Here is a 56,100-nt window from a genome sequence, read left to right as displayed (position 1 = left end):
TCTCGGCGATCTACATCCTTCTCTTCGTCTCGCTCATCGGCTGCATCGTGCCCCGCACCTGGCAGTTCGTGGGCCAGCTGCGCGGCCGGCCGCCGGGGGCGCCCAAGCGGCTGACCCGGCTGCCCGCGTACACGACCTGGCGCACGGAGGCCTCGCCGGAGCAGGTGCGCGAGGCCGCGCTGAAGACGCTGCGGAAGCGCCGGTTCCGCGCGCACGTCGCCGGGGACGCGGTCGCCGCCGAGAAGGGCTATCTGCGGGAGGCGGGCAACCTCGCCTTCCACATCGCCCTGATCGTGATGCTCGTCGCCTTCGCCTGGGGCCAGCTCTACCGTTCCGAGGGCAACAAGCTGATCGTCGAGGGCGACGGCTTCGCCAACACCCTCACGCAGTACGACGACTTCAAGTCCGGCAACCTCTTCACCGCCGAGGACCTCAACCCGTTCAGCTTCGACCTCGAGAACTTCCGGGGCACCTACGAGGTGAGCGGCCCCAACAAGGGCACCCCCCGCATCTACGAGGCGTACATCGACTACGCGGTCGGCGCCGACGGCAAGGAACGGGCGACCAAGATCGAGGTCAACAAGCCGCTGGAGATCGGCGACTCGAAGGTCTATCTGGTCAGCCACGGGTACGCGCCCGTCATCACCGTCCGGGACGGGAACGGCAAGGTCGTCTTCAGCGACGCGGTGCCGCTGCTGCCGCTGGACTCCAATGTCACCTCCTCCGGTGCGATCAAGGTCATGGACGGCTACCGCAACGCCAAGGGGGTGCGGGAGCAGCTCGGTTTCCAGGCGTTCTTCCTTCCTTCGTACGGTGGCGCGAACACGGCCGTGGTCTCGCAGTTCCCCGCGCTGCTGAACCCCGTGCTCAATCTGGAGCCGTACCACGGTGACCTCGGCGTCGACTCGGGTGTGCCGCAGAGTGTGTACCGGCTGGAGAAGCGGAAGCTGAAGGCGTACGAGGACTCCAAGGGTGAGCAGGTGCGGGAGAACCTGAAGCCCGGTGAGTCCATGACGCTGCCCGGGGGCAACGGCACGGTCACCTTCGACGGGGTCAAGGAGTGGGCCGGCTTCCAGGTCACCCAGCAGCCCGGCAGTGGCTGGGCCCTCGCCGGAGCGATCGCCGCGATCGGCGGGCTCGCCGCGTCCCTGTTCGTCCAGCGCCGCCGGGTGTGGGTGCGCGCCGTGGCCGGGCCCGACGGGGTCACCGTCGTGGAGATGGCGGGGCTCGGGCGCAGCGAGTCGGCGAAGGTGCCGGAGGAGCTGGGTGACTTGGCGAGTGTCCTGTACGACCGGGCGCCGGGAGCAGCTGACGTCCCGGAGGCGGAGTCGGACGGTGTGTCCGACTCCGACGCCGCAGCATCCGAAGGGGCTGAGAATTGAATCCTCTCCCTCGCAGATCCAGGGAGATTCCTGGCTCACGCCGCCCAGCGGACCAGCGGCCCTCCAGGTCTTCCACGATCAACGCCAGCCGGGTTGAAACCAGCCCGGTAACACGACCGCAAGCTTTCCGCCAGACCTCAACGCCCGGCCGCAAGTCGCCGGGATATTCACTCGAAGGAGTGCTGAGGTGACTCTCGCCGCCGCCACCAACGAAAACCTCGCGAACATCAGCAACACGCTGATCTACTCCGCGATGGCCGTGTACACCCTGGCCTTCTTCGCGTACATCGCCGAATGGCTCTTCGGGAGCCGGAGCAAGGTCGGCCGTACGGCGGCCGCGCTCACCGCCGAGGCGGGTGAGGCGAAGAAGACGGCCGCGCCCGCGGTCACGGTCAAGAACGCCGGTGGGACCAGCGTCCTGGAGCGGCCCAAGGTGGTCGTGCGGGCCGCCTCCGGTGCGCGGGACGTGCCGGACGGGCCCGGTGCCCATGGCGGGGACGAGCAGGGGGACCTCTACGGCCGTATCGCCGTGTCCCTCACCGTGGTCGCCTTCCTCGTGGAGTTCGGCGGGGTGCTCACGCGGGCGCTCTCGGTGCAGCGGGCGCCGTGGGGCAACATGTACGAGTTCAACATCACCTTCTCCACCGTGGCCGTCGGGGTGTACCTCTCGCTGCTCGCGCTGAAGAAGAACGTGCGCTGGCTCGGGCTTCCGCTCATCACGACGGTCCTCCTCGATCTCGGTCTCGCCGTCACTGTCTTGTACACCGCCAGCGACCAGTTGGTTCCCGCCCTCCACTCGTACTGGCTGTACATCCACGTCTCCACCGCGATCTTCTGCGGCGCCGTGTTCTACGTGGGCGCGGTCGGCACGATCATGTACCTGTTCAAGGACTCCTACGAGAGCAAGCTCGCGAGCGGCGGCCGGCCGGGCCGTTTCGCCAGTTCCGTCCTGGAGCGGCTGCCCTCCTCGGCCTCCCTCGACAAGTTCTCGTACCGCGTCAACGCCGCCGTCTTCCCGCTGTGGACGTTCACGATCATCGCGGGCGCGATCTGGGCGGGCGACGCGTGGGGCCGTTACTGGGGCTGGGACCCCAAGGAGACCTGGTCGTTCATCACCTGGGTGTTCTACGCCGCCTACCTGCACGCCCGCGCCACGGCCGGCTGGAAGGGCCGCAAGGCCGCGTACATCGCGCTCGCCGCGTTCGCCTGCTGGCTGTTCAACTACTACGGCGTCAACATCTTCGTGAGCGGAAAGCACTCCTACGCGGACGTCGGCTGACCACCGCGTAGCCCCGCGCGGCTCTGCCGCGTCCCGTACAGCTTCCGTACACCGAAGGCCGGTTCTCTTGTGACGTGGGTCATGGGAACCGGCCTTCGGCGTACGGACAGGGGGAGGGCGTGGAGACGAATGACGGGGACACGGGGGACCGGCGCGCGTTGCGTGCGCGGATCAGAGACGGGGACGCGGGGGCCTTCGGGGAGGTCTTCGACGCGTACGCCCGGTCCGTCTACAACCATGCCTTCCGGCTGACGGGGGACTGGTCGACGGCCGAGGACATCGTGTCGCTGACCTTCCTGGAGGCGTGGCGGCTGCGGGAGCGGCTGGACGCGGAGGGCGGTTCGCCGCGTCCGTGGTTGCTCGGCATCGCCACCAACGTGGCCCGCAACTCCCGCCGGGCCGGGCGGCGCCACGCCGCCGCCGTCGCGCGGCTGCCGAGGCCGGAGTCCGTGCGGGACTTCGCCGACGAGGTCGCCGGGAACCTCGACGACCAGGCGTACCTGCGGGCCGTACGCACCGCCGTGGACCGGCTGCGGCGGCCCGAGCGCGAGGTGCTCGCCCTGTGCGCCTGGGGCGGCCTCGACTACGCGGCCGCCGCGGAGGCCCTCGGCATCCCCGTCGGCACCGTACGCTCCCGCCTCTCGCGCGCCAGAGCCAAGCTCGCCGCGCAACTGAGAGCCGGGGAACCCGACGCCGACCGCGGACAGACACAAGGTGGCCACACCCCCGTGGCCGGGCCCATCCAGGAGGGGAACCCATGAACGACAACCCGTCCCCCCAAGACACACCACCCACCGGGGCTACGCCGCCCAGCGAGGGCACGCTGCCCAGCGAGGGTGTGGCGTCTGCCGGGGGCGCGCCGTCTGCTGAGGGCGCGCTGTCTGTCGAAGGTGGGCCGTCTGCCGAGGGCACACCGCCAGGCGAGGAGGCGGCGCCTTGTGGGGGCACGCCGTCTGCTGACGGCGCGCCTTCCGTCGAGGGTGTGGTGGCTTCTGAGGGCGTCACATCTGCCGGGGGCACACCGTCTGTCGGGGGCGATACGTCTGCTGAGAGTGGGGTGTCCGTCAGGGACGTGGCGTCTGCCGACGGCACGTCGGCTGTCGAGGGCGTGGTGCCTGCCGAGAGTGGGGCGCTTGCCGGGAGCGTGGCGTCTGCCGAGGGCGAGCCGTCTTCTGTGGGTGCGCCCTCGGGCGAGCGTGTGGTGTCCGCCGGCAGCGTGCCCTCTGCCGGTGACATTCCTCCCGCTGTGGAGCGGGAGTTCGCGCCGGAGCGGCATCGGCTCCTGAGGGAGCACCTCATGCGGGAGATCGAGAGCCGCGCCGAGGACGCGAAGGGTGTCCTGGGTGGTGGGGGCGTCACTGCCCCCCGGAAGGCCGGTGGTTCCCGGAGTGCCGATGGCCCCGAAGTCCCCGGTGGTCCCCAAGCCCCCGGTGGCACCGGGGCCGCCGGGCGGCCGTCCTTCTGGCGGCGGACCGCGTTCGTCGCACCCCTCGTGGCGGCGGGGCTGACCGTGGCCGTGGTGGTCGGCGGTGCGGTCACGCGGCAGGCGGCCGGGCCGGGGCGGCCGGAAGCGGGGCAGGCGACCAGTGGCCGGAGCGCGAGCGACTGGCTGGAGCGGATCGCGCGGGCGGCGGAGAAGCGGCCCGGGCCGGGCGAGGTCCGTGACGACCAGTTCGTGTACGTCAAGAGCACCGACGACTACGTGGACGCGACCACCGGCGATGAGTGCGTGCCCCAGAAAACCTCCCTCAACGAGTCGGAGACCTGGGCCTCCGTCGACGGCACGCGCCCCGGTCTGCGCCGGATCTCCGAGGACGGCAAGGAGGTCTACCAGGAGCCGCAGGACCCCAGGGCGAACGCGGGCGCCAGGGCCCCCCACACCTACCGCGAGCTGGCGGACCTCCCGACCGACGCCGACACCATGTACGCCTGGCTGCACAAGGGCAGCAACGCCCGCCAGCCCACCGCCGACAGCGCCTTCGCCACCGCGAGCGACATCCTCAGCGACAACCTCGTACCACCGGATGTCGCCGCGGCCCTCTTCCGGGCGGTCGCGAAGCTCCCCGGTGTGACCACGGCCCGGGAAGTACGCGACGCAGTGGGCCGGACCGGTATCGCGATCGGACGCACCCCGACCGAGCCCGGCCTCGAGCGCATCGAGTGGATCTTCGACGTGAAGACCCTGGAGTACCTGGGCGAGCGGGAGCTGTACACCGCCAGCCTCCAGCCGGGCCTCTCGACCTGTCCCCCGACCGAGAAGGGAACCGTCGTCACGTCCAAGGCGATCACCGAGGTGGCCGTCGTGGACAAGGCGGGGCAGCTGCCGTAGGGGAGGGGGGTCAGGGGGACCGTTTCGTTCAGATCATCCGATCGTTGGGCCCGGTGTGCCGTTGACTGACGCGCGATCGGGCGCGGATCGAGCCGCCACTGCCGGACCGGACGCCCCGGTCTCCCCGGCCCGTGGCCGCGACTGCCTCGGACGGCGTGCGGCAGTCTGCCTCGCGCTGGCCCTCGTTCTCCTCGTTGGTGGCTGCTCCCCTTCCGGGCCGCAGACTCAGGTTCCCTCGTCCCCTGTGAGTTCCAGTCCGGCTTCCGGCCATTCCCCGGCGCCGAGCAGCCAGGAGCAGGGCAGGGGCGCGTCATCCGACGGGCCCGGGGCGGGCGGTTCGCGCCGCGCGGGCAGAGGCGACTCCGAGGCGCGGCCGCGTGGAGGGGGTGGCTCATCCGACGGGCCGGGGGCAGGTGGTGAGCCCCGTGTGAGCAGGGGTGACCCCGAGGTGCCACCGGTGCCCTCGCCCCCGGTGGACACCGGAACCGACGATCGGTACGGCACCAGCGCCGCGCCCAGCGCGGAACCCGCACCCCCCTCCACCTGCGCGGCGGCGGGCCCCGGCTGTCCGGGGACCCCCACCGCCACGACCACAGCGACGCCGGGCCCCACTTCGGGCACCGTCTCGCCCGGTCCGACGTCCCCGCCGTCCACCTCATAGAGGTACCGTGCCGAATCCCCCTGCCTCAGACCGAACCCCGCTGCCCCGACCCCGCCGCCGTCCGGTCCAGGCCGGCGCCCGCAGGCCGTCGGCCACGGACGACCCGCCCGCGACGCCTCGCCCCGCACCACCTCGCCCCGCAACACCTCGATCCGCGCCGCCGCGGTCCCGGCGCCGCCTGTCGCAGGCCCTCCTACGACGGCGCACGGCCCGGCCGCCGCACCGCGCCCCGCAGCCGGAGCCCGCGCAATCCAGCTCAGTGGAATGGATCAACACGGTCGTCGCCGCCGGGTCGATCTTCACGGCCCTGATGTTCTACGCCGGCGCGATGTACAACAGCGCCTTCTACTCCTACTTCCGCCTGCAGTCCCTCTCCCTCGGCCTGACCTTCACCGAGATCGCGCTCAAGAGCCTGCAGCTGATCACCATGCCGGTGCTCATCACGTTGGCCCTGGCGGTGATCGCACCCAGGGTTCCCGAGCTTCTGGCCTCGCTGGGACTCCCTCCACAGATCGCTCACCGCGCACAGGAGGCAGGCAGAGCGATCGCCCGCCGGCACCTTCTGATCGTTCTCGCGGGAATCTGCCTCACGGCCCTGTGGCCCTACATCCAGCCCTACGGCTGGACGGCGCCCCTCGTCATGGCCTGCGGCCTGCTGCTGGGGCTCACCGCGCCCGCCGCACAGAAGGCCTGGCAGCGGGGGGTGAGCGTCGCGATGACGGCGGTGCTGCTGCTCTGGGCGGTGGGCGTGACGTCCGGTCAGCAGGGCAGGGGGGCCGCCGAACGTACCGCCGAGCGGCTGGTGCGCCACACCGCCGTGGTGGTGCTCAGCACCGACCGCCTGAGCATGTCGGGATCTCCCGGCCCGCTGGTGGAGGACCTGGGCGAGGAGCAGCACTACCGGTACCGGTACAGCGAGCTGCGCCTGCTCGTCGAGCGCGACAAGCGCTACTACCTGCTGCCGCTGGGCTGGCGGCACCGTACCGGTCCCACGTACGTCATCGACGACGATGACAGCGTGCGGATCGAGCTGTATCCCGGTGTCCAGCCGCCTCGCTGAGGGTGGCCTCGCCGCGTCCCGGAAGAGGGCCCGCCGACGCGCTTCCCGGCCAGTCCCGGGCCGCTCGCCGCAGTGGTTCGCTGTCTGTGGGGTGGGTGTGGGCGAGGTGGTGCAGGTCCTGGCGGAGATGGTCGGTCAGGGGCGGGTCCGGTGGGGTCAGCGGGTCCGTCAGGTGGCGGACCGTGTGCAGGAGGCGGCGTACGTGCTGGTGGAGCGTGGAGGGTTCGCCCTCCTGTGGGTGTGGCGGTGGTTCCTCGTGGTACGGCGCCGAGGCGATGAGCAGCAGGGCGGCCAGCCAGGTGGGGGCGGGTGTCTCGGGGAAGGTGTCGTGGAGATGGGTGACGGCGAATCCCGGGTCGCCCAGAGCGAGTTCGTGATGGGCGCGGTGGGTGGGGCTGGTGGCGTAGTGGGCGGCGAGGGTGCGGTGGGCCGTCCGCCAGGCCGCGTGGTGAGGGTCGGTGCGGGCCTCGTCCCGGTGGCGCAGCCTCAGCAGGAGCAGTGACCGCAGATAGGGGTCGCTCACGAAGTGGTCGGGGGCCGGGGTGTGGCCCTCGGCCGTCAGGCGTTGCTCCAGGGCCCGTACGGCCGACTCGCCGAAGCCGGTCGGGAGCATGGCCTCGGCGAGGGCGACGGCCGAGTCGTGGTCGTGGGCGGTGGCCAGGACGGTCAGCTCGTCGAGGTGGTCCTCGGCCGGGAGGAGACGGTCCAGCAGCACCTGATAGGTGGGGCGCCTGCCGAGGTCGTCGTGTTCGCCGTGGTCGTCGTGCTTGCCATGGTCGTTGTGCTTGCCGTGGTCGTCGTGTGCGGTCATGTTTGTCAGCAGCAGGTCGCCCAGTTCCGTCGCCCCTAGGGGGAGGTTCTGGCGGGCCGACTCGGCCAGGAGTGCCGTGCCGAGAGGGTTCCCGCCCGTCAACCGGTGCGTGGCGAGTGCGAGTTGGGGCGGGACCCGTAGACCCGTGCAGGTCGCTTCGACGACCTGTCGCGTCTCGTCGGCGGAGAGCGGCGGCAGCGACACCAGCAGGGCGTGCGACGACGGCGTACCACCCGGCGTCCAGCCGCCGCCCGTCCGTGTCACCTCCGGCAGGGCGCGGCGGGCCGCGTTCCGCAGCGCCGGGTGGCCCTGCCCCCTCAGGCCGGCGAAGAACGCCACCTGGTCGGCCCTGCCGTCCGCCCGGTCCCGCAGTACGGATTCCAGCAGCCGTCGCCCGGCCGCCTCCTGCACGTTGTCGATCAGGATCACCGGCCGCCCGGCCCGCTGCGCACGCGGCACGACCCCCGTGTACGCGTCGTCCAGGTCCGCCAGCAGCGCCCGTACGAGATGGCGCTCGGCGTGCGTCCTGGCGTCGCCGCCCGCCCGGAAGTGCTGGGAGACAAGTACCAGACCCAGCTTCGGGTTCCCGGCCGCGTTCGGGTGGTCGCGGTACCAGACCGCGCCCCGGCGCAGCCGCCGGTGCGACGCCGACATCCCCTCGCTGAACGCCTCCAGCGCCCCCTCGATGATCGCCTCGACCACCGGCCCCTGATCCGACATCGACGACACCAGCCGGGCCACGGCCTTCCCCACCCACCGCCCGGCCAGCCAGCCGCCCGTGTCGCTCAGCAGCAGCGCCCGCTCGGCCTCCGCGCAGATCCTCGACAGGCCGCGATCGCCCCAGCCGCCGGCCGCGACGGCGAGCAGTCCGCACGCCAGCCGGGGGAACGTGATCCGCCCCGCCCCGCCGACCGGCTCCCCGAGCTGCTCCGCGATCACCGACAGCGCCTCGTACGCGGGCGACCACGACACCGGTGGTCGGCCCGGGGGAGGCCGGTCGAACCGCGCCTCCTCGCCGTCGATCAACGCGACGGGCGTACGGCCCGTGTACGCGGCCCGCAGCTCCCGCAACCTCGTGCTCTTGCCGAGGCCTCGCGCCCCGGCGAGCACCACGAAGGGGGGTTCCTCCGGAGGTTGGTGTGCCGAGGGTATGTCGAGGAGGGCGTGGGTCGGTGTTGTCGCCGTTGTCATAGCTGCTGGTTATCAACAGCTGTGAAAGGAGGGGCAGTTGCTTCGGAGTAGAGCGAAAGCTGCCCGTTCGGTTACGACTCCGACCGAACGGCCCCTATGAAGGAGAGCCAGGCGGAGTGGTTGATGACCAGTACGGGGCCGTCAGGGTTCTTGCTGTCGCGGACGGGGACGAGTCCGGGGAAACCGGGGGCCACTTCGATGCAGTCGCCGCCGTTGTCGTCGCTGTAGCTGCTCTTGATCCAGGTCGCCACGCTCAGTTGGTACCTGTCCATGATGCTCGTACCCCTTCATCGCGTCGCTGATCAGAGCGGCGGACTCGCGGGCTGACGGTGCGTCCGCCCTGAGCACATCATAGGTCTGGCTGTGCCGTCCGAAGACGGCCGGATCGTCGCTGAAAAAGCCTCGGTCCAGGGTCTCCGAGTAGACCCACTTGTGGCCGTCCGGCAGCGTGATCAGCGACATCGAGCCGCTGGGGCGGATGAGTCCGGGGAGACTGGCTGGGGCGACCTGGACGTGGATGTTGGCGCGCTCGGCCACGTCGAGCAGGTGGGCGCACTGGCCCCGCATGACGGCCGGGTTGCCGACCAGATTGCGCAAACAACTTTCGTCCAACACCACGGCGTAGAACGGGCCGTCGGCTTCCAGGAAGCGTTGCTGTCGGCTCAGTCGGGCCCGGACACGCTCTTCCACCTCTTCGGAAGTCCTGCGGCGACGGCTGAACAGCGCTTCCATGTAGTCCACCGTCTGCAACAGGCCCGGGATGACCCGCTCGTGGTATGCCCGCAGGTCGACGACCTCCGCATCCATCTCAGCCCGGCGCTTGAACCAATCCGGATGCTCGACCTGCGGATACCAGTCCACCTTCCCCCACATCCGGGCCAACACCCCACCCGTCTCCAACACCTCATCGCACCGCTTCGCGAACTGGTCACTCGGGACCCTCGTGCCCGCCTCGATCTTCGCCACCTGCGACCGGTCGCACGGGACCTCCCTCGCGAGCGCCTCCTGCGTCAGCAGCGCCGCCTCGCGGTAGTGCCGCAGGACCTCTCCGAACAGCACCGCGCTCCCGGCCCCGCCGGCCCCCTCGGCGTTCCGCCTCGTCACAAGTCCCCCTCGTGCTCCTCCGTGGCAAAGGCCCAGTGCCACACGTTCCGCGTTGATTGCGACCGTTCCCTTCGGCGACGCTAGATACACCCAGAGTGACGAACAGGGCTGTGGAGTGCACGTGGAACCAGAGGGACAGCTCGTCTACGATCCGCGGACGCGGCGCGTGGGGGAGTACCGGGACAAGGTCGGGCCGTACGCGGTGTTGCGCCCGGTGGGTGGCGGCCGGGAGTGGGAGACGGACCCGGAGACGCTGCGGCCGGCGACACCGGCCGAGCGCATCGGGGCGCAGGTCAAGGCGGCCAACCACCGTACGAAGAGGAGGGTGTGAGGATGCGTCAGTTGGACATGCGGGACGGTGGCGAACTCGGGCGCCCGCCCGTGCCGGTGCCCGGTTGTGCGACGTGCGCCGAGTTGGCCGTACGGCGGGACGAGGCGCGGGCCCGTTACGACGGGAGCGCGGAGACGGACGCGAACGTGCTGCTGCGTCACCATCAGCGACGGGAGCACGCCGCGGGCGCCCGCACCCGGCGGGTCTTCCGCTACGTGCCGTACGTCATCGCGCAGGACGCGACGGCGGAGCCGGAGTACGAGGCGCGGTGCGTGTCGGGGGACGAGAGGGAGTGCGGCGCGGAGTCGGGCGTACGGAGTGATCCGGCGGCCGTGGAGGAGTGGCAGCGCAGGCACACTCAGGAGACGCGGCATCTGCGTTATCGGCGTTCCTTCGGGGACTACTCGGTGCTGGAGCCGTTGGAGGAAGTTCCTCTTTGACGGGCTTGGGGGAGGGGCAGGACGGCGGAGGGGTGGGGGAAGCCGCCCTGCCCCGGCTCGGTGGGCCGTGCCGTGCCCGTCAGGGCGGCGGGGTTGAACGGGATCAACGCGCGCCCGTCCTTCTTCGGCGGCGCGGCCTTCAGCTCGTCGACGAAACGGCCGTCCTTGAGCGGGAAGTTCGCCTTGCCCCAGGTGGCCGTGTTCATCCTGTTCTGGAGGTCGACACCGTTGACGCTCTTGGGGAAGCTGTTTCAGCTGACCAGGGCGGGCTTGTCCCAGCCGCCGTCGCTCCAGGTCTCGCCGCGTGTCTCGTCTCCGTGGGCGAAGCGGAAGGAGTGGGTGAGGAAGCCGTCCTTGTGGTAGACGACGCGGGCGTCGACGCCGCCCCTGGTGAGGACCGGGACGTCCTTGAACGCCCTGGTCTCGTAGTTGCCGTGGGCCGAGACGGAGGCGTAGGAGGGCTTGGCGTCGCCCTGGCGCACCCAGCGACGTAGGCCTCCCAGTCGTGGCGGTGGCCGGCCTTGGGGATGTCGGCGACCGCCATGTCCTTCTCGAAGTAGAGGGTGTAGACGATCGCGCACCAGCCGTTGTTGCACTTCACCCGGGAGTACGTGTCGGCCTTGCCGTGGTGGCCGGTACGGCACGTGCCGGTGATCGAGCCGGTGTCCTGGAGGCCGCCGTTGAGGTTGCCCTTGTTGTCGATGGCGGCGGCGGGGAGACAGTCGTTGCCGTCGTAGTCGAAGACCGGCCGGAACTGTTTCTGGAAAGCGGTGGTGCTCTCCTTCAGCGGGGTGAAGACGGCGGCGGAGGCGCTACCGGTCAGCGTGACGCTCAGGGCGGCCGCGCTGCCCAGGACGAGCACGGACTTGGCGGCGCGCGAGCCGGCGATGCGTCGGATCAGTCCTGTTCCCTTTTCTGGTCCCTCAGCGGGGGCTCCGCTGATGCGGGGACCGTAGGAACGGGACGTCTCAATGGCCGCGCTGTGATGTAACAGCGGTTCATCAGGGCTGCAGCGTGAGCCGGGGGTGATCGCCGGAAGGGCCCTAGGGGCGGTCGGGGCCGAGCGCGTCGCGGACGGCGGCCAGGATGGCGTCGGTGTCGGCGCCCAGCGCGCGGGCGGAGGCGGTGAAGTCCCGGGCGAGGGTGGTGAGTTGGGTGACGTAGGAGCGGGTCGGACCGGCCGGGAGCGCCGCGACCCTGGTGCCCGCGCCCCGGCGGGTGCGGATCAGCTCGGCGGCCTCCAGCTCGCGGTAGGCGCGGGCGACGGTGCCCGGGGCCAGACCGAGGTCCGTGGCCAACTGCCGTACGGTCGGCAGCCGTTCCCCCTCGGCCAGCCGTCCGGTGACGATCAGCGCGGCGAGCTGCGCCCGGATCTGCTCGTACGGTGGCACCTGGCTGGTGGTGTCGACGCGGACGGCGGGGTCACTCATCGTCAAGGGCCCCGTCCTCGGGCGCCTCGTCCTCGACCGCGCGGGGTGCCACGACGGTGACCAGGGACCAGACGACGGTGAACAGGTTCAGCAGGGCCAGGGGGTAGAACACCCAGAAGGTGAGCGCGCCCACCGCGCCCGCGCAGCCCGTCTCCGTCAGCGAGACGGAGATCATCAGCACGGCGTACAACTGCTGGCTCGACACCAGCAGGCCCCACGCTCCGGTGACCGCCCACGCGCGGTCGCGGCGCTGCTGCTCCTCGCCCGGGCCGTGGGCGATGCGGCGCAGGGCCCAGACGCAGGTGGGGGTCGCTATGGCGAGTGCGCCGAACATCGGGAGGCTGTAGTAGAGGCCGGGCCAGGGGCCGAGGGTCGCCCGCATCCCGTTGCAGGTGATGTCGACGACCTTGCCCGTGCTGAGGGCGCGGTCGGGGTCGACGGACGCCGTGGCGGCGGTGACCAGCAGCAGGACGATGAGGGAGGCGCCCTGGAGGACGATCAGGGGGCCCATGCGCGGTGGCACATGGTCCCGGACCAGGCGCGGTGCGAGGCGCGCGGTGCGTACCGCCTCCTGGGGGCGCAGGGTCAGGGCGTCGGCGAGCAGGACGCCGGCCACCGCGCACAGGCCGAAGGCCGTGATGCAGAACACGACGCGCTGCTCGAACTCGACGTCCCCCAGCGTGGACAGCGCCTGTGCGGCGATGAGGCCGATGGCCAGGCCGGACCAGCGGGCGTAGTGGTCGGCGTGGTCGAGGAACCGGTGCTGGAGCGGGGCGGTGTCGAGCATGTGGAGATCCCCCCGGATCATCTTGTATCAAGCGGTGGGTACAAGATGCCCCCGAGTGGGATCTTGTGTCAAACGCTCGATACAAGGCGATGCGGGGGGGAGACGGGTTCTGGGGCGAGACGGTTCCCGTGGCTGGGGCGAGACGGTTCTCAGTGGCTGGGGCGAGACGGTCCCCGTGGCGTGCGGGTGTGCCCATGACATGTGGGCGGCCCCTCGTCGATGCCGGCACCGAGGCCGCACCGGATGTCCCGGCCGCCCCTGCGTCTGGTGGATCACGCGCCACCGCGATCCGGGGGACACCGGGGTCAGTTGACGGTGATCGAGTCCAGCTGCGCCCGCAGGTACACGTGCGAGTCCACCGGCGGGTACGCCACCCGGCCGACCGGCGCGGGCACGGACTCGACGATCGTGCCCGGCGTGCACTCGCCGAAGTAGACCAGGGACATCAGTTCCTCGGCGGGCTCGTCGGCCGGGGGCGGCAGCACGCGATGGCGGCCCGAGCGCCAGCGGTCGCCGGTCCAACGGGCCATCAGATCACCGATGTTGATGGTGAAGGCGTCCGGATCGTACGGGGCGTCCTCCCAGCCGCCGTCGTCCGTGTACACCTGGAGCCCGCCCTTCCCGGCCTGTCTGTCGAGGATCGTGACCGTCCCGAAGTCGGTGTGCGGGCCGATCCGGAACTGGCCCGGCGCCGGGTCGCCGATGACGTCCGTGCCCGGGTACCAGTTGATGTTGAAGCCGTAGGTGGGGTGGCTCATATGGCGGGAGAAGAAGTCGGGCTCCAGGCCGAGGGCCTCGCCGAGGAGGGAGAGCAGCAGGTTCTCCAGCTCACCCATCCGCGCCAGGTACTCCTCGCAGAGGGGCTGGAGCTCCGGTACCTCGGCCGGCCAGACGTTCGGCCGGTACCACTCCGCGTTCACGACCGGGTCGTCGAACGGCTCGTGCGTCGCGAACGTCAGCGACTCCTTCAGGTCCGGCGGGGTCTCCGTACCCTCCGCATACCCGTTCGCCTCGGCCCCCGGCCCGAGCCAGCCACGCCCGCCGACCTTCACCTCGTACGCCTGCTTGGCCTCGACGGGGAGCAGGAAGAAGGCGCGGGCGGCCCGCCGGATACGGGTGCGCAGGGCCGGATCGACGCCATGGCCGGTGACGAGGAGGAAACCGGCCGTCTGCAGCGCCTCGTCGACCGTACGGGCGATGGCGGCGCGGGCCTCGGGGCCGCCGTCCCGCCAGGGGCGCAGGTCGATGGTGGGGATGCGGGGGGCAGGGGAGATGCGGGGGGCATGCGGGATGTGCGGGCCGTCGGGGGCCGCGGGCGTCGTCACGGGGTCACTCACCGATGTCCTCGTTCCATAGGGCGGGGTTGTGCTTGATGAAGTCGCGCATCAGGGACACGCACTCCCGGTCGTCCAGCACCACGACCTCCACGCCGTGCTCGGCCAGCCAGCCGTGTCCGCCGAGGAAGGTGGACGCCTCCCCGACCACCACCCGGGAGATCCCGAACTGCCGGACCAGACCCGAGCAGTACCAGCACGGCGACAGCGTCGTCACCATCGTCGTACCGCGATACGTCCGCTGCCGGCCCGCCGCCCGGAACGCCGCCGTCTCGGCGTGCATGGACGGGTCGCCGTCCTGGACACGGCGGTTGTGCCCGCGCCCGAGGAGGGTGCCGTCGGGGCCGTAGAGCGCGGCGCCGATGGGGATGCCCCCCTCGGCGAGTCCCACCCTGGCCTCCGCCACGGCGGTGGCGAGCCATCGGCGTGCCTGTGCCTGATCCATGAGCATGACCTCACTCTGCCCACCCACCGCCCGGGTCACGTGCTGGGCGGTGGGAGGAGGGTGCCCAACGGGCCGAGGTCGAGGTTGAGGTCGTCCAGGGTGAGGCCGTAGTGGTCACAGAGTTCGGTCATACGTTCGTGGAGGACCATCAGGGTCATGCCGAGGCGTTCCTCCTGCTCCTCGGTCAGGCCGCCCGCGTCCACGCGGTGCAGGGGCTGCCGCTCCATCAGCTGGCGGAGCAGTTCGACGATGGTGAGGACGAGGTCCCGCTCCACCGTGTCGGGATCGGTGCGCAGCCGACGGGCCACTGCCCCGCCTCCGCCGGGAGGCGGAGCGACCTCTTCCGGCCGCGCGGGCAGCAGGGAGAACGCGCGGGTCGCGGCCTCGGCCACCTCACGGAGGCGGTCCGTGTGGGGGCCGTCAGGCGGGGGTGTCGTCGCCATGGCCGCCCCCTTCCAGATACGTCGGCTCATGCGCCTGCTGCGGGAGGGCGGGCGCGAACTGCTCGTCCATCTGCTCGCGCACCGCGACGATCACCGCCCGCGGCGAGACCCGCACCAGGTCGATGTCGGCGATGCTCAGGACCAGACCGCCGGTGAGGACGACCCCGCCGCTGAGCAGCCGGTCGAGCAGGTCGATCAGGGCCACTTGGCGCCCGCTGATCGGGCGGTCGTAGTCGCCGTAGTCGCCGTAACCGGCGTCATCGCCGTACGCGCTCATCGTCGGCCGGGCCCTTCCTCCGATTCTCCGGGTCGGTCCTCGTCAGCCCCGGTCCTCGCCGCCCGCGTCGCCCTCGTCGGTCACGGCCTTGCGCCGTTTGCGGCGGGGCTCGTCCGTACGGCGCTCCTCGCGGGGTGCCGCCTCGCGGGTCCTCCGCTCGGTGGCGCGGGGGCGGCGACGCTCGGTCGAGCCCTCGGACACGCCCAGAATGGTCCCGACCAGTCCCACCACGTCGCCTCCTCAAGGTCGTACGGGTCATACGAAGCTGTACGGCGGCAGCGGGCCGCGCAGCCGCAGCTCCACCCCCTCTCCCAGGGCCTCCGCCAGCTCCCCGCCGGCCTCGGCGAACTCCTCGGACCGTTCGCCGTCCACCAGGAAGGAGGCGTTCACGAAGTACTGCTGGGACGCCGGGGAGATCCGCTCGTCCAGGGCGTACGGCCGCAGCGTGGTGAGGACCTCCTCGCCCAGCGCCTCCTCGCGGGCCTGTACCTCCTGCGCCACCAACTCGCCCAGGGCGAGGCGGTCCTCGTACGTCCCGCCGCCCTCGCGGATCGCGTCGTTCAGCTCACGCGCCCGCGACGACTCCGTCAGGACGGTGCGCAGGAGCGCGTCCTCGTCCTGGACGCCCTTGACGTTGAACTCCGCGCGCCCGGTGAGCTCGTCGAGGCGCTTCGAGAACGCCTCGGCCCGCTCCTGGAGCAGGGCCTCGACGGCGGCCTCGTCCTGGGCGACGAAGCCGAAGCTCATCGGCAGGATGGCGCCGTCGGCCCACAGCCGCTCCTGGACCTCGTGGTGCGCCTCGACGTCCCGCCGGCTCACCGACAGGTCCTCGGGGCTCTCGCTGACGACGGCGCTCAGCCCGCCGCCGCTGACTGCGTGCAGTTCGGCGGGTTCCTCACCGACGCCCTTGACGTCGTCCAGGCCCAGCGGATGCGCCGCCTTGGTGATCGCGTAGACGTACACGGACATCGGCTCGCTCACTCCTCACGTTCTCTGGAGGAACGGCGGCTCGCGCCCCGCTCGGAGCGCACACGCTGCTTCTCGCGCCCGGACTCGCGGTCCTCGTCGTCCCCGCGCTTCTTCTGGAGCGACTCGGTGACGGCCTCGACCGCGCCCGTGAGCGCCCCTTTGCTCTTGCCCCGGGCACCCGACTCGACGGTGTTCCCGACGATGTCCGTCAGCTGGGAGGGGGCCTTGCGGCCCGACTCCAGGTCCAGCCGGTTGCACGCCTCCGCGAACCGCAGATACGTGTCGACGCTGGCCACGACCACCCGGGCGTCGATCTTCAGGATCTCGATGCCTACCAGGGAGACCCGTACGAACGCGTCGATGACCAAGCCTCGGTCGAGGACGAGTTCCAGCACGGCGCAGAGGTTTCCCGAGCCACCGCCACGGGCGGCGACGGCGCCGCCATCGCCCTGCGGCACCACACGTGCGACGGGGGTCGAGCCACGCGGCCGCAGCGGCGGCTGTGCCTCAGCGGCGGCTGTGCCTCACCGGCGGCTGTGCCTCACCGGCAGCCTTCGGCTGCGGCTTCGGCGGCTCAGCGGGAGCCCCGGTCGACCTGCGCGCGCGTGTACCGGCGTCCTCGTTCGTACGCCAGCAGGTTGCCCACGGGATCCAGAACGACCCGGTAGGCGGCCATCACACTGGTTGTCTGCGGGATGCGCTCCAGCTCCATGACCTCGACCGGGGCCTCCCAGCCCTCGTCGGTCGGCTTCAGCGCGGAAACAGATTCGGGAACTCGCCCCAGCAGCTCGGTGAGCTGCTCGATCGCGCTCCGCATGGCCTCGGGCGCGGAAACCCGGTCCTCGGCGGACGGCTGTCGCGACGAGGAACGGCGCTTCTCCGGCTCGGCCGTTCGTGATTATCACCTTCTTACTCTTCGTCCATCATCGACCTGCGGCGAGGCGTATGCCACTTCTTGCCCTTTTCTGGGCCGTATCGCCTCAGCGGGTCAGCAGTCCGCAGGTCGGCAGGGTCAGCAGGGTCAGCAGGGGCCGGCCCGGCCGTACGCCCGTGCCAGCGCGTGGAACGCCTCCTTCGGCTCCCAGTGCCAGTCGGTGTCCGGGTCGCCGGGGCGGTCCTGGATCGGCTTCACGAGGCCGTAGCTCGCCATGTCGAGGTCGAGGCGGGGGTTGTCGGGGCGGTGCGGGGAGTCCGGGGAGACGAAGGTGAAGGCGTGGGCGGCGTGGAGCCCCATCGCCTCGAAGGCGCTCAGCGCTCCGGTGAGGTACGCGGCCTGGGTGGCCTCGCTGCGGGTGAGGTCGCCCTTGATCTCCGGCGGCACCTTCTCGTGGTCGACCACGTTCCATCCCATGCCGCCCATCTCCGCGGCACCCTCGAAGGTGCAGCAGCCGTACTCCTGGATGGAGAGCGGCTTGCCGTGCCTGAGATACCGCTTGAGGTCGCGGATGTGGGCGGAGCGGGTCGGGTGGCTGGCGTAGTAGTCGAGGCCGACGATGTCGAAGGGGGTCCAGTCGACCCAGTCGAGGGCCTCCTCGTCGGCGGCGGCGTACGTGAGGCGGCCCCGGAAGACGGAGCGGCCGACGGCGGCGGCGCGTGCGGTGAAGGCGCGCAGCTCGCGGATCATGTGCTCCGGGTCGTAGTTCCCGTTCAGCAGGTTCTCCACGCGCTCCAGGACGTGGTCGCCGGGCACGATCCCCGGCACGAACAGCCAGAACTCGCAACCCACGCTGAAGTGCGTGTCGACGCCCTGCCGCCGCAGCCCCTCCGCGAACCGTCCCGTCTCCGCGAGATGGTCGAGGATGTCCTCGCGCGGCGCGTCCCCGAGCGTCGGCTCCAGCCACACGTTCAGCCCGCGCTCCGCCGCCTCGGCCGCGGTACGCGTCAGCCGCTCCACCCCGTCCCCGGTCACCTTGACCGCGTCCGCCCGCAGCTCCTGCCGGATGGCCCGCATGTCCCGCCGCACCCGCGCCGCGCTCCACGCCGTACCGGGCGTGTCCCCCGCCCCGACCTCGTAGACGACACTCCGGTACGACAGCCCACGCGGCCGGCTCTCCATCCCCTCGACCAACGCCGCCGCCCGCGTCGTCGGCAACACCACCGCCCCCGCGACCCCGGCCACCATCCCCAGGAACTGCCCCCGCCCGACCCTCATCGGCCCACTCCTCCCTGTGACGTGGAGCCAGTCTGCGGAGACAGGCGCCGTACCGCCGTCGGCCGATGGTCTAGGGCTGAGCGACGAAGGTAGGGGGCGGGACCGCCGTGGGATGGGGCGGGGGCCGCCATGGGATGGGGCGGGGGCAGCCGTCGGATGGGGCGGGGCCGGTCGTCGGGCAGGGAGGCCCCGGTTGCCGCACGCGCCCGGAGCCGGTCCTCAGCTCGGCGCGGCGTCGGCCGTCAGGTACGTGTGGAGGTGGCCCGCGCCCTCCAGCATCGCCGTCGTGCGGGTGGTCAGGGTGGTGTGGCGGGTGGCGATCGCGGTGTGGAGCGCCTCGGTGCCGCCCTCGTGGCGGAGGTCCTCCAGGACGGGGCGGATGTCGTCGAGGAGGTAGTGGTTGCGGCGGAGCGCGAGGATGAAGCGGGCGTCGCGTACCTCTTCGGGGGTGTAGTGGCGGTAGTTGGTGCCGTGTTCGCGGCGGGGGGAGAGGAGCCCGGCGGCCTCCCAGACCCGGAGCGTGGACGTGCGGACCCCGAGCAGCGCGGCGACCTCGCCGATCAGCAGGTCGGTGTCCGGAACGTCGTCCTCGGGCGGCTCCCCGGCCAGCGTCCGCAGCGCCTCCCGCGTCGCCCGCAGCGACACCCGCTCCGCGTGCAGCGCCGCGTGCGCCGCGTCCACCAGGGCCAGCGCGCCGGGCACGTCCCCCTCGTGCACGCTCCGCATGATCCGCGTCGCCGCCACCGCCCCGTACCCCTTCGACAGCGCCCGGTACGTCAGCAGCGCCCGCCGGTGCGCCTCCCCGAAGACCCGGTACCCGGAGTCCGTGCGCGGCACGGCCGGCAGCACCCCCGCCTCCTCGTAGTTGCGGATCTGCTGCGTGGACACACCGGAGAGCCGGGCCAGGTCCACGGGGCGGAGGCGGGCGGCGGCCGGGGGGTGTTCGGATCGGGACATCGGATGGAAGGTTAGGGCGGTTCGGCGAGCGGGGGCGGGGCGGGGGCCGGGGGCTCTCCCTGTGACCGGGGTCACAGGGACGTCTGGTGTCGGGCGGACAGGGGAGGGCGTGGAACATTCTCTACGGGCACGCTTGCGTACGGGTGATCCCGAGGCGTTCAGCAGCCTCTTCCGCGAGCACGCGCAGGCCGTCTACGGCCATGCCGCGCGGCTGACGGCGGACCGGAACACCGCGGAGGACGTCGTCTCACTGACCTTCCTGGAGGCGTGGCGGCTCCGCGAGAAGCTGCTGCCGGACGCCGAGGTGCCCGCCTCCGGCGACGGCGACAACAGCCTGCGGGCCTGGCTCTTCGGCATCGCCACCAACGTGCTGCGCAACACCCGCCGCACCGCCCGACGGCACAGCGCGGCCCTCGCCCGGCTCCCGGAGCGCCACGCCGAACGCGAGACCGTGCCGGACTTCGCCGACGAACTGGTCGGCCGGATGGAGGGCGCCGACCGGCTCGCCGCCGCCCGCGCCGCCCTGGCCAAGCTCCGCCGCCGTGAGCGCGAGGTGTTCGCCCTGTGTGTCTGGTCGGGGCTGAGCTACGCGGCCGCCGCCGAATCCCTGGACGTGCCGGTCAGCACCGTACGGTCGCGCCTGGCCCGCGCCCGGCAGCGGCTGCGCGGGCTCGCGGAGGCGGAACTCGCGCGGCAGCCGGTACGGCGGCCCGCCGTACGGCCGGAGGGAGCGAGACCCCTCCCCGGCGACGGACAGGTACCGGATGACGGCACCGAGGCGGCCCCGCCGGCCCAGGCCCAGGCACAGGCGCGGGCTCAGGCCCAGGCAGAGAAGAGGCACCGATGAACCCCATGGAACGCGAGGAACTGGCACGGTTGCTGCCGAGCCCGGGCGACCCGCTCCTGCCGGACGACCGTCTGTCGCGGCTTGAGGACCACCTGATGCAGGAGATCACCGGCGAGGCCACCGTCCGGATCACCGGCGGGCGGACCTCCGAGTCCGACGAGTCAGTCCTCTCCCGCCCCTCCCGCTCCCCCCTCTCGTACCTCTCATCCCGCTCGCGCCGCCGGTTCGTCGTGGTCGCGATGCCGCTCGGGGTGGCCGCGGCGGTCCTCGCCACGGTGGTCGTGACGGGTCTGGCCGGCCGGGGGCCCACCGTCGACGAGGAGGCGGCGGGGCTGCTCAAGCGCATCGCCACGGTCACGACGGAGGGGCGTGCGACACCCGTGCGCGACGACCAGTACCTCTACATCAGGACGCAGGGCACGGCGCGGGACGGCGTGACCGTGGTGGACGGGGAGTGGAAGACGCCGGAGAACCCGAAGGAGTACTCGTACCGGCGGACGGACTGGATCTCCGTCGACGGCAAGAGGAAGGGGCTGGCCCGCACCACCTGGCTGGGCGGGCGGCCGTCGCTCGAGGGGCTGCCGGACGAGCTCGTCAAGAAGCGCCTGGAGAGCCCGACCGAGGACATGACGCTCTACGCCGACCCGAACAACAGCTACTACGACCAGCTGGAGGCGCTCCCCACGGACCCCGACAAGCTGTACGACAAGGTGTGGGCCGCCACGACCGGACAGGGCCCGACCCATGAGTGGGCCGCGATGGAGTACATCGGCACGATGCTCGACGGGGCGCAGTTGCTGCCCGAGCTGAACGGCGCGCTGTACCGTGCCGCCGCCCGTGTGCCGGGTGTGCGGGTCGTCGACAACGCGGAGGACGCCGCCGGCCGCGAGGGCATCGGTCTCGTCTTCGGCGAGGGCGACGACCGCGACGTCTGGGTCTTCGACAAGAAGACCCTCAAGTACCTGGGGTCGGACAGCCGGGCCCTGCTGGAGGTCGCCGTCGTCGACAAGATGGAACAGACGCCGACGGACTGAGGCCCAGGGGCTGAGGCCCAGGGACCGAGGGGGACGGCGGTCCTACGCCCCGTCGCCGTTCTCGCCCTCGCCCTCGCCCCCGCCCACCCGCAGCAGCAGCTTCCCCACGCTCCTGCGTGTCCCCATCAGCGCATGCGCCTCCGCCGCGTCCGCCAGGTCGAACTCGGCGGTCACCGGCAGGGACACGGCCCCGTCGACGACCGTGGCGAAGGCCCGCTCGGCGAGGGCGCGGAGCTCGGACGGCGCCGACTTGGCGAGGGCGAGGATCGAGAAGCCGGAGACGGTCAGGCCGAGGGGGTACAGCTCGGGCTGGCCCACGCTCCACGGCCGCTCCCCGCTCGCGTTGCCGAAGGAGACGAGGCGGCCGAAGGGGGCGAGGGAGGCGAGACCGGCGCGGAGGGTGTCGCCGCCGACGGGGTCGAGGACCAGGTCGACGCCACGGCCCCCGGTCGCGGCGCGCACCTCGTCCACGAAGAACCCGGTGGCGGCCGTACCGGCGAAGACCTCGTCGTAGCCATGGCCCAGCGCGTGCTTCGCCTTGGCGGCGTCCGACACGACCCCGTACACCGCCCCGGCACCCGCCGCCTTCGCCAACTGCCCCGCCACGGTGCCGATCCCGCCCGCCGCGCCCTGCACGAGCACGGTCTCACCGGCCCGCAGCCGCCCCACCGTGTGCACGAGGGCGTACGCCGTCGGCAGCACGGTGGGCAGCGTGGCGCCCGTACGGAGGTCGATGCCCTCGGGCAGGGGGAAGACCGTGACCGCGTCGGCCACCACGACCTCCGCGTACGCGCCGGCGTCCGTCAGCGCGGTCACCTGCTGCCCCACGCTCAGCCCGGTGACGCCCTCGCCGAGCGCGCGCACCCGCCCGGAGACCTCCAGACCGGGGCGGTAGGGGAGTGCCGGCACCCGGTAGCCCTCGGCGCGGGCCTTCAGGTCGGCGAAGTTCACCCCCGCGTACGCCACCTCGACGCTCACCTGTCCCGGCCCGGGCTCGGGGGCCTCCGCCTCCACCACCTTCAGGACCTCGGGGTCGCCGTACTCCTGGAACTCGATCGCGCGCATGCAGGACTCCCGCCCGACTGTTCAATGAAAAGCGAACAGTCGCGAGTGTATGGTTCTCATCGAACACTCCGCAAGAAGCGTCGGAGAGCCGCGGACGGATGCCGTGCATGGATGCCGCGCACGAATGGCGCGGACGGATGCCGCAGACGGATGGCGGCGGATGGCGGCGGGTGACGGCGGGACGAGAGGGAAGAAGGCGGGCATGACGGAACGCACCGGCCACCGGGCGGCCCCGGAGCACACCCACCCCGACGACGTCCCGGTCCTGACCGCCCTCGCGGCCCTCGCCGATCCCGTACGCATCACGCTGGTACGGGAGTTGGCGGACTCCCCGGTGTGGACGCGCAGTTGCGGCAGCTTCGACGTGCCCATCGGCAAGGCCGCCCTCAGTCACCACTTCGCCGTACTGCGCGGCGCCGGGCTCGTCGAGCAGCGCGACGAGGGCGCCAAGCGCGTCAACCGCCTGCGCCGCGAGGAGTTCGACGCCCGCTTCCCGGGCCTGCTGACCCTCGTCCTGCGCGAGGACTGACGGCTCGCCGCTGCTCCTCGCGGTTACTCGTCGCCGTCCTTCTTCTCGCCCTTCTCACCCTTGTCCCGCATGTCGCCCTTACTGTCCTTCTCGCCCGTCTCGTCGTCCTGCCGCTTCAACTCCTCCTCGCGGCGGCGCAGGTCGGCCTCCCAGCTCTTGAGCAGGGACTCGTCCTTCTTGTTGTCCTCGGCGAGGGACTTCAGGAACTCGGGGTTGTCGTCGGGGGCGACGTACTGCGTGCGGTGGTTGCGGTGCCACTCGGAGGGCGTGCGCCCGTCGGCGGGGGCGTTGCGGAGCTTGCCCGCGGCGAGCCACGCGATCGGGCCGACGATCCAGAAGAGCAGGATGATGAAGACCCAGGCGATCTTCGGCAGGTGCTTCGCCTCGTCCTCGGGGGTGTTGAGGCAGTCGATGAAGGCGTAGATCGTCAGCGCCAACGGCACGAGGTACATCAACACCCTGAGCATGGAACAGCCCCCTGGAAGCGGTGGCGGGCCGCGCGTACCGGCCCCTGGAAATGACGGCGAGGCCGTGCGCCGGGCCCCGTGACGGGGTCAGGGTAGCCCCTCGGGGATACTTGTCCCCATGGCTTACGACGATCTTCGCTCCCTGCTCCGCGCACTGGAGCGCGAGGGCGATCTCAAGCGCATCAAGGCCGAAGTCGACCCTTACCTGGAGGTCGGGGAGATCGTCGACCGGGTCAACAAGGCCGGCGGCCCCGCCCTGCTCTTCGAGAACGTGAAGGGCTCCTCGATGCCCCTCGCGATGAACGTCTTCGGCACCGACCGCCGCCTGCTGAAGGCCCTCGGCCTCAAGTCGTACGGCGAGATCAGCGAGAAGATCGGCGGCCTGCTCAAGCCCGAGCTGCCGCAGGGCTTCGTCGGCGTGCGCGAGGCGTTCGGGAAGCTCGGCGCGATGACCCACGTCCCGCCGAAGAAGGTGAAGCCGGACAGCGCGCCCGTACAGGAGGTGGTCCTCCAGGGCGACGACGTGGATCTGGACCAGCTGCCGGCGTTGTTCACCTGGCCCAAGGACGGCGGCTCCTTCTTCAACCTCGGGCTCACCCATACCAAGCACCCCGAGACCGGCGTACGCAACCTCGGCCTCTACCGCCTCCAGCGCCACGACAAGCGCACCATCGGCATGCACTGGCAGATCCACAAGGACAGCCGCAACCACTACCAGGTGGCCGCCAAGCGCGGCGAGCGTCTGCCGGTCGCCATCGCCTTCGGCTGCCCGCCTGCGGTGACGTACGCCTCGACCGCGCCCCTCCCCGGTGACATCGACGAGTACCTGTTCGCCGGGTTCGTCGCGGGCAAGCGGATCGAGATGGTCGACTGCAAGACGGTGCCGCTGCAGGTGCCGGCGAACGCCGAGGTCGTGATCGAGGGCTGGCTGGAGCCGGGCGAGATGCTCCCCGAGGGCCCGTTCGGCGACCACACCGGCTTCTACACCCCGCAGGAGCCGTTCCCCGCCCTGAAGATCGACTGCGTGACGATGCGGAAGCGCCCGCTGCTCCAGTCGATCGTGGTGGGCCGCCCGCCGACGGAGGACGGGCCGCTGGGCCGCGCGACGGAACGCTTCTTCCTCCCGCTCCTGAAGATCATCGTCCCGGACATCGTGGACTACCACCTCCCCGAGGCCGGCGGCTTCCACAACTGCGCGATCATCTCGATCGAGAAGAAGTACCCGAAGCACGCGCAGAAGGTCATGCACGCCATCTGGGGCGCCCACATGATGTCCCTGACCAAGCTGATCGTGGTGGTCGACTCCGACTGCGACGTCCACGACCTCCACGAGGTCGCCTGGCGCGCGCTCGGCAACACGGACTACGCCCGCGACCTGACCGTCGTCGAGGGCCCGGTGGACCACCTGGACCACGCCTCCTACCAGCAGTTCTGGGGCGGCAAGGCCGGCATCGACGCCACGAAGAAGTGGATCGAGGAGGGCTACACCCGGGACGGGGGCTGGCCGGACATGGTCGAGTCGGACCCGGCCACGGCGGCGCTCGTCGACCGCCGCTGGAAGGAGTACGGCCTGTGACCAGCGCGTCGGCGGCGATCCCGCAGCAACCGGGCCGCACCAAGGCCTTCCTCCGCCTCGTGATGATCGAGCACTCGATCTTCGCGCTCCCCTTCGCCTACATCGCCGCGCTCACGGCCATGTTCCAGCTGGACGGCAACATCCACTGGGTCCGGCTGCTCCTGGTCACCATCTGCATGGTCGGTCTGCGCACCTTCGCGATGGCGGTCAACCGGATCATCGACCGAGAGATCGACGCCCGTAACCCGCGCACGGCCCACCGCGAGCTGGTGACCGGCGCGATGTCGGTCAAGCACGCCTGGACGGGCGCGCTGATCGCGGTCGTCGTCTTCCTCGGCTCGGCGGCCCTGCTGAACCCGCTCTGCCTCGCCCTGGCCCCCGTCGCCGTGATCCCGATGGTGGTCTACCCGTACGGCAAACGCTTCACGAACTACCCCCAGGCGATCCTCGGCCTCGCCCAGGCCATGGGCCCGGTCGGCGGCTGGCTCGCGATCACGGGGGAGTGGTCCTGGGACGCGGTCGTCCTCGGCCTGGCGGTGGGCATCTGGATCGGCGGCTTCGACCTCATCTACGCCTGCCAGGACGTCGACTCCGACCGCGAGTCGGGCGTCCTGTCCGTCCCGGCCCGCTTCGGCATCCCGGCGGCGGTCTGGGCGGCGCGGGTGTGCCACGCGCTGACGACCGCGCTGTTCGTCTGGTACGCCGTCGTCACCGACGCGGGCGCGTTCCTGTGGCTGGGCCTCGCGATCGTCGCGGGCGCGTTCGTGTACGAGCACACGATCGTGCGGCCACACGACCTGTCCCGCCTGAACCGGGCGTTCTTCTCCGTCAACGGCTTCATCGGCATTGCCCTGTTCGTGTGCGCCTTGCTCGATCTTCTGGTTCGCGGTCTGACCCTCTGATTACGGTGCGGCCCACCATCGGGGGTGGGGACACCAAGGGAGGCCGGCGTGACCGTCTCAAGCAAGGACCGCATGCACGCGCAGCTCAGCAGGTTGGAGGACATGTTCCCCGGCTATCTGACGGAGATCGTCGAGGGCAGCATCATGCTGAACCCCGTCAGGCCGTTCCACGGGCAGACGATCCTGGGGGTGTGGACGAGCCTGGAGGAGCAGCTTCCGCCGGACCGGGCGCTGGTGAGCGATGTGGCGTTCCCTTGCGACGACGCCAACGAGTTCTGCCCGGACCTCGCGGTCATCCCGGCGGAGGCGGCGGCGGAGAACCGCAGCGCGTACCCCGCCGATCTGATCGAATTCGTAGCTGAAGTGGTGTCGCCGGAAAGCATCCGCCGGGACTACGAGATCAAGCCTCGCCGGTACGCCTCCCGAGGCATCACCCACTATGTGATCCTGGACCCGCTCAGGGGCCAAGCCGTCATGATGTGGAACCCCGGCCCCGACGGCTACCAGGGCCGCGACACCATCCCCTACGGCCCTGACCTGACACTCGACACCCCGCTCGGCAAGCTCACGATCGCCACCGGCCGGCTCCCCGTGAACCCGAAGGCGCGCCCTACGCGGTGAGCGCTGTACGGGGTTCGCGCCGCCGGAAAACGAACGCCGCCATCACCCCCGTCACCAACCCGATCAGATGGCCCTGCCAGCTGATGCCGGTCTCGGTCGGGGCGATGCCCCCGAGGATCGAGCCGCCCCAGACGGCGGCTACGAGGACACCCACCGCGACCCCCAGCAGCCGACGCTCGACGAACCCGCTGACCAGCAGGAACCCGAAGAGCCCGAAGACGACGCCCGACGCGCCCGCCGTGTTCGTGTTGTCGGGGGATATCAGCCACACCCCCAGTCCGTCCGCGACGATGATCAGCGCACACACGGCGGCGAAGCGGCGCAGCCCGCCCAGCGCCGAGAGGAAGCCCAGCACCAGCAGCGGCACGCTGTTCGCGGCGACATGGGCGAAGCCGAAGTGGATGAACGAGGCGGGCACGACATCGACCAGCTCCGGCACCGAGCGCGGAATGATCCCGAAGTCGTCCAGGGAGTGACCGCTCGCCACGTCGATCACTTCGAGCAGCCACAGCAGCGCCACCCAGCCCACCATCAGCTTGGCCGCGGCCTTCGCACGGTCCCGGCGCGACCACTCCCGCTCCGGACTCAGCGCCCCACGCATTCCACCAGCCATGTCGAACCCCCGACTCAACTCGTCCCCTGAAGGAAACGGCCGTGCCCCCTTGACCGGTTCCCGTCCCACGACGCCGGATAGGCTCGGTGTCGTGAACCCAGTCAAGCCAGGAGAGACGCCGCGTACGCCTTGGATCGTAGGGGTCTCCGGCGCATCCGGCACCCCATACGCCGCGGCCGTACTGCGCGCACTCCTCGCCGCCGGCGAGAGCGTCGACCTCGTGGTGTCCCGGGCCTCGCGGCTGACGCTGCTCGACGAGACGGGAATCTCCTTCCGGGACGCACACTGGCGTGACGACCTGCGGGAATGGCTGTCCCGTGGGGCCGACGGCAAGCCCGGCACCTTCACCGTGGACGTCGACGGCGACCGGGTACGGCACTGGAGCGCCGGCGATCTGGCCGCCGGACCGTCCTCCGGGTCGTACCCCGTCAAGGGGATGCTGATCGTCCCCGCGTCGACGGCGTGCGTCGCGGGCGTGGCCCTGGGACTGAGCAAGGACCTGCTCCAGCGGGCGGCGAGCGTGACCCTCAAGGAGGGCCGGCGCCTGGTCGTCGCCGTACGCGAGACCCCGTTGAACGGGCAGACCCTGCGGCACCTGGTGACCCTGGACGACGCGGGCGCGACCGTACTGCCGGCCTCCCCGGCCTTCTACGCGGGGGCCACGCACATCCAGGACCTGGTGGACTTCGTCGCCGGACGGGCGCTGGACGCGGCGGGCGTCCCGCACACCCTGTACCGGCGGTGGGAGGGCGACGTGGGCGGGGCGCGCGACTCCCACAGGTGACGTCACCGGCACCACTCTCATCTGACCGACCAGCACCACTCTCGTCTCACTGACCGGCACCACTCTCGTCTCACTGACCAACACCGACCAACACCGATCGGCATCGATCGGCAACGACCGACACCGATCATCGGTGGAACACCCATCACCCACAACGCAACTCTTCAGCGGAAGGCAACCGATCGCATGGACGCGGTGGACAGGCAGCTCATCCAGGCCCTGAGGGAGAACGGCCGGGCCTCCTACGCGGAGCTGGGACGCCTCGTCGGCCTGTCGGGACCCAGTGTCACCGACCGCATCAACCGGCTGGAGGCGGCCGGTGTCATCACCGGCTATCGCGCCACCGTCAACGCGGCCTCCCTCGGCCTCGGGGTGACCGCGCTCATCGGCATCTCCCTCTCCGACGCCGCCGACCACGAGGACGTGGCGGACCGGCTGCGGGACCTGGCCGAGATCGAGGACTGCTGGTTCATCGCGGGCGACGACTCGTTCATGCTCAAGGTGCGCGCCCCCGACGTCGACGGTCTGGAGAAGACCATCCGCCGGCTCTCCGGCACGAAGGGCGTCTCCCGGACCCGTACCACGATCGTGCTGTCCACGAAGTGGGAGAACCGGGTGGGTGAGTTGCCGGACGAGGAGTAGGCGTACGGTTGCAGGAGTTTTGTCGGTGAGGAGAGGCGGAGGCATGGACGTCGGGCTCAAGCGCGAGCTGGAGGAGAAGGTCCGCTCCGGTGAGCGGCTGACCCGCGAGGACGGCATCGCGCTGTACGAGTCGGACGACCTGGCCTGGCTGGGCGGTCTGGCGCACGAGGTGCGGACGCGGAAGAACGGCGACGTCGTCCACTTCAACGTCAACCGCCACCTCAACATGACCAACGTGTGCACGGCGTCGTGCGCGTACTGCTCCTTCCAGCGCAAGCCGGGGGAGAAGGACGCGTACACGATGCGCATCGAGGAGGCGGTGAAGCTCGCCAAGGCGATGGAGGGCGAGAACCTCACCGAGCTGCACATCGTCAACGGCCTGCACCCCAACCTGCCGTGGCGCTACTACCCGCGCTCGCTGAAGGAGCTGAAGGCGGCCCTCCCGAACGTGTCGCTGAAGGCGTTCACGGCCACGGAGATCCACCACTTCGAGACGATCAGCGGCCTGTCGGCGTCGGAGATCCTGGACGAGCTGATCGACGCCGGGCTCGAATCCCTCACCGGCGGCGGCGCGGAGATCTTCGACTGGGAGGTCCGGCAGCACATCGTCGACCACCGCACCCACTGGGAGGACTGGTCGAGGATCCACCGCCTGGCGCACGAGAAGGGCCTCAAGACCCCCTGCACGATGCTCTACGGCCACATCGAGGAACCGCGTCACCGGGTGGACCACGTCCTGCGTCTGCGTGAGCTCCAGGACGAGACGAACGGCTTCCAGGTCTTCATCCCCCTCCGCTACCAGCACGACTTCGTGGACATGAAGGACGGCAAGGTACGCAACCGCCTCCAGGCCCGCACCCAGATGGCGACGGGCGCGGAGGCCCTGAAGACCTTCGCGGTGTCGAGGCTACTGTTCGACAACGTCCCCCACGTCAAGGTCTTCTGGGTCATGCACGGCGTCCAGACGGCTCAGCTGGCGCTGCAGCACGGCGCCGACGACATGGACGGCTCGGTGGTCGAATACAAGATCACCCACGACGCGGACAACTACGGCACCCCGAACAAACTGACCCGCGAGGACCTGCTGGACCTCATCCGCGACGCGGGCTTCCGCCCCGTGGAACGCAACACCCGCTACGAGGTCATCCGCGAGTACGACGGCCCGGACCCGGCGCGCAGGGAGTCCCCGCAGCCGATGCGGGTCTGAAGGGGGCCGGTTGCGCAGTTCCCCGCGCCCCTGAAGCGTCAGGCCCTGCGGGCCTGAAAAAAGCCGGGGCGCAGCCCCGCTTTTTTCAGGGGCGCGGGGAACTGCGCGAGAAGCCCCACCGGGCGGTCGGCTGGGGGTCGAAGGGGCACCGCCCCTGGGGGCTGGGACGGGTAGGGGCGGCGGGGGCGAATCCCTCTTGAGGTGAGCCACACGTAATGACTACGGTCACCCCATGCCCCTTACGTTCCACCTCGACCCACCCCTCACCCCCACCCTCCGAGACGGCATCCTCACCCTCTGGACGGACGTCTCCAACACCGGCGGAGCCGTCGGCTTCGTCCCCCCGGTCACCCGCGAAGCGATCCGCCCGGAACTCCTCAAGCACCTCACCGCCATGGCAGAAGGCAGACACCGCCTCCTCCTCGGCCTGGACACCACCGGCACCCCCGCCGCCACCGCCTTCTTCAGCTTCAACACTCACCGCCTGATGACCCACTGGGTCTGGCTGTACACAGTCATGGTCCACCCCGCCCACCAGGGCAAGGGCTACGGCCGCGACCTCATGCGGGCGGCCGAAACCGCGGCCCGGGACTTCGACGGCATAGACGCCATCCGCCTCACCTGCCGAGGCGGCCTCGGCCTGGAGCACTTCTACGCCTCCTGCGGCTACAAGGAGGTCGGCCGAGTCCCCGGCGCCATCCGGGTCGCCCCCGACGACCACCGCGACGACATCACGATGCTGCTCTCCCTGACGTGAGACCCGACTGGGGGCTCGAGCGGCGAGACCCCCCTGCAAGATCGCCCCTCGACCGTGCTTCACTGGACGATGCCCTGTGGCACTGTCCGGAACGGAAACGAAAGAGTGGATTGAGATGCTCCGCTACACACTGATGCGCCTCGGGATCTTCGTGGGCTGCTTCGTGGTCGTCTGGGCCCTCGTCTACTCCGGCGTCGCCCCGCGCGGCCTCGGCGCCTCCAACGGCATGTGGATCGTCCTCCTCTCCCTCGTGGTCTCCGCGCCGATAAGCTTCGTCGCCCTCCGCAAGCAGCGCGACCAGGCCGCCGCCCAGATCGCGCCCCGCCTCGACCGCTCCATCGACCGCGTCAAGTCCAACCTCGCCGCCAACCGCAGCCAGGAGGACGAGGCCGACGACGCGGCGAGGACGCAGACCCCGGCGACGACCGACGCGGCCGCCGACGCGACGGCCGACAAGGACAACGAGGACGTCGAGTCCGTCGCGGCCGCCAAGACCGCCCAGCCGACGTCGAGCCAGGCTTCCTAGGCCCCTCCGAGAGCCCCCGGCAAAGATCACCCACGCGACGCCCAGGTCCGTACGCGTCGCCGGAACCGTACGCTGGCCCGCATGGGTGCTGTGAAGAGCAAACGGATGCCCCGCGCGGTGCGGGAACAGCAGATGCTGGACGCGGCGGTGCGGACCTTCGGGCAGCGCGGTTACCGGGCCGCGTCGATGGACGAGATCGCCGAACTGGCGGGCGTGTCCAAGCCGTTGGTCTACCTGTACCTGAACTCCAAGGAAGACCTCTTCACGGCCTGCATCCGCCGCGAGGCCAAGGCGCTCACCACCGCCGTACGCGCCGGAGTCGACCCCGAGCTGCCCGCCGACCGCCAACTCTGGGAGGGGCTGCGGGCGTTCTTCACGCACACCGCCCGCAACCCGGACGCCTGGGCCGTACTGCATCTCCAGGCCCGTACGCACGGCGAACCGTTCGCCGCCGAAGTGGCGGCGATGCGGGAGGAGATGGTCGCGTTCGTGACCGGGCTGATCCTGGTCGCCGCGCGGCAGGCCCGCCGTGACCCGTCCCTGCCCGAGCGTGAGGTCGTCGGTCTCGCCGAGGGCCTCGTCGGCGCCGCCGAGGCCCTCGCCGCCTGGGCCAACGCCACGCCCGGGATCACCGCCCGCCAGGCCGCCGCCACCCTCATGAACTTCGCCTGGGCCGGCCTCGGCGACCTCATGCAAGGCCGCCCCTGGACACCTCCGACCCGCACGGACGACGAGGAGGCCACGCCTCACGTCCCGGCCCGGACCGGTTAGGTCTCAGGCGACGAGCGGGTAGACGTGGCCCCTCACATGGACCCGTCCCCCCATGGCCGCCGTTCCCCCGGCCGCCGTCCCCTGGGCCCCCGCTCCCTGGGCCCCCGCTCCCTCGCCGAGGCTCCCGCTCCGCAGCTCGAAGCCGCCCCACGCCTGCCCGTCCGCCGCGTACGTCACCGTGCTCGGCAGCGGTACCGGTGCCCGGAACTCCGCGCGGACGAGGGTCGCCGGGGGTGTGCCGTGCTCGGCGAGGCAGCGGGCCACCGTCCACATGCCGTGCGCGATCGCGTGGGGGAAGCCGAGCAGGCGTGCGCTGAGCGCGTGCAGATGGATCGGATTACGGTCCCCGGACACTGCCCCGTACCGCCGCCCGACATCCCCGGCCAGCCGCCACTCGGCAACCCCGGGCAAGGGTTTCCGCGCACCCTGCGTCCGCGTCCGCGCACCCCGCTCGCCGCCCCTGCCGTCCCTCTCGCCCCCGTCGCGACGGGCAGCGTCCATGCGCCGGTGCCGGGCCAGATACGTGCTCCGCGACTCCCACGCGACCACGTCTCCCCCTCCTCCGCCTCCGTGCCCACCGCCGCCGTGCCCGTCCCCGTCTCCGCTCCCGTCCCGCACCTCGGTCACCACCGTCGCCTCGGTGCCCCGTCGATGGGGCGTCAACTCGTCGACGTACACGGTGATCTCGTACTCCCCGGTGGCGGGCAGCGGTCGCCGCTGGGTGATCTCGACCGAGGTGTGGACGAGTCCGAGGAGGGGCAACGGGAAGTCCCGGCCCGCCATGATCCGCATCGCGAGCGGGAAGCCGAGGATGTGTGGATACGTCAGCGGGACGGCGTCCTCTCCGGTGGGGAACCCGCAGACGCGCTCGTACGCGGCGAGCCGGGCGAGGTCGATCCGGACGCCGGGGAGGACCAGCCGGGCGAACCGGGAGGGCGGGTGGGGCCGGCCGGCCGCGTCCGCGCCGTACCGGTCGGCCGCGCGGGGGAGCTTGAGGCTCTTGCACGGCGAGAGGAGGGCGCCTCGGGCGAGAAGGGGGCTGAGGGAGGGCGGTTGGGTGAGGGTGAGGGTGGGCATAGGACTGATTCCCCCTTCGCCTGCGCGGCCTTGTTACTCACAAGTCAGGTTACCCAAGGTAATGCCCTGTCGGAGCACCGCCGAAGCCTAGGAGCTGAACGACCCTCAGGTAACTTGGTACGCCCTTGACCTGCACGGGAGCGCCACGCGGGCAACCGGAGACACTGCACATCCCCGGCCCCGTTCCACCTCCGGACCATCGCCACACTCACACGAACCTCACACACCAACCCCGTACGATCCGGACACACCGAACGCCCAGGAGCCGCCCGTGTCCAGCCTCGAACGCATCGAACCCGCGCTGGTGGAACCCGAGTTGAAGCGGCTGGACGGCATCGTGCGAGAGGCGTACGTCCCCGCCCTCGCCGCACCCGTGACGTACGGGTCGCTCGCGGACATCCCGTTCGACAACGCGGCCCACGCCCCCGACTCGGTCGTCCTCAGCCGCAAGGCCGGCGGCGCGGTCGGCAGGGGCACGGCGGGCGAGGGCACGGCGGGTGAAGGTGCTGACGGTGGCGCCGGCGACGACGGCCGGTGGCGGGACGTGACGGCGGCCGAGTTCGCCGCCGAGGTGCTCGCGCTGGCGAAGGGCCTGATCGCCGACGGCCTGATGCCGGGCGACCGTATCGCGATCATGGCGCGGACGACGTACGAGTGGACGCTCCTCGACTTCGCCGCCTGGGCGGCGGGCCTGGTGACCGTACCCGTCTACCCGACCTCCTCCGTCTTCCAGACCCGCTGGATCCTCCAGGACTCGGGCGCGGTGGCCCTCGCCGTGGAGACGGCGGGCCAGGCCGCCGCCCTCGGCCCGGAACTCGACCGCATCCCCGACCTGCGCCACATGTGGGTCTTCGAGAAGGGCCACCTGGACCGGCTCGCCGAACTGGGCCGGGACGTCTCGGACCAGGAAGTGGCCGTACGGCGCGGGGTGCTCGGCCCCGACACGCTCGCGACCCTCATCTACACCTCGGGCACGACCGGCCGCCCCAAGGGCTGCGCCCTCACCCACGGCAACTTCTGCGCCGAGGTCGACAACGCGATCGACCTCCTCTATCCCATCTTCCGTGCGAAGACGGACGAGGAGGCCTCCACCCTCCTCTTCCTCCCGCTCGCCCATGTCTTCGGCCGCATGGTCTCGATCGCGTGTATGCGGGCGCGGATCCGCGTCGGCCACTCGCCGAGCTTCCGCACCGAGGACCTCCTGGCCGACCTCAAGTCCTTCCGCCCGACGTTCCTCTTCCTGATCCCCTACGTCCTGGAGAAGGTCTTCAACACGGCCCGCGCCTCCGCCGAACGCATGGGCCGCGCCTCGTCGTACGACCGCGCCTCCGCCGTGGCCCGCCGCTACGGCGAGGCCCTGGAGGCGCAGCAACACGGCACCGGCCCGGGCCCCTCCGCCTTCCTGAAGACGGCCCGCACCTTCTACGACCCCCTGGTCTACCGCCGCATCCGCAAAGCCCTGGGCGGCAGGGTCCGTTACGTGATCTGCGGCGGCTCCCCGCTCGGCAGGCGCCTGGCCGCCTTCTACGCGGGCGCGGGCATCGACGTCTTCGAGGGCTACGGCATGACGGAGACGACGGCCGCCGTGACGGTCACCCCACCCAACCGGCCCCGTCTGGGCACGGTCGGCCGCCCCCTCCCCGGCACGCGGGTCCGTATCGCCGCCGACGGCGAGATCCTCCTGCACGGCGGCCAGATCTTCCGCGGCTACTGGGACCCGCAGGCCGGCGGTGTCGTCCCCGCGAGCCCGGACGGCTGGTTCGCCACGGGTGACATCGGGCAACTGGACGACGAGGGGTACCTCACGATCACCGGCCGTAAGAAGGAGATCCTCGTCACCGACAGCGGCAAGAACGTGGCCCCGGCGCCCCTGGAGAACTGGCTCCGCTCCCACCCCCTCATCGCCCACGCCATGGTCGTCGGTGACCGCCGCCCCTACGTGACCGCGCTCCTCACCCTCGACCCCGAAGGCATCACCCACTGGTGCCAGATGAACGCCAAGCACGACATCGCCTTCGAACACCTCGCTGAGGACGCGGACTTGAGGGCGATCCTGCAACGCGCGGTGGACGAGGCCAACCGCCTGGTCTCCCGCCCCGAATCCATCCGCCGCTTCACCATCGTCCCCGGCGGCTTCACGGAGGAGGCGGGCCACCTCACCCCGTCGATGAAGCTGCGGCGGGAGGTCGTGGAAAGGTCGTTCGCGGCGGAGATCGAGGAACTGTACGAGAAGTAGCGGAAGTTCTCCGCGCTACCGCCCTCCGCGCTACCGCCCTCCGCGCTACCGCCCTCCGCGCTACCGCCCCGCCGCCGGGTCGCCGTCGCCCAACCCGATCCACCAGAACCCGTCGTCCTTGACCAGCAGCAACTCCTGCTCCTGGCCGGTCCGTTCGTACGTGACCCGGACGGGGTTGAAGTAGTCGACGGACCCCTCCAGCACGGTGACCTCGACATGCCCCCGGGCCCCCTCGCCGAACTCCCGCACATGCTCGTACGCGGCGCCCCGGGTCTCCCCGTACGCGGGCCCCGCGAGCTCCATGAGCCCCTCCACGTCACCGGCCTTGAGCCGCTGCACATACGCCCGTACGACGGTGTCGACGTCCTCGGCGGTCTCCCGGACATCGGGATACCGGGACTTCTCGGCCCGCACGGTCACATCGACCGGGGGCGAGCCGGCGACCGAGTACGGCGCCCTGAACCAGTTCCACCACACGACACCCACGGCCGCCAGTACGACGACCAGCCCGCCACAGCACAGCAGAACGCCCCGCTTCTTCATCAACCCCGCCCGCCGTCCCGTCCACACGGCCGGCCCATCGGCCGGCCCTCCCCTGAAGAGTCGTTTCAGCCGAACCCGGTTGCGCGCACGATCCCCGGACCGGGATGACCGCGGTTTTGGCGTGACGCAGCTGCCGGGCCGGGGTTGAAAAGGCCGTCGGGGAAAAGGCCAGGCGGAACTGTCGCCATCGACTTCCCAGGATTTCCACATTCCGCGCGTGAATTCTCTGCCTCGACTTCGCCTCCTTGCTCTTCCGCCCCTGACGGAACTTCGGTCCCCGTGGAGAAATGCGAGCAAGCCGAAATTCCGTCAAGAAAAGCGATCGGTGTTTTTAGGACTTTACTCACCGGGGGACCGACGTAATCGTTTCTGCATATCTACGATTTCCCACCATGACCGACACTCCACGGGACAACTCCGCGACCCGTGCGCGCTGGCAGACGTGCCTCAAGCTCGCCCGTGAACTTCTCCTCGTCGGGCCGGACGACAAGGACCTCAAGCTCGGCTATCTCCACACCCTGATCGACACGGGCAGCCTCGGCCCCACCCACCACCCGCGCAAGAAGATCCTCGTCGTCGGCGCCGGCATCACCGGCCTCGTCGCCGGCCGCCTGCTCAAGGACGCCGGTCACGACGTCACCATCATCGAGGCCAACGCCAGCCGTGTCGGCGGACGCATCAAGACCTTCCGCGCCACCAGGCACCACCAGCCCTTCGAGGACCCCGCCCAGTACGCCGAGGCGGGCGCGATGCGGCTGCCCGACTTCCACCCGCTCGTCCTCGCCCTCGTCGACAAGCTCGGGCTCGGCCGCCGCCAGTTCTACAACGTGGACGTGGACCCCGCCACCGGCAGCGGCCCCGACGTCCCCGTCCCCCCGGTGACGTACACCTCCTTCACCGGCCGGACCTGGACCTACGGCGACGACAGCCCCGACTTCCGCGAACCCGACAAGCGCGGCAACTCCTGGATCCGCACCAACCGCGTCCAGGTGCGGCGTGCCGACTACGCCACCACTCCCGAGCGGATCAACGAGGGCTTCCACCTCACCGGCGACGAGGTCCGCGCCCCCGTCGTGAAGATGGTCGACGACGCGCTGGAGAGCGTGCGCGACTACTACTCCGACCTCGTCGACGGCAAGCGCGTCAACAAGCCGTTCGACGAGTGGGTCGAGGGCTGGGCCCGGGTGATCCGCGACTTCGACGGCTACTCCATGGGCGGCTTCCTGCGCGACCACGCCGGCCTCAGCGACGAGGCGATCGAGGCCGTCGGGACCCTGGAGAACATGTCCTCGCGGCTGCACCTCTCCTTCTTCCACAGCTTCCTGAGCCGCAGCGACATCAATCCCGCCGTCCGCTACTGGGAGATACCCGGCGGCAGTTGGCGCCTGCCGCACGCCCTCCACGAGGGCCTGCGCGACGAGGTGCGGCTCGGCCACCGCATGATCCGCCTGGAGTACCACGACCCCAGCCGCGACGCCGACCCCGAGGGAACCGCCGCAGGACCCGACGGTTGGGGCGTCACCGTGCAGACCGTCGCCGAGAACGACCCGCAGGCCCCGCCGCGCCGGTGGACCGCCGACCTGGCGATCGTCACCATCCCGTTCTCCGCCCTGCGCTTCGTGGAGATCGTCCCCTCGATGTCGTACAAGAAGCGCCGCGCCATCATCGAGACCCACTACGACCAGGCCACCAAGGTGCTGCTGGAGTTCAGCCACCGGTGGTGGGAGTTCACCGAGGACGACTGGCGCAGCGAGCTCGAGAGCATCGCACCGGGTGTGTACGAGTACTACCGGCTGGGGCTGGAGGTGGGCACCGAGCCCGCCCACACACCCTCGCTCGCCGACGCGGACGCCGGGCTGCTCGGTGCCGCCGTCAAGGACAGTGGTGTCACCGAGGAGATGCGGCAGCTCAACAGCACCATGCCGCTGCGCGGCCCCGCCGTCCGCCCCGCCACCCACTGCTTCGGCGGGGGCTCCGCGGCCGACAACCCCAACCGGTTCATGTACTACCCGTCGCACCGGGTCGAGGGCAGCACCGGCGGCGTGGTCCTCGCCTCGTACTCCTGGTCCGACGACGCCGCCCGCTGGGACTCCATGCGGAACGCGGAGCGCTACGTCTACGCCCTGCGCAACCTCCAGGCCCTGCACGGCCGCCGCATCGAGGTGTTCTTCACCGGACGGGGCGCCACCAAGAGCTGGGCCCGTGACCCGTACGCCTTCGGCGAGGCGGCGATCTACACCGCGCACCAGATGACCAGCTTCCACCTGGACGTCTCCCGGCCCGAGGGCCCCGTGCACTTCGCCGGGGAGCACACCTCCCTCAAGCACGCCTGGATCGAGGGCGCCCTGGAGAGCGCCGTGCGCGCCGCGGTCGCCGTCCACCAGGCCCCGCCGGTCACCGAACCGGACCCGAACGCTCCCCAGGGGGAGGACCGCTCGTGACCGCGATCACCCCCGGGTGCACGGTCGCCCGCTATCTCGCCCTGCGCCTCGCCGAGTTGGGCATCACCCACCTGTTCGGCGTCCCCGGCAACCACCTCGGCCCCTTCCTGACCACCCTCCGGGCCGAGGGCGACATCGAGTGGGTCGGCACGCCCACCGAGGGCGGCGCGGGCCAGGCCGCCGACGCCTACGCCCGCATCCACGGCGTCGGCGCGGCGGCGGTCACCTACAGCGTCGGCGACCGACGACCACGGCTCCCCCGACCCGGACTTCTACAACGTCCTCCACCCCTGGCACTACGACCGCCTCGCGGCCGTCTTCGCCGGCAAGGAGACCCCGGCGAACGGGCTCACCCTCGCCCACACCGCCGAGCTGGACGACCTGCTGACCCGCCTCACCGACCCGACCGACCCGGTCAACGCCGGCACCCTGCTGGTCCGCGTCCGCCTGCACCGGCACGACTATCCGCGAGCGATGGCGTACAAGGTGCCCTGAATCCGTGCCCGTGCCCGTATCCGTATCCGTAATCGAAGGGGACAGGAAATGGCTGATCTCAACGTACTGATCGCGTTCGACGCGGCCACGATCGTCGAACAGAACCCCAACGCGTCGAGGAACCCGGACGCACCGACGTACGCCGACCACAACCTCATCTACATGACCACGCGCCACGACCACATCGTCGGCACGTCGGGCGCCGAACTGAACCTCCGCGCCGAACCCGGGGACAGCATCAGGTGGCGCGAGACGACACTGTCGCTCGGCAGCGACTACAAGGCATTACTGTACAAATACGTGAGCAGCGACACCGGCCACCAGCTCATCAGGACCCCGGAGATCGAGATCATCGACGGCATCTACCCGATGCCGAAAGAGGGTTCCGAGGGCAGCCCGGAATTCGTGACCCAGAACTACCAGGACCACTACTGGCGGACGACAGTCAAAAAGCCCGGCAAGGTCGTCTACCACTTCTACTTCCAGATCCTGGACCACCACCGCCAGTTGAAGGGGTACTTCCAGTGGGACCCCTTCATCACCATCGAGAACCCGTGATGGTTCTCAGGTAAGGACCAGGGCGGGGTGGTCACCGGACAGTTCGGTGACCACCCCGCCCTGGGCGATCTGGCGTACGCGGAGCGGGAGCCCGGTCACTGCGTCAGACCAGGAGATCCTTGTAGTAGAAGCTGGCCTTCTTGTCCGTCTCCTGCAGGGATTTCTCGGAGCCGAAGCCGATGTGGAGGCGGGCCGCGGTGGGGTTCGAGGTGTCGGGGATCTGGATGGCCAATCCTTCCGGCTCCCGGTAGAAGAGACTCTCGCCCGCCTTGCTGAGGCTGCGCTGGACCACCGATCCGGTGTTCCAGTCGATGGAGGTGACATAGGTGTTGCTGTCGCTGGTCCGGTTGCCGGCGGAGTCGTAGGTGTAGGCGGTGCCGTCCAGCGTGTAGAGGTACTGGCCGAGCGTCGTGTAGCCCTGGAACGTGGGCCCGGTGAGCACGGGCGGCTGGGTGATGGAGGCCAGCGGGGTGAAGGTGCCGGTCTTGAACGTCGCCAGGTCGTAGAGGTTGATCTTCCAGGTTCCGCTGATGCGGTGACGGACCGCCAGGCGGCTGTTGACGGGGTCGACGGCGATGGTGTTGTGGTCCGAACCGGGCACGGGGTCGAGCGTGGTGACACGGTGGGAGTCCGGTGTGAGGACGGTTCCGTTGGCGAACTTGAAGCGGGCGATCTTGGTTCCGTAGCCGACGTTCGCGCTGTCCGGCACCGAGGCGGTCTCCGTCCACAGGTAGGCGCTGTTCCCGGAGGGCTCGGTGGCGATGGAGACGCCGTGGCCAAAGCCCTTCAGGTACATGCGGCCGATGATGTAGCCCCGCCAGTCGAGCCGAGTGATGCACAGGTCACCGTTGGTGCCGCGTTCAGTGCCCGTGTACACCCGGGTCTCACCCGGGAGTTGGCGTCCGGCATCTACCAACTGGGCCGTGTACAGGTGCTTGTTGGTGTTGTCGAAGGAGAAGGACTGCAGGATCCGGGTCTCCTGCAACAGGATCTCGCGGAACCACTCGTCGGAGGGGTCGGTGAGGTCGAAGCGCTTGGACGTGGCCACGGCCGCGGCGGCGGTACCGGCGCTGGAGAGGACGGCGGAACCCAGCAGTGCCGCGCCGGTGAGGCCCGCGGCGCGCTTGAGTATCCGCCGTCGGTTCGGTCTGCCCATGTCGGCGTTCATTCGCTGGAAGCCTCCCCCTCGTTGTGTGCAAACAGCCGCTGGATTCAACCATCTCGGCGTCGGCTGCACCAGACCTGTCTTCGCAGGTCAGAAGCTGGATCGCGATTTGCTTGTCAGTAGTGATGCAAGTCACATCCGTAAAGAGGCTGTGAAATAAGGGTTCGTGTAGATCATCCGATTATGTGGGGCTACCTCGGTTGATGAGTGACCATTTAGCGTCCATCGATGGCCTGATCACATTGCCTGGAGCGAATGCCGCGTTCGCCCTGGCGACAGGTCCTGTTCGTTGACGTGCCGGGGTCTCCCGGCCCGGCTGGGTGGGGGATGGTCCGTGCGACTGACGCGCAGACGTGGCAGACGGGGTTCGTGGGGCCTGGCGGCGGCTTTGACCGCATCGCTTCTCGTGGCGCCGACGATGGAGAGCGCGGCGTCCGCCGCGGAGGCCTCGAAGGCCTCCCGCAAGCAGCCCGTGAATGTCCCGGCCCAGCCCGCCGGAGCCGTGCCTCGCGACCGCGCGGAGGCCACCCCGACCAAGCCGGCCCGCACCGTCTGGCCCAAGGCGGCCCAGGCGCGGGTGTCGCTGGCCGGTCTGAAGAACGGCAAGCGGGTCCCGGTCGCCCCCGACGATGCGAAGGACACGAACAAGGCGGCGGTCTCCGTGGGCCCCGCCCCGGCGACCGCGAAGTTCCGCGCGCAGTCCTCGAAGACAACCGTCCCCGCCAAGGTGGACGTGAAGGTGCTGGACCACAAGCGACTGTCGCCGGTGGGCGGCATCGGCCTCGGCGTGGAGGTCACCCGGCGGGACGGCACGGCCACCGCCGGCCCGGTTCAGGTCACGTTCGACTACTCCGGCTTCAAGTACGCCTATGGCGGCAACTTCGCCTCCCGGCTGCGGCTGGTGTCCCTGCCCGCGTGCGCGCTGACCACCCCGAAGGCCAAGGGCTGCTCGCTGGGCAAGGCGATGCCGGTGCCCGTCTCCAACAACGTGGCCAAGGGCACGATCACCGCCACCGTGCAGGCCGACGGCGACCCGACGGCCGAGCGTTTCGCCCTCGACACCGCGGGCTCGGACCTGTCCCGCTCGACCCTGGCGACCACCGCCTCCTCGGCGACCGTGTACGCCCTGACCTCCGGCTCGTCGTCCGAGGCCGGTGACTACCGGGCCTCCTCGCTGAAGCCGTCCGGCTCGTGGAACGTCTCGATCGGCTCCGGAGCGTTCACCTACGACCTGCCGATGCAGGCACCGAAGCCGCCCATGGGGAACGCGCCGTCGTTGTCGCTGTCGTACAACTCGCAGTCGGTCGACAGCCTGACCTCCGCCGAGAACACCCAGGCCGGATGGGCCGGCCTGGGCTGGGAGCTGGGCGGTGTCGGCTTCATCGAGCGCCGCTACCGCGGCTGCCAGGACGACGGCACCGGCTCCGGCTGGGTCGGCGACCTGTGCTGGGACTCGCCGAACTCGGACAACGAGCCCGACGGCGCCATGTACGTCATCAACTTCAACGGCGTCAGCTCCCCTCTGGTCCAGGACGGCAACGGCACCGGTTCGTACCACGTCCAGGACGACCCGGGCTGGCGCGTCCAGCACCTGACGGGCGGTCATGGCGCTGACGACGAGTACTGGGTCATCTCGACCCAGGACGGCATGCGCTACTACTTCGGCTGGGGCCGCGCCGAGCGCACCGGCGACGCCACCTCCTCCGTGCTCACCGTCCCCGTCTTCGGCAACGACGCGGGCGAGCCCGGCTACGACGGCGGCATAGGAGTCACCAAGCAGGCGTACCGCTGGGGCCTGGACCGCGTCGTCGACCCGAGCGAGGTCGAGACCGCCTACTTCTACGACAAGGAGCAGAACCACTACCGCTCCGTTCTCCTCACCGACCAGGCACGCTCGTACGACTCCGCCGCCTACCCGGTGCGCATCGAGTACGGCTGGGCCTCCCAGATCTCCGGCGCCCAGCTGCCCGCCAAGGTCGACCTGCGTTACGTCGGCCGTTGTGTGGAGCGGATGGCGGACAAGGACCCGCTGTCCAGCGAACCGGCGGCCTGTCCGGCGATCTCGTCCAACCCGGACTCGTACCCGGACGTCCCCATGGACCTGATGTGCGACGGCACCAACGCCGACAACGGCTGCAAGACGATCAACGGTGAGACGTACTCGCCGACCTTCTTCGCCACAAAGATGCTGTGGGACGTCAAGACCTTCGTCCGGGACGACAACTCCTCGCCGTGGGACCCGGCGATGCAGTACCAGATGAAGTACGGCCTGCCCAACCCCGAGGGCACCGTCGACAACACCCTCTGGCTGGACTATGTGCAGCGCAAGGGCTACGGCGACGGCGACGACATCACCCTGCCCACCATCAATATCAACGGTGAGTGGCGGGACAACCAACTCGGCGGCGGGGTCCTCAACTTCCGCCGCGTCACCCAGATCCACGGTGACCTCGGCTCGTTCGTCAACGTCACCTACCGCGACTACGACGACCAGGACACCTGCGACATCGACAACCCGCCGACGGAGTCGAACAACACGCAGGCGTGCTTCAAGCAGGAATGGCTGCCCGAAGGGGCGACGGAGAAGCGGTCGGGCTGGTTCAAGAAGTACGTCGTCGCCAAGGTGAGCGTCGACCCGGGCCCCGGCGCGGGCGAGGGCAACGACGGCGCACCGACGATGACCACCACGTACGACTATGTGGGCAAGCCGGCCTGGGCGTTCCCCAACGACCCGCTGACCAAGGACGAGGACGAGTCCTGGACCGAGTGGCGCGGCTACCAGCAGGTCGAGGTCCACACCGGCACGAAGTCCAACGCGGCCTCCACGTACTACTGGCTGTACCGCGGCATGGACGGTGACCGCACCTCCAAGACCGACCCCTCGGCCACGCGCAGTGTCACGGTGGACGACGGCGACAGCGGCCGGCCGGCGGTCACGGACTCGGCCTGGCTGAACGGCAAGGTCCTGGAGACCAGCAACCGCGACGGCTCCGGTCAGTCCCACACGCGGGTCTGGCAGGAGTACTGGGTGCACAACACCGCCCAGTACGAGGGTCTGCCCGACGCACGCTTCGTCCGCCCGTCGAAGACCACGACGCACGAGAAGACGTCGACCGGCTGGCGCGAGCACATCGTCAACGACGAGTACGACAACGCCGAGGCGGCCAGCACCAAGTACGGCCTGCCCCTGCGCACCAACGACTGGGGTCTGTCAGCAACCGGCGACAACCGCTGCACCACCTACGGCCGCGCTTACAACACCGACTACTTCCCCGACTCGTCGGTCCAGCGCTGGATGGTCCTGCCGGACGAGACCCGCCACTACGCCGCAGACTGCGCGGACCGCGCGTCGACCAACCAGGACGCCTACACGGTGACCCTGTACGACGGCGCGACCTCCGTCGACACCAACAAGCCGGCCGACGGCCTGCCGACGACAACGCGGGCCTACACGGACGCCACGCACTACCGCCAGACGGTCACGAAGTTCGACCAGGCCGGCCGGCCCCTCACGGTGACCGACGGCAAGCAGAACACGCTGACGACGACGTACCAGCCGTCGACGTCCTGGCCGGTGAACGGCGTCAAGGTGACCACCCCCGACCCGGACGGCACCACCGGACCGGCCGCGGCACAGACCACCACGACCTGGTACTCCCGCCTGTGGGGAGCCCCGTACCGCATCCAGGACGCCAACAACCAGACCACACGTATGGTGCTGGACTCGGTGGGCCGCCTCTCGAAGGTGTTCAAGCCCTCGCAGATCGCCGCCTATCCCGATGGCACGCCCTCGCTGCAGTACGACTACACCGTCACGACCTCCGACAACAGCGAGGGCGTCCCCGACCTGGTCTCCACGACACCGCCGAAGGTCACCACGAAGACGCTGCAGTCCACCGGCAAGGTCCTCACGGGCCACGTGTACCTCGACGGCCTCGGCCGTACGCGGGAGGCGCAGACGCCGTCACCCACCGGTACCGGTCGGACCGTGGTCTCCACCCGCTACGACACCTCCGGCAACGTCACCGGCACCAGCGCCGACTTCTACAACTCGGGCACCGCCGGCTCGGGCATGGTCATGCCGACTGTGGCGGACCTGCCGTCCTACACCGATCTGCTCATCGATCACGCCGGCCGCACTACCGAGTCCCGGATCCTGGTGAAGGGCAAGGCCCAGACGCAGGGCCAGACGCGCGCCAACTTCCACGGCGACTACACGACCACGATGCCCGCTGTCGGCGAGCGCACGAACACCTACATCAATGTGTTCGGCGAGGTCCGCAAGGTCGTCGAGTTCGGTCCCTCGACGTACACGACGTCCTACGAGTACACCCGCAGCGGCCTGCTGTCGAAGATCACCGACTCCAAGGGCAACCTCACCACCTACACCTACAACTGGCTCGGCGAGCGCACCGGCGGCAAGGACGCCAACAGCGACCCGAACGGCATCGGCGCCACCACGTACGACGCCAACGGCAACATCGAGACCGTCAAGGACGGCAACGGCACCGTCCTCACCCGCACCTACGACGCCCTCAACCGGCTGCTGACCGTGCGGAACGGGTCGACGGTACTGACCCGGAACACCTACGACACGGCCCCGGGCGGCATCGGCGAGCTGGCCACGTCCACCTCGTACGCCGGGGGCCACGCCTACACGAGCGCGATCAACAACTACGACGCCGACGGCCAGATCACCGAAGTCCAGGTCACCGTTCCCGCCGACGGCTCCGGCCTGGAGGGGACCTACAAGGCCGACTACACCTTCGACGCGGCGGGCAACGAGACGAGTGTGACCTACCCGGCCGTCGGCGGACTGCCGGAGGAGACCGTCTCCACCAGCTACGACGCGTTCGGCAACCCGGAGCGGGTCACCAGCGACCTCAACAACACGGTGTACGTCGACTCCACCGGATTCGACGCCGTGGGACGCCTGACGGACCGTACATACGGCACCACGGCCACGACCGGCACGACGGCCCGTCGCTCGTACACCTACGACGACACCAACGGCACCGGCTGGCTGACGAACATCACCTCGACCACCAGCACCAAGGGCACCGTCCAGAACGACGACTACCTCCGCGACAACGCCGGCCAGCCCACGGCCCTGACCGACCGGATCACCGGCCAGCACCAGTGCTACACCTATGACGAGTTGAACCGCCTCACCCGGGCCTGGACCTCGGCCGCGACGACAGGGTGTGCCGGACCCTTCGAACCCGACCTCGCGACCGGACAGGACCCCTACCAACTCGACTACACCTACGACGGCATCGGCAACCTGCAGAAGGTCACCAGCACCACGGCCGCCGGCAGCAGCGTCCGCGACTACGTCTACCCCGGCTACTCGGCCGACCAGTCGACGTACACCGCCGGCGCCGCGCACCCGCACGCCGTCGCCACTGTCAAGACACCCACAGGAACGGACAGTTACCTCTATGACGACGCCGGTCGGCTGAAGAGCCGCACCGTCGAGGGTGTGACGACCGACCTCACCTGGAACGAGCTGCACCAGGTCACTGCGGCGAGCGGGGCCGTCACCACCGGCTACGTCTATGACGCCGGCGGCGGTCTGCTCCTGCGGAAGTCGGCGACCGAGAACGTGCTGTACCTCTTCGACCAGGAGATCCACAAGGCAACCGGCGCCGCTCCCAAGGCCACGCGCTACTACAGCGACGCCACCTCCACCGTCGCCGTACGCACCGCCGTGGACCAGAGCACCAGCAAGCTGACGTGGCTCATGTCCGACGACCAGGCATCCGCCCAGCTCACCGTCGACGCCGCCACGGGCACCGCACAGCGCCGCCGCTACCTTCCCTTCGGCGCCCAGAACGGCGGCACCGATCTGCCGGCCGGCACCGACCGGGGCTTCCTCGGCAAGCCGGAGGACGACACCACGGGTCTGTCCGTCCTGGGCCCCCGCATGTACGACGCGACCCTCGGCAGATTCCTCAGCCCGGACCCGCTGGCCGCGCCGTACTCACCGCAGAACCTCAACGCCTACTCGTACTCGGTCAACAACCCGATCGCCTACAGCGACCCCAGCGGGCTGTTCCCCATGGACTCCGACGGCAACCCCGTGGTGACACCGATCGACGACGTGCCGCAGCCCCCAGGGGGCAAGTCGGCACTGGTGGACACGGGCAGCGTGGACGACGGCTACACCGGCCCGGCCTGGGAAAACGCGGAACTGATCAGTACCGGTGTGAAGGCGAGTGAAGTCCTTCCCGTCGGATTCGCGGTCAACGCCTTCCAGAGCTACATGTGGTACGTCAACGAGTTCCGGGAGAAGGAAGCCGCACGGACCAACGGCAGGAGCAATGGCAATTTCACGCTCGTGATCACACAGGTCGACGTGGACGAGGGCAAGGGCAAGGGGACGAGCCCACGTTTCATCGCGTTCGCGAGCGAGGGGATCAAGAAGGAGCTGGAGAAGGAACTCGACCGCATGGGCGTGGCCGTGGTGAAGCCCAAACCTGGCGAGACTGGGGCACACGGAAAGATGCACGCCGAGGAGGTCGCCGCACGATACAGGTCTGACGTCAAATTCCAGAAGGAGGACCTGGGCGGGAAAATTGTCAAAGTTCAGAATGCCTACGTCACCAGCAGGATATGCAGCGCTGAATGCTCAAGGGCCTACTCGAAGTTCCTCGGCGTGAAGGAAACGACGAAGTTCAAGGGAACGAACGGGCGGATCTTCGGGCGGACGGTCGACAGCGCGTATCTCAAGAGTGTCCGGCAGACCGTCGGCAAGGGCAGCGCCATGTCGGTCGTCACCCGGGCCATGTTCAAGGGGCTCCTGCCCGCACAATGGTCCTGGACGATCAGGTCCGGCGGATCAAGGCGTTGAAAGGAATTCCATGCGGCAGTTGGCGGTCCAGGAACACACCAGGTTCCCCTCCGGATTCGGGCACCCCGTGACGGCCGTGCTCGGAGCCGGACCGGACGGTATCCCCCTCCTCTTCTCGTCGGTGCCCGACGGATCGGAGATCAGCCGTTGGGACATGAGCGCCGGTAAGCAGGTCTGGTGCTACGACGAGGGCATGTCCGGTTGCAATGACCTGGCGTTGGTACGGCTTCCCGGTGGGGGCCCACTGCTCGCTGCGGCCACGGAGGACGGCATCGAGTGGTGGGACGCCCTGACGGGGGCTTACCGCTCGGAGATGGCCTGGGAGGACTCGACCGTCTGGGCCCTGAGCGCCGGAACGCTGCCGGACGGTCGTCCCGCCCTCTTCGGCGCCGGACACGACGGTGAGGTGTACCGCTGGGACGGGGCCACCGGGGAGCCCCTTGGTTCCTCGGGCGGCCGGGGTCCGATGATGGCCGTGGGATTCGTGCCGTCCCCGGACGGCTCGGGCGGTGTGCTCGTGTCGGGCGACGAGTCGGGCCGGGTCTGGCGATGGGATCCGGTCACCGGAGACCGACTCGGCGAGCCGATCGTGGGGCATTCGGACCCGGTCCGTATCATCGCGCCGCTGCCGACCGCCGGGGAGCCCCTGTTCGTCTCCAGCGATCAAGAGGGTCTCCTCCAGCGGTGGAACGCGGTGACCGGTTCGGAGGTCGGCCCGGCGATCGAGACCGGCACGCAGACCTATGCGCTCGCGTCGGCAAGGGTGGACGGGACACCGGTTCTGTTCGCGGCGGGGGACGACGAGAACGTGCGAGCGTGGGACGCGGCCAGCGGCGAGCCGATCGACATCTCGCTCCGGAGCACCGTGGTGAGCGCCCTCACCCAGCCGGACGGCACGACACTCCTGGTGACGAGCACCGACAAGGGCGACATCGTCGTCCACGAGTGCGCCACCCTCCACGGGTAGTTCCGCCGAGACGAGGACGACCGGGCCGCCCGCTTCCGGCCCACGGGAGGGGCGGCAACGATCGGCGCACGCACGCGGCGGCCGAAAACACGACGGTCGGAGCCCGAGGCCGAGTCCGGGCGGGGGCTGCTGATCGTCGCGGCCCTCGCCGACAAGTGGGGCGTCGAGGACCGCGACCTGGGCAAGACCGTGTGGGCCGAGTTGAGTACCGGCCCATGAGGACGTCAGGACGTGGGCTCGTCGAGCTGCGGCTGCAGCAGCACGTCGGTCACGCTCACGCCCTCCGACGCGCCGAACACCTCGACCATCACCCCGAAGGATGTGCCGGTGACCTGCAGGGCTATGTGGTCGCTCCCCACGCGCAGGTCGAGCCGGGCCCGGGGCTCCCCCAGGTGGTCCGGCATACGGTGGATCCGCGCAGCCGGGTACCGCAGGCTCGTCAGCTTCTCCTGCATCGCCTCGTAGCCGGTGAGGTCCGTGCCCTGGAACGCGTTGCTGACGCGTCGTGCGTGCCGCTCGGCGACGCACTGCTCGGTGGCGCCCAACGGCACCGGATCGTAGGGATCCACCGGCACCGGATCGACCTGCCCGGTCCCGCCGACGGCAGGCGCCGCCAAGTCCGCGTTGCCGTCGATGTCCGGGGCGCAGCTCTGCCAGAAGAGGTCCGTCATCACGAGGAACCGTGTCTCCGCGTCGTCGCTCGCCGCGACGCTCCGCGCGCCGAAACCGGCCAGGACGATGCCGCAGAGCGCGGTCACCAACAAGGACTTCGGAAGGGATTTCGGTCTCATACCTGCACCATGCCGCCGCCGCGGACCGCCCACATGAGTACCCGTACTCAATCTCAGTCCACCAGGTCCGCCGCCGTCAACAACCGTGTCAGGTCCGTTCGTGAGCGGACGTGCAGCTTTCGGTAGATGCGGGTGAGGTGGGCCTCCACCGTCTTCCGGGAGACGAACAGTGATGCCGCCGCCTCCGTGTTGTTGAGGCCGCGGGCGATGGCGCGCGACACCTGGAACTCCTGGGGGGTCAGCTGGTCGAGGGCCCCGCCCATGGCGCCGGCCGCGGGCTGGGCGGCCGTGTTCGACATCCCGCCCGCCGCCGCGAGTTCACTCGCCGCGCGCCGCGCCCACGGCACCGCGCCCAGGCGTTCGAAGCAGGCCAGGGCAGAGGACAGGGGCGCGCGGGCAGCCCCCGGGCGCCGGTAGCGCCGTAGGACCTCCGCCGAGCAGAGCAGGGTCCGGGCCCAGTCGAAGGGGCCCGTCGTCCGCTGGTGGGCCTTGAGCGCGGCCCCGAAGTACGCCTCCGCCTCCTCCGGCGTCTCCGCCAGTAGCCCCCGGACCCGGGCCGCCGTCGCCTCCGCCGAGGCGAGGCCCGTCTCCCGCGCCCGTTCCTCCAGCCAGGACACCACCTCGGCGGCCCGCGCCGCGTTCCCCGCCCGGACGTGGGCCTCGGCCAGGTCCGCCGCGAAGGGGACCACCTCCGGGTTCCCGATGCCCTGCTCCACCGCCAGTGACAACGTTTGCTCCAGCTGGTCGGCGGCGGCGTCGTAGTCCCCGTGGGCGAGGGCCGACAGCCCCAGGACGGCCGTCATGTGGAACTCCTGGCAGCCGATCCCGTACGCCCCGCACTCCCGCCGCGCCCGCGCCACATGCTCCTCGCACTCGACACGGTTGCCCCGCAGGGCTTCGAGGCGGGCCAGGCAGTACAGCGTGTAACTGACGCACGTCAGCTGGCCCAGCTCCTCCGCCCAGCGCAGAGACTCCGTCAAGTCGCCGCGCGCGGAGGCCCATTGGCCGATGCGCGTCTCCAACTCGCCCCGCACGGCGAGGGTGAAGCCCAGCACGCCCACCGCGCTGTGCCGACGGGCCGACTCCACGGCCGTGTTGAGCAGCCGGCGCCCGCGCACGAACTCCTCCGCCCGGCTCCACGCCTGCCCGGCGATCGCGTACACCTGCTGGTCACGCACGGGGTCGCCGCCACCGTGGCGGTCGGCGGCCTCCAGCATCTCGCGGCCCCGCGCCGTACGGCCGGACATGATCAGGGCGCCGCCCAGCATCGACAGGCTGTACCAGCGCTCGGGGCCGGACTCGGAGGCGAGCGCGAGGGACTCCTCGGCGACGCGGACGGCCGCCGGGACATGACCGTCGAGGCGGGCGGCGGCCGTCGCCTCCGCCAGGAGGAGACAGGCCCGGGTGCGGTCGGTGTCGCGTACGGCGTCGGCGGCGTTCATGAGCAGGCCGTACGCCTGGGCCGTCTCGCCCTTCCAGGTGTGCATACGGCCCAGGAGCCCCTGGATGGCGGCGCGCACGGCCGGGTCGGGGGTGATGCGCAGAGCCTCCTCGCACCACTGCGGGCCCGCCGGGGAGCCGCTGAGCAGGGCGTCGGAGGCGGCGTGGTGGAGGCGGTCGGCGCGCGGGGCCGGGTCCGGGGTGAGTTCGGCGGCGCGGCGCCAGGCGAGCGCCGACTCGCCGAAGGCGCTGCGGCGGCGGGCCTCCAGCGCGGCCGATGCGAGCGCCGCCGCGGCCTCCTCGTCGGGGCCGGGCGTCGCCGACGCCCGGTACCAGGCGTGCAGCGGGCCCGTACTCACCTCGGCCAGCGCCTGGAACGCGGCGTACCGGTGCGCGAGGGGCGCGCGGCCCAGCACCAGCGCGCGCAGCACCGGATGGTGGAAGTCCAGCCCGTCCGCCGTGGCCGTGATCAGACCGTCCTCCTCGGCGGGGGAGAGGGCGTCGAGGGAGAGGCCGGCCACCTCAAGGGCCTTCCGCAGCGGACCCGCCGCCGTCGAACGACTGGCCGCCAGGACCACCAGCGCGCGGCGCGCCGTATCCGGCAGCCCGTCGATCCGAGCCGCCCAGGCCCGCTCCAGATGGCTGCCGAGGGACGGCGGGTCCAGCAACGGCTGCTCCCCGCGCGCCTGTTCCTCCGTCAGCCCGCTCGCGATCTCCCGGAGGGCGAGCGGATTGCCACCGCTGATCCGTACGAGATCGGCGAGGACGTTCGGTGTCACGCGGCCGTCCAGCAGCGTGGCACACTCCTCCGCCGCCAACCCGCCCACCTGCACGGCCGGGATGCTGCGGCGCGGCCCCGACTCGCCGTGGTCCTCGCGGGAACCGAGGGCCAGGGCGACGCGTTCGCTCGACAGGCGGCGGGCGACGAAGAGAAGGACGCGCTGGGAGGAGGGGTCCACCCAGTGCAGGTCGTCGACGAGGACGACGACCGGGCGCTCGTCGCCGAGTGCTGCGAGGACATTGAGGGCGCCCATGCAGGCGGCGTACGGATTGCCCGGCGGGTCCGCCGGGTCGCCGCTCAGGGCCAGACAGGACTCCAGGGCCGAGCGCTGGGCTCCGGGGAGTTCCCTGAAAAGGGACGAATGGGGCATCAGTAGGTCGCCGAGGGTGGCGAAGGGAAGTACGGTCTCGGTCTCGATGCCCCGGGCCCGCAGGACCGTGGCAGGGGCCGCGCCGGAGGTCCCGGCCGCCGCGCGCTCCGCCGCGTAGTCGAGCAGGGCGGTCTTCCCGATGCCGGGTTCGCCCCACAGCAGCAGGGCCGCCCCACCCGCCCCACCTGCCACGAGCAGGTCGTCCATCAGCCGGCGTTCCCGCTCCCGACCGACGAGTCCCCGTAACAATGCGCCACCCCCTGGTGCCCGCCGTGCCCGGCCCCGCCCGACCATCATGCCCCCAGGGGGAGTTGTCAGGGGAGATGTAGGGACTTCCCGGAAGCGAGGGGGCCCTGCCCGGGCCTTCAATGGTGTCGCGGAACAGAACGACGGGGGATCGCACCAACAGCACCACCGAAGGAATCAGGGGAAATGGACCAGGTCGCGGAACTAGGGGGACGGCTCATGCCGGCATCCGTGGGACGCGGGGATCTCGCCTCAGGATCCGACCGGCTCGACTCGGTCGAGATCAAGGTGACGTTCTCGGGTGCGGGCGCGGCCGCCGCGACTTGGGCGCTGGCGCCGGACACCGGGGGAGCCCGGCGCCGCGTCTACTTCTGTGAGGCCCTCGCCCGCTCCACGGCGCCAGGTCAACTGCCGCTTCTGGATGCGGGGTTGATCCTGCGCCTACGGGCGGGGAGCGGGCGGGGCGGGGCCGTGACCGCGGAATTGCGGCCCTGTCGCCGGTCCCGGCTCTCGGAACGATGGCTGCGCTTCCGTGAGCAGGGACCGGACTCCTTCCACCTGGCGGGCGCCTGGTCCGGCGACCGCCGGGTCCTCTCCGCCACCCTCGTCTCCGAGTGCGGGCGTACGGCGGTGGAGGCCGCCGCCGCCGGCACCAAGCCGCTGGACCTCGTCTTCTCCGACCACCAGCACGCCTTCCTCACCGACTGCGCCGACATCGACGTCGGCTTCGGCTCGCTCGCCGTCCTCGGCCCCGTCCACACGGTCCGCTGGCGCGGCGTACGCCTCGACCACCACGAAGTGACGCTGGAGCACTGGAGTCTGGGCGGGAGCCGGCCCTTCGAGTGGCTCGAAGTCTCCAAGCGGGTCTCCCCCGAGGGCGCCGAGGTCGTCCAGGCCTCCCTCACGGCCCTCCTCAAGGGGAAGGGCCTCGAACCGGACCTGGGCTCGGGCATACGTGTGCGGCGGGTGCTGGAGGAACTGGTCGCGAGCGGCGCCTGAGACCAGAGGACTGAGGCCGTGACTGGTCACCCCAGCGGAACGCTCAGCCGACCCCCGCCGCCCGCAGCACCGCCGTGGTCCCCGCCGCCCCCAGCACCACCACCGCGAACGGTGCCCTCCGCCAGGCCAGCACCCCGCCCACCAGGACCCCGACCGGCCGCGCCCAACCGGCGAAACCGCCGCCCTCGGTGAGAGCACCCGTCGCCAGCAGGGCCACCAACAGCACCACGGCGGCCCCCGACAGCAACTCCCGCACCCGTACGGGGATCTCGACCCGCCCGTGCAGTACGGGCCCGGTCAGCCGGAACGCGTACGTCCCCACGGCGAGCACGACCATCGCGCCGACGACCCCACCGCTCATGACGCCCTCCCGTCCGCCGCGCCCGCCGCGTCCTTCGTCGTCCGCCACACCACCAGCCCGGCCAGGGCGAGCAGCACGGGGACCCCCGTCGGCGTCACCGGGGTCGCCGCCAGCGCGACCACCGCTCCCAGCAGCGCGGCCCGCCGTACGGGCGGCTGCTCCCGCAGGGCGGGCAGGACGAGGGCGGCGAGCACGGCGGGGAACGCGGCGTCGAGGCCGTACGCGGCGGTGTCGCCGAGCGCGGTGCCGGCGAGGGCCCCGGCCAGGACGGACACGTTCCAGACCGTGAAGAGACCGACCCCGGAGACCCAGAACGCGACCCGGCGCCGTACGGGATCCCGCTGGGCCAGGGCGAAGGCCACGGTCTCGTCGGTGACGAGGTGCGCGCCCACGAACCGGGCGAGCCTCCCCGGCCCCAGCACATCCGCGACCGCGAGGCTGAAGGCCGCCGTACGGGTGTTGAGCAGCAGCCCCGTGGCCGCCGCCGCGAACGGTCCGCCGCCGGCCAGCAGAATCCCGACCGCGCTGAACTGTGCCGCCCCCGCGTACACGACCAGCGACATCACCACCGGCACCCACACGGGCAGCCCGCCCGCCACGGAGATCGCGCCGAACGACACGCCGACGACGCCCCCGGCGAGGCAGACGAGGGAGATGTCCCGGAGCAGCGCCGGGTCGCGGACCTGTGGTGTTCGGAGCAGCGAACGCATGTTCTCTACAATGAACAAGAGCCCTCGTGTTCGTCAAGGCGAACGATCGTACTTCTGGAGCGAACAACACAATGTCCGACGCACACTCTGAGGGGGCGAAGCCCCCGTCCCGCCTCCCCCTCGACTGGATCGCCGCCTCCCTCCGCCGGGAGCGCACCCGCGCCGGGCTCTCCCTCTCCGAACTGGCCAAACGTGCCGGGATCGCCAAGTCCACGCTGTCCCAACTGGAGGCGGCGGGCGGCAATCCGAGCATGGAGACGCTGTGGGCACTGGGCGTGGCGCTCGGCGTGCCGTTCAGCGCGCTGATCGAGCCGCCGGCCCCGGCGGTGCAGGTGGTCCGGGCGGGGGAAGGGCCCACCGTCCACTCGGAGCACTCCAGTTACACGGCGGTCCTGCTGTCCGCGAGCCCGCCGGGCGCGCGCCGCGACATCTACCGGACCCAACTCGAACCGGGCTCGGTTCGCGAGTCGGAGTCGCACATTCCGGGGACGGTGGAGCACCTCATCGTGAGCACGGGCCGGGTGAAGGCGGGCCCGAGGGGCGAGGAGGTCGAACTCGGCCCCGGGGACTACATGGCGTTCCGGGGTGACGTACCGCACTCGTACGAGGCGCTGGCGCCGGGGACGAGCTTCGTGCTGGTGATGCAGCACGTGTAGGTGGCCGGAAGTCCCGGCGTCATGGGAGGGGGCTTCCCGCTCCCCTGGGGAAAAGGCAGGAGCCCCTTCGCCGGGTGGCGAGGGGCTCCTTGGGTGGTGCTCTCAGACGTCGTCAGAGGGGCATCCCTCGGAACGAACGGATCAGACGGGGGTGACGTTCTCCGCCTGCGGACCCTTCGGGCCCTGCGTCACGTCGAAGGAGACCTGCTGGTTCTCCTCCAGCGAACGGAAACCGCTCGCGTTGATGGCGGAGTAGTGGACGAAGACGTCCGGGCCGCCACCTTCCTGGGCGATGAAGCCAAAGCCCTTTTCGGCGTTGAACCACTTCACGGTTCCGGTAGCCATAAGCCCTCCTTGGGCCCAAAGGGTTGCCCTGCTCCAGAACCCTGCAAGTGTGAAAACAAGATGCCGCACAACTGCATACGTCTGAAAACGACGAGAGCCCGCGGTCACATGCTCCGCAGGCTCTGTACTGCAAGGGAAACCAAACTGCAACTTGCGGCGAGCCTAGCACGCGAGCAGGGGAATGCAATAGAGGGCAAGATCACGTCACCCGGATGTTTGAGCCGTTCAGCCCTCGGGTTGACGCATCGCCTCTACTTCCCCATCCGCCTCACTGGCGACACGCCGTCGAGAGCGTTGACACGGGGTGTACATCCGGTTTCGCGAGCCCCTCTCGGCCCCCGGAGCCCGCACCGTACCCCATGAGGGCTAGCCTCGCGATGTGGACAATTCTCGCAACCGGCCGCGCGTCGGCCACATCCAGTTCCTGAACTGCCTGCCCCTCTACTGGGGGCTCGCGAGAACGGGCACGCTCCTCGACTTCGAGCTGACCAAGGACACCCCGGAGAAGCTCAGCGAGCAGTTGGTGCGCGGGGACCTCGACATCGGGCCCATCACGCTCGTGGAGTTCCTGCGCAACGCGGACGACCTGGTCGCCTTTCCCGACATCGCGGTCGGCTGCGACGGGCCGGTGATGTCCTGCGTCATCGTCTCCCAGGTGCCACTCGACCGCCTGGACGGCGCACGTGTCGCGCTGGGCTCCACCTCGCGCACCTCCGTACGCCTCGCGCAGCTGCTGCTGGCCGAGAGCGTCGGCGTACAGCCGTCGTACTACACCTGCCCTCCCGACCTCTCCCTGATGATGCAGGAGGCGGAGGCGGCGGTGCTCATCGGCGACGCGGCGCTGCGGGCCAACCTGCTCGACGGCCCGAACTTCGGCCTGGAGGTGCACGACCTGGGCGCCTTGTGGAAGGCGTGGACGGGGCTGCCGTTCGTCTTCGCGGTGTGGGCGGCGCGGCGGGAGTACCTGGAGCGGGAGCCGGAGGTCACCCGCAAGGTGCACGAGGCGTTCCTGGCCTCCCGCGACCTGTCCCTCGCCGAGGTGGGCAAGGTCGCCGAACAGGCGGCCCGCTGGGAGGCCTTCGACGAGCAGGTCCTGGAGCGGTACTTCACCACCCTCGACTTCCGCTTCGGCGGGCCCCAGCTGGCCGCCGTCGCCGAGTTCGCGCGGCGAGTCGGCCCGACCACCGGATTTCCGGCGGACGTGAAGGTGGACCTGCTTTCCTGACCATTTCCTCCGGAGGTCCTCCGGAGGTCCTCCGGAGGACCTCCGGAGGTAATCCGGGGTCCGGCGGGTGGGGCGCCCGCGTTCAGACACGCGTAAGGTGGTGCGCTTAAACGCGGCT

General features: G+C 70.5%; 54 protein-coding genes and 3 pseudogenes (1 of these 57 only partly in view). 28 read left to right on the top strand and 29 right to left on the bottom strand.

Annotated elements, in window-relative coordinates; genetic code table 11:
* The 5 genes from resB to ACWD26_RS33820 form a co-directional block, all read left to right on the top strand.
* Positions 1-1,382 carry the 3' portion of a cytochrome c biogenesis protein ResB gene (gene resB / locus ACWD26_RS33840; RefSeq protein WP_451275785.1) on the top strand. The gene continues 577 nt to the left of window position 1, outside the view, so only the last 1,382 of its 1,959 coding nucleotides appear in the window; the start codon falls outside the window, past its left edge; the stop codon is at positions 1,380-1,382.
* Positions 1,383-1,569: 187 nt separating this feature from the next.
* A complete protein-coding gene (ccsB, locus tag ACWD26_RS33835) occupies positions 1,570-2,661 on the top strand; it encodes a c-type cytochrome biogenesis protein CcsB (protein WP_451275784.1) in 1,092 nt (363 codons plus the stop codon).
* Positions 2,662-2,780: 119 nt separating this feature from the next.
* Entirely contained in the window at positions 2,781-3,422 is a 642-nt protein-coding gene (locus ACWD26_RS33830) for an RNA polymerase sigma factor (protein WP_451275783.1), read from the top strand.
* Positions 3,419-4,990: a CU044_5270 family protein gene (locus tag ACWD26_RS33825; protein WP_451275782.1), complete on the top strand. Its 1,572-nt coding sequence runs from the start codon at positions 3,419-3,421 to the stop codon at positions 4,988-4,990. Before ACWD26_RS33830 ends, ACWD26_RS33825 begins: the two co-directional genes overlap by 4 nt.
* Before the next feature lie 920 nt (positions 4,991-5,910).
* Positions 5,911-6,711, top strand: coding sequence for a hypothetical protein (locus ACWD26_RS33820; protein ID WP_451275781.1), 801 nt, complete (start codon positions 5,911-5,913; stop codon positions 6,709-6,711).
* Here ACWD26_RS33820 and ACWD26_RS33815 read toward each other — a convergent pair.
* The 3 genes from ACWD26_RS33815 to ACWD26_RS33805 form a co-directional block, all read right to left on the bottom strand.
* On the bottom strand, positions 6,650-8,713 hold the full coding sequence (locus tag ACWD26_RS33815) for a hypothetical protein (protein ID WP_451275780.1): 2,064 nt from the start codon (positions 8,711-8,713) through the stop codon (positions 6,650-6,652). The two genes, ACWD26_RS33820 and ACWD26_RS33815, sit on opposite strands and share 62 nt — an antisense overlap.
* Before the next feature lie 71 nt (positions 8,714-8,784).
* Positions 8,785-8,907, bottom strand: coding sequence for a DUF397 domain-containing protein (locus tag ACWD26_RS33810; protein ID WP_451275779.1), 123 nt, complete (start codon positions 8,905-8,907; stop codon positions 8,785-8,787).
* Entirely contained in the window at positions 8,855-9,817 is a 963-nt protein-coding gene (locus tag ACWD26_RS33805; protein ID WP_451275778.1) for a helix-turn-helix domain-containing protein, read from the bottom strand. Before ACWD26_RS33805 ends, ACWD26_RS33810 begins: the two co-directional genes overlap by 53 nt.
* A 121-nt stretch (positions 9,818-9,938) precedes the next feature.
* Between ACWD26_RS33805 and ACWD26_RS33800 the strand changes: the two genes are divergently transcribed.
* Both ACWD26_RS33800 and ACWD26_RS33795 read left to right on the top strand, forming a co-directional pair.
* The gene (locus ACWD26_RS33800) at positions 9,939-10,148 is read left to right on the top strand and encodes a hypothetical protein (RefSeq protein ID WP_451275777.1); all 210 of its coding nucleotides are present in this window, start codon (positions 9,939-9,941) and stop codon (positions 10,146-10,148) included.
* Positions 10,149-10,150: 2 nt separating this feature from the next.
* Positions 10,151-10,588 carry a DUF7848 domain-containing protein gene (locus tag ACWD26_RS33795; protein ID WP_451275776.1) on the top strand — a complete coding sequence of 146 codons (438 nt, stop codon included), beginning with the start codon at positions 10,151-10,153 and terminating at the stop codon, positions 10,586-10,588.
* On the opposite strand, the gene ACWD26_RS33790 is transcribed toward ACWD26_RS33795, so the two are convergent.
* From ACWD26_RS33790 to ACWD26_RS33720, 15 genes and pseudogenes are all read right to left on the bottom strand, one after another.
* Positions 10,549-10,794, bottom strand: coding sequence for a hypothetical protein (locus tag ACWD26_RS33790; protein ID WP_451275775.1), 246 nt, complete (start codon positions 10,792-10,794; stop codon positions 10,549-10,551). The genes ACWD26_RS33795 and ACWD26_RS33790 overlap by 40 nt on opposite strands.
* A gap of 45 nt (positions 10,795-10,839) precedes the next feature.
* Complete coding sequence (locus ACWD26_RS33785; protein WP_451275774.1) at positions 10,840-11,070, bottom strand: NPP1 family protein; 231 nt, start codon at positions 11,068-11,070, stop codon at positions 10,840-10,842.
* Positions 11,071-11,135: 65 nt separating this feature from the next.
* A pseudogene (locus ACWD26_RS33780) lies at positions 11,136-11,450 on the bottom strand (NPP1 family protein); the annotation flags it as partial.
* Between the two features lie 181 nt (positions 11,451-11,631).
* On the bottom strand, positions 11,632-12,018 hold the full coding sequence (locus tag ACWD26_RS33775) for a GntR family transcriptional regulator (protein ID WP_451275773.1): 387 nt from the start codon (positions 12,016-12,018) through the stop codon (positions 11,632-11,634).
* On the bottom strand, positions 12,011-12,805 hold the full coding sequence (locus ACWD26_RS33770) for a hypothetical protein (protein ID WP_451275772.1): 795 nt from the start codon (positions 12,803-12,805) through the stop codon (positions 12,011-12,013). Before ACWD26_RS33770 ends, ACWD26_RS33775 begins: the two co-directional genes overlap by 8 nt.
* Positions 12,806-13,110: 305 nt before the next feature.
* Positions 13,111-14,079, bottom strand: a complete 969-nt coding sequence (locus ACWD26_RS33765; protein WP_451275879.1) for an isopenicillin N synthase family dioxygenase — start codon at positions 14,077-14,079, stop codon at positions 13,111-13,113.
* Positions 14,080-14,134: 55 nt separating this feature from the next.
* Positions 14,135-14,584, bottom strand: a complete 450-nt coding sequence (locus tag ACWD26_RS33760) for a nucleoside deaminase (protein WP_451275878.1) — start codon at positions 14,582-14,584, stop codon at positions 14,135-14,137.
* Between the two features lie 35 nt (positions 14,585-14,619).
* Positions 14,620-15,027, bottom strand: coding sequence for a gas vesicle protein K (locus tag ACWD26_RS33755; protein WP_451275771.1), 408 nt, complete (start codon positions 15,025-15,027; stop codon positions 14,620-14,622).
* On the bottom strand, positions 15,005-15,304 hold the full coding sequence (locus ACWD26_RS33750) for a gas vesicle protein (RefSeq protein ID WP_451275770.1): 300 nt from the start codon (positions 15,302-15,304) through the stop codon (positions 15,005-15,007). Before ACWD26_RS33750 ends, ACWD26_RS33755 begins: the two co-directional genes overlap by 23 nt.
* 42 nt (positions 15,305-15,346) lie before the next feature.
* A complete protein-coding gene (locus ACWD26_RS33745) occupies positions 15,347-15,535 on the bottom strand; it encodes a hypothetical protein (protein ID WP_451275769.1) in 189 nt (62 codons plus the stop codon).
* A 24-nt stretch (positions 15,536-15,559) separates the two neighbouring features.
* Complete coding sequence (locus tag ACWD26_RS33740) at positions 15,560-16,273, bottom strand: GvpL/GvpF family gas vesicle protein (RefSeq protein WP_451275768.1); 714 nt, start codon at positions 16,271-16,273, stop codon at positions 15,560-15,562.
* Between the two features lie 8 nt (positions 16,274-16,281).
* Positions 16,282-16,734, bottom strand: coding sequence for a gas vesicle structural protein GvpA (locus tag ACWD26_RS33735; protein WP_451275767.1), 453 nt, complete (start codon positions 16,732-16,734; stop codon positions 16,282-16,284).
* Between the two features lie 113 nt (positions 16,735-16,847).
* Positions 16,848-17,159 (bottom strand): annotated as a pseudogene (locus ACWD26_RS33730) (gas vesicle protein GvpO); the annotation flags it as partial.
* A 135-nt stretch (positions 17,160-17,294) separates the two neighbouring features.
* Entirely contained in the window at positions 17,295-18,425 is a 1,131-nt protein-coding gene (locus ACWD26_RS33725) for an abortive phage infection protein (RefSeq protein ID WP_451275766.1), read from the bottom strand.
* A gap of 219 nt (positions 18,426-18,644) precedes the next feature.
* Complete coding sequence (locus tag ACWD26_RS33720) at positions 18,645-19,382, bottom strand: MerR family transcriptional regulator (RefSeq protein WP_451275765.1); 738 nt, start codon at positions 19,380-19,382, stop codon at positions 18,645-18,647.
* Between the two features lie 109 nt (positions 19,383-19,491).
* On the opposite strand from ACWD26_RS33720, the gene ACWD26_RS33715 reads away from it, so the two are divergent.
* Complete coding sequence (locus tag ACWD26_RS33715; RefSeq protein WP_451275764.1) at positions 19,492-20,229, top strand: RNA polymerase sigma factor; 738 nt, start codon at positions 19,492-19,494, stop codon at positions 20,227-20,229.
* Positions 20,226-21,263, top strand: coding sequence for a CU044_5270 family protein (locus ACWD26_RS33710; protein WP_451275763.1), 1,038 nt, complete (start codon positions 20,226-20,228; stop codon positions 21,261-21,263). Before ACWD26_RS33715 ends, ACWD26_RS33710 begins: the two co-directional genes overlap by 4 nt.
* Before the next feature lie 42 nt (positions 21,264-21,305).
* On the opposite strand, the gene ACWD26_RS33705 is transcribed toward ACWD26_RS33710, so the two are convergent.
* Positions 21,306-22,328 carry a quinone oxidoreductase family protein gene (locus ACWD26_RS33705; protein WP_451275762.1) on the bottom strand — a complete coding sequence of 341 codons (1,023 nt, stop codon included), beginning with the start codon at positions 22,326-22,328 and terminating at the stop codon, positions 21,306-21,308.
* Between the two features lie 202 nt (positions 22,329-22,530).
* On the opposite strand from ACWD26_RS33705, the gene ACWD26_RS33700 reads away from it, so the two are divergent.
* Positions 22,531-22,857: an ArsR/SmtB family transcription factor gene (locus tag ACWD26_RS33700; protein ID WP_451275761.1), complete on the top strand. Its 327-nt coding sequence runs from the start codon at positions 22,531-22,533 to the stop codon at positions 22,855-22,857.
* A gap of 23 nt (positions 22,858-22,880) precedes the next feature.
* On the opposite strand, the gene ACWD26_RS33695 is transcribed toward ACWD26_RS33700, so the two are convergent.
* Positions 22,881-23,324 (bottom strand): PLD nuclease N-terminal domain-containing protein, encoded by a 444-nt coding sequence (locus tag ACWD26_RS33695; protein ID WP_451275760.1) that lies wholly within the window; start codon positions 23,322-23,324, stop codon positions 22,881-22,883.
* 118 nt (positions 23,325-23,442) lie between these two features.
* Between ACWD26_RS33695 and ACWD26_RS33690 the strand changes: the two genes are divergently transcribed.
* The 3 genes from ACWD26_RS33690 to ACWD26_RS33680 are packed head-to-tail and all read left to right on the top strand — an operon-like array spanning position 23,443 to position 26,423.
* Positions 23,443-24,900 carry a menaquinone biosynthesis decarboxylase gene (locus ACWD26_RS33690; RefSeq protein ID WP_451275759.1) on the top strand — a complete coding sequence of 486 codons (1,458 nt, stop codon included), beginning with the start codon at positions 23,443-23,445 and terminating at the stop codon, positions 24,898-24,900.
* Positions 24,897-25,802, top strand: coding sequence for a menaquinone biosynthesis prenyltransferase MqnP (mqnP, locus tag ACWD26_RS33685; protein WP_451275758.1), 906 nt, complete (start codon positions 24,897-24,899; stop codon positions 25,800-25,802). Before ACWD26_RS33690 ends, mqnP begins: the two co-directional genes overlap by 4 nt.
* A 48-nt stretch (positions 25,803-25,850) precedes the next feature.
* Positions 25,851-26,423, top strand: coding sequence for a Uma2 family endonuclease (locus ACWD26_RS33680; protein ID WP_451275757.1), 573 nt, complete (start codon positions 25,851-25,853; stop codon positions 26,421-26,423).
* Here the strand turns inward: ACWD26_RS33680 and ACWD26_RS33675 are convergent.
* Complete coding sequence (locus ACWD26_RS33675; protein ID WP_451275756.1) at positions 26,413-27,036, bottom strand: rhomboid family intramembrane serine protease; 624 nt, start codon at positions 27,034-27,036, stop codon at positions 26,413-26,415. The two genes, ACWD26_RS33680 and ACWD26_RS33675, sit on opposite strands and share 11 nt — an antisense overlap.
* Before the next feature lie 91 nt (positions 27,037-27,127).
* Here ACWD26_RS33675 and ACWD26_RS33670 point away from each other — a divergent pair, with 91 nt between their 5' ends.
* The 6 genes from ACWD26_RS33670 to ACWD26_RS33645 all read left to right on the top strand — a co-directional run bounded on the left by ACWD26_RS33670 (position 27,128) and on the right by ACWD26_RS33645 (position 31,723).
* Positions 27,128-27,820 carry a UbiX family flavin prenyltransferase gene (locus tag ACWD26_RS33670; RefSeq protein WP_451275755.1) on the top strand — a complete coding sequence of 231 codons (693 nt, stop codon included), beginning with the start codon at positions 27,128-27,130 and terminating at the stop codon, positions 27,818-27,820.
* Positions 27,821-28,006: 186 nt separating this feature from the next.
* Positions 28,007-28,462, top strand: a complete 456-nt coding sequence (locus ACWD26_RS33665; RefSeq protein ID WP_451275754.1) for an Lrp/AsnC family transcriptional regulator — start codon at positions 28,007-28,009, stop codon at positions 28,460-28,462.
* Between the two features lie 43 nt (positions 28,463-28,505).
* On the top strand, positions 28,506-29,669 hold the full coding sequence (mqnE, locus tag ACWD26_RS33660) for an aminofutalosine synthase MqnE (protein ID WP_451275753.1): 1,164 nt from the start codon (positions 28,506-28,508) through the stop codon (positions 29,667-29,669).
* A 232-nt stretch (positions 29,670-29,901) separates the two neighbouring features.
* Positions 29,902-30,426, top strand: a complete 525-nt coding sequence (locus ACWD26_RS33655) for an N-acetyltransferase family protein (RefSeq protein ID WP_451275752.1) — start codon at positions 29,902-29,904, stop codon at positions 30,424-30,426.
* A gap of 115 nt (positions 30,427-30,541) precedes the next feature.
* Entirely contained in the window at positions 30,542-30,952 is a 411-nt protein-coding gene (locus ACWD26_RS33650) for a DUF4229 domain-containing protein (protein ID WP_451275751.1), read from the top strand.
* Between the two features lie 81 nt (positions 30,953-31,033).
* Entirely contained in the window at positions 31,034-31,723 is a 690-nt protein-coding gene (locus ACWD26_RS33645; protein ID WP_451275750.1) for a TetR/AcrR family transcriptional regulator, read from the top strand.
* 3 nt (positions 31,724-31,726) lie between these two features.
* On the opposite strand, the gene ACWD26_RS33640 is transcribed toward ACWD26_RS33645, so the two are convergent.
* Positions 31,727-32,800, bottom strand: a complete 1,074-nt coding sequence (locus tag ACWD26_RS33640; RefSeq protein WP_451275749.1) for a MaoC/PaaZ C-terminal domain-containing protein — start codon at positions 32,798-32,800, stop codon at positions 31,727-31,729.
* 271 nt (positions 32,801-33,071) lie between these two features.
* Between ACWD26_RS33640 and ACWD26_RS33635 the strand changes: the two genes are divergently transcribed.
* A complete protein-coding gene (locus ACWD26_RS33635; RefSeq protein WP_451275748.1) occupies positions 33,072-35,036 on the top strand; it encodes an AMP-dependent synthetase/ligase in 1,965 nt (654 codons plus the stop codon).
* Positions 35,037-35,096: 60 nt separating this feature from the next.
* Here the strand turns inward: ACWD26_RS33635 and ACWD26_RS33630 are convergent, their stop codons facing one another.
* Positions 35,097-35,579, bottom strand: a complete 483-nt coding sequence (locus tag ACWD26_RS33630; RefSeq protein WP_451275747.1) for a hypothetical protein — start codon at positions 35,577-35,579, stop codon at positions 35,097-35,099.
* A gap of 392 nt (positions 35,580-35,971) precedes the next feature.
* Between ACWD26_RS33630 and ACWD26_RS33625 the strand changes: the two genes are divergently transcribed.
* From ACWD26_RS33625 to ACWD26_RS33615, 3 genes and pseudogenes are all read left to right on the top strand, one after another.
* Positions 35,972-38,020 (top strand): flavin monoamine oxidase family protein, encoded by a 2,049-nt coding sequence (locus ACWD26_RS33625; RefSeq protein WP_451275746.1) that lies wholly within the window; start codon positions 35,972-35,974, stop codon positions 38,018-38,020.
* Positions 38,017-38,259 (top strand): annotated as a pseudogene (locus ACWD26_RS33620) (thiamine pyrophosphate-binding protein); the annotation flags it as partial. The gene ACWD26_RS33625 and the pseudogene ACWD26_RS33620, both read left to right, overlap by 4 nt.
* Positions 38,260-38,563: 304 nt before the next feature.
* Complete coding sequence (locus ACWD26_RS33615; RefSeq protein WP_451275745.1) at positions 38,564-39,073, top strand: inclusion body family protein; 510 nt, start codon at positions 38,564-38,566, stop codon at positions 39,071-39,073.
* Between the two features lie 103 nt (positions 39,074-39,176).
* Here ACWD26_RS33615 and ACWD26_RS33610 read toward each other — a convergent pair whose 3' ends face one another.
* The gene (locus ACWD26_RS33610) at positions 39,177-40,229 is read right to left on the bottom strand and encodes a phage baseplate protein (RefSeq protein ID WP_451275744.1); all 1,053 of its coding nucleotides are present in this window, start codon (positions 40,227-40,229) and stop codon (positions 39,177-39,179) included.
* A gap of 397 nt (positions 40,230-40,626) precedes the next feature.
* On the opposite strand from ACWD26_RS33610, the gene ACWD26_RS33605 reads away from it, so the two are divergent.
* Both ACWD26_RS33605 and ACWD26_RS33600 read left to right on the top strand, forming a co-directional pair.
* Complete coding sequence (locus ACWD26_RS33605) at positions 40,627-47,091, top strand: RHS repeat-associated core domain-containing protein (protein ID WP_451275743.1); 6,465 nt, start codon at positions 40,627-40,629, stop codon at positions 47,089-47,091.
* Positions 47,092-47,101: 10 nt separating this feature from the next.
* Positions 47,102-48,058, top strand: coding sequence for a WD40 repeat domain-containing protein (locus ACWD26_RS33600; RefSeq protein WP_451275742.1), 957 nt, complete (start codon positions 47,102-47,104; stop codon positions 48,056-48,058).
* A gap of 224 nt (positions 48,059-48,282) precedes the next feature.
* Here ACWD26_RS33600 and ACWD26_RS33595 read toward each other — a convergent pair whose 3' ends face one another.
* Together ACWD26_RS33595 and ACWD26_RS33590 are read right to left on the bottom strand one after the other, a co-directional pair.
* The gene (locus ACWD26_RS33595; RefSeq protein ID WP_451275741.1) at positions 48,283-48,849 is read right to left on the bottom strand and encodes a hypothetical protein; all 567 of its coding nucleotides are present in this window, start codon (positions 48,847-48,849) and stop codon (positions 48,283-48,285) included.
* A gap of 53 nt (positions 48,850-48,902) precedes the next feature.
* A complete protein-coding gene (locus tag ACWD26_RS33590) occupies positions 48,903-51,734 on the bottom strand; it encodes an AAA family ATPase (RefSeq protein ID WP_451275876.1) in 2,832 nt (943 codons plus the stop codon).
* A gap of 171 nt (positions 51,735-51,905) precedes the next feature.
* Between ACWD26_RS33590 and ACWD26_RS33585 the strand changes: the two genes are divergently transcribed.
* Positions 51,906-52,685: a hypothetical protein gene (locus tag ACWD26_RS33585; protein WP_451275740.1), complete on the top strand. Its 780-nt coding sequence runs from the start codon at positions 51,906-51,908 to the stop codon at positions 52,683-52,685.
* 43 nt (positions 52,686-52,728) lie between these two features.
* On the opposite strand, the gene ACWD26_RS33580 is transcribed toward ACWD26_RS33585, so the two are convergent.
* Both ACWD26_RS33580 and ACWD26_RS33575 read right to left on the bottom strand, forming a co-directional pair.
* The gene (locus ACWD26_RS33580) at positions 52,729-53,046 is read right to left on the bottom strand and encodes an AzlD domain-containing protein (protein ID WP_451275739.1); all 318 of its coding nucleotides are present in this window, start codon (positions 53,044-53,046) and stop codon (positions 52,729-52,731) included.
* Complete coding sequence (locus ACWD26_RS33575; protein WP_451275738.1) at positions 53,043-53,756, bottom strand: AzlC family ABC transporter permease; 714 nt, start codon at positions 53,754-53,756, stop codon at positions 53,043-53,045. The genes ACWD26_RS33580 and ACWD26_RS33575 overlap by 4 nt, the downstream gene beginning before the upstream one ends.
* Before the next feature lie 71 nt (positions 53,757-53,827).
* Between ACWD26_RS33575 and ACWD26_RS33570 the strand changes: the two genes are divergently transcribed.
* Complete coding sequence (locus tag ACWD26_RS33570) at positions 53,828-54,412, top strand: helix-turn-helix domain-containing protein (protein WP_451275737.1); 585 nt, start codon at positions 53,828-53,830, stop codon at positions 54,410-54,412.
* 141 nt (positions 54,413-54,553) lie between these two features.
* Here the strand turns inward: ACWD26_RS33570 and ACWD26_RS33565 are convergent, their stop codons facing one another.
* Positions 54,554-54,757 (bottom strand): cold-shock protein, encoded by a 204-nt coding sequence (locus tag ACWD26_RS33565; protein ID WP_003992177.1) that lies wholly within the window; start codon positions 54,755-54,757, stop codon positions 54,554-54,556.
* Positions 54,758-55,136: 379 nt separating this feature from the next.
* Here ACWD26_RS33565 and ACWD26_RS33560 point away from each other — a divergent pair, with 379 nt between their 5' ends.
* On the top strand, positions 55,137-55,982 hold the full coding sequence (locus ACWD26_RS33560; RefSeq protein ID WP_451275736.1) for a menaquinone biosynthetic enzyme MqnA/MqnD family protein: 846 nt from the start codon (positions 55,137-55,139) through the stop codon (positions 55,980-55,982).
* The last annotated feature ends 118 nt before the right edge of the window (positions 55,983-56,100 follow it).

This window comes from Streptomyces sp. NPDC002787 (assembly GCF_053592095.1).
This window is presented reverse-complemented; position numbering and strand designations above follow the sequence as displayed.

Excerpts from the sequence above, each read along its gene's own strand:
- ACWD26_RS33755 (WP_451275771.1), bottom strand. The coding sequence starts at position 15,027 with ATGGCGACGACACCCCCGCCTGACGGCCCCCACACGGACCGCCTCCGT.
- ACWD26_RS33645 (WP_451275750.1), top strand. The coding sequence starts at position 31,034 with ATGGGTGCTGTGAAGAGCAAACGGATGCCCCGCGCGGTGCGGGAACAG.
- ACWD26_RS33570 (WP_451275737.1), top strand. The coding sequence starts at position 53,828 with ATGTCCGACGCACACTCTGAGGGGGCGAAGCCCCCGTCCCGCCTCCCC.
- ACWD26_RS33825 (WP_451275782.1), top strand. The coding sequence starts at position 3,419 with ATGAACGACAACCCGTCCCCCCAAGACACACCACCCACCGGGGCTACG.
- ACWD26_RS33655 (WP_451275752.1), top strand. The coding sequence starts at position 29,902 with ATGCCCCTTACGTTCCACCTCGACCCACCCCTCACCCCCACCCTCCGA.
- ACWD26_RS33795 (WP_451275776.1), top strand. The coding sequence starts at position 10,151 with ATGCGTCAGTTGGACATGCGGGACGGTGGCGAACTCGGGCGCCCGCCC.
- ACWD26_RS33640 (WP_451275749.1), bottom strand. The coding sequence starts at position 32,800 with ATGCCCACCCTCACCCTCACCCAACCGCCCTCCCTCAGCCCCCTTCTC.
- ACWD26_RS33770 (WP_451275772.1), bottom strand. The coding sequence starts at position 12,805 with ATGCTCGACACCGCCCCGCTCCAGCACCGGTTCCTCGACCACGCCGAC.
- ACWD26_RS33760 (WP_451275878.1), bottom strand. The coding sequence starts at position 14,584 with ATGGATCAGGCACAGGCACGCCGATGGCTCGCCACCGCCGTGGCGGAG.
- ACWD26_RS33815 (WP_451275780.1), bottom strand. The coding sequence starts at position 8,713 with ATGACAACGGCGACAACACCGACCCACGCCCTCCTCGACATACCCTCG.
- ACWD26_RS33675 (WP_451275756.1), bottom strand. The coding sequence starts at position 27,036 with ATGGCTGGTGGAATGCGTGGGGCGCTGAGTCCGGAGCGGGAGTGGTCG.
- ACWD26_RS33710 (WP_451275763.1), top strand. The coding sequence starts at position 20,226 with ATGAACCCCATGGAACGCGAGGAACTGGCACGGTTGCTGCCGAGCCCG.
- ACWD26_RS33600 (WP_451275742.1), top strand. The coding sequence starts at position 47,102 with ATGCGGCAGTTGGCGGTCCAGGAACACACCAGGTTCCCCTCCGGATTC.
- ACWD26_RS33575 (WP_451275738.1), bottom strand. The coding sequence starts at position 53,756 with ATGCGTTCGCTGCTCCGAACACCACAGGTCCGCGACCCGGCGCTGCTC.
- mqnE (WP_451275753.1), top strand. The coding sequence starts at position 28,506 with ATGGACGTCGGGCTCAAGCGCGAGCTGGAGGAGAAGGTCCGCTCCGGT.
- ACWD26_RS33695 (WP_451275760.1), bottom strand. The coding sequence starts at position 23,324 with ATGCTCAGGGTGTTGATGTACCTCGTGCCGTTGGCGCTGACGATCTAC.
- ACWD26_RS33720 (WP_451275765.1), bottom strand. The coding sequence starts at position 19,382 with ATGTCCCGATCCGAACACCCCCCGGCCGCCGCCCGCCTCCGCCCCGTG.
- ACWD26_RS33790 (WP_451275775.1), bottom strand. The coding sequence starts at position 10,794 with ATGAACACGGCCACCTGGGGCAAGGCGAACTTCCCGCTCAAGGACGGC.
- ACWD26_RS33690 (WP_451275759.1), top strand. The coding sequence starts at position 23,443 with ATGGCTTACGACGATCTTCGCTCCCTGCTCCGCGCACTGGAGCGCGAG.
- ACWD26_RS33580 (WP_451275739.1), bottom strand. The coding sequence starts at position 53,046 with ATGAGCGGTGGGGTCGTCGGCGCGATGGTCGTGCTCGCCGTGGGGACG.
- ACWD26_RS33700 (WP_451275761.1), top strand. The coding sequence starts at position 22,531 with ATGACGGAACGCACCGGCCACCGGGCGGCCCCGGAGCACACCCACCCC.
- ACWD26_RS33665 (WP_451275754.1), top strand. The coding sequence starts at position 28,007 with ATGGACGCGGTGGACAGGCAGCTCATCCAGGCCCTGAGGGAGAACGGC.
- ACWD26_RS33625 (WP_451275746.1), top strand. The coding sequence starts at position 35,972 with ATGACCGACACTCCACGGGACAACTCCGCGACCCGTGCGCGCTGGCAG.
- ACWD26_RS33595 (WP_451275741.1), bottom strand. The coding sequence starts at position 48,849 with ATGAGACCGAAATCCCTTCCGAAGTCCTTGTTGGTGACCGCGCTCTGC.
- ACWD26_RS33750 (WP_451275770.1), bottom strand. The coding sequence starts at position 15,304 with ATGAGCGCGTACGGCGATGACGCCGGTTACGGCGACTACGGCGACTAC.
- ACWD26_RS33610 (WP_451275744.1), bottom strand. The coding sequence starts at position 40,229 with ATGGGCAGACCGAACCGACGGCGGATACTCAAGCGCGCCGCGGGCCTC.
- ACWD26_RS33565 (WP_003992177.1), bottom strand. The coding sequence starts at position 54,757 with ATGGCTACCGGAACCGTGAAGTGGTTCAACGCCGAAAAGGGCTTTGGC.
- ACWD26_RS33585 (WP_451275740.1), top strand. The coding sequence starts at position 51,906 with ATGCCGGCATCCGTGGGACGCGGGGATCTCGCCTCAGGATCCGACCGG.
- ACWD26_RS33650 (WP_451275751.1), top strand. The coding sequence starts at position 30,542 with ATGCTCCGCTACACACTGATGCGCCTCGGGATCTTCGTGGGCTGCTTC.
- ACWD26_RS33705 (WP_451275762.1), bottom strand. The coding sequence starts at position 22,328 with ATGCGCGCGATCGAGTTCCAGGAGTACGGCGACCCCGAGGTCCTGAAG.
- ACWD26_RS33615 (WP_451275745.1), top strand. The coding sequence starts at position 38,564 with ATGGCTGATCTCAACGTACTGATCGCGTTCGACGCGGCCACGATCGTC.
- ACWD26_RS33590 (WP_451275876.1), bottom strand. The coding sequence starts at position 51,734 with ATGGTCGGGCGGGGCCGGGCACGGCGGGCACCAGGGGGTGGCGCATTG.
- ACWD26_RS33740 (WP_451275768.1), bottom strand. The coding sequence starts at position 16,273 with ATGTCCGTGTACGTCTACGCGATCACCAAGGCGGCGCATCCGCTGGGC.
- ACWD26_RS33775 (WP_451275773.1), bottom strand. The coding sequence starts at position 12,018 with ATGAGTGACCCCGCCGTCCGCGTCGACACCACCAGCCAGGTGCCACCG.
- ACWD26_RS33725 (WP_451275766.1), bottom strand. The coding sequence starts at position 18,425 with ATGAGGGTCGGGCGGGGGCAGTTCCTGGGGATGGTGGCCGGGGTCGCG.
- ACWD26_RS33630 (WP_451275747.1), bottom strand. The coding sequence starts at position 35,579 with ATGAAGAAGCGGGGCGTTCTGCTGTGCTGTGGCGGGCTGGTCGTCGTA.